The organism is Cupriavidus mimosae (assembly GCF_023952485.1).
In the GTDB taxonomy this organism is placed as follows: Bacteria; Pseudomonadota; Gammaproteobacteria; order Burkholderiales; family Burkholderiaceae; genus Cupriavidus; species Cupriavidus taiwanensis_C.
Genome location: NZ_JALHRY010000019.1, coordinates 55,543 through 105,200 on the forward strand (window position 1 = coordinate 55,543; position 49,658 = coordinate 105,200).

The 49,658-nt window shown below is 66.4% G+C and carries 48 protein-coding genes and 1 tRNA gene (1 of these 49 running past the window's edge); 10 read left to right on the forward strand and 39 right to left on the reverse strand.

Translation table 11 applies throughout. From position 1 onward, the window contains the following. The 5 genes from MKD50_RS26500 to pncB form a co-directional block, all read right to left on the reverse strand. On the reverse strand, window positions 1-582 hold the 5' portion of the coding sequence (locus MKD50_RS26500; RefSeq protein WP_252669383.1) for a DNA recombination protein RmuC. The gene continues 918 nt to the left of window position 1, outside the view; 582 of the gene's 1,500 nt are visible here — the first part of the coding sequence; the start codon lies at window positions 580-582; the stop codon falls past the left edge of the window. Between the two features lie 9 nt (window positions 583-591). After that, window positions 592-1,587 carry a 2-hydroxyacid dehydrogenase gene (locus MKD50_RS26505; RefSeq protein ID WP_115680652.1) on the reverse strand — a complete coding sequence of 332 codons (996 nt, stop codon included), beginning with the start codon at window positions 1,585-1,587 and terminating at the stop codon, window positions 592-594. Window positions 1,588-1,591: 4 nt separating this feature from the next. Further along, window positions 1,592-3,010 carry a sodium:proton antiporter gene (locus MKD50_RS26510; protein WP_115703936.1) on the reverse strand — a complete coding sequence of 473 codons (1,419 nt, stop codon included), beginning with the start codon at window positions 3,008-3,010 and terminating at the stop codon, window positions 1,592-1,594. A 156-nt stretch (window positions 3,011-3,166) separates the two neighbouring features. Then, window positions 3,167-3,853: a LutC/YkgG family protein gene (locus MKD50_RS26515; protein WP_115703938.1), complete on the reverse strand. Its 687-nt coding sequence runs from the start codon at window positions 3,851-3,853 to the stop codon at window positions 3,167-3,169. Window positions 3,854-3,960: 107 nt separating this feature from the next. Then, window positions 3,961-5,139: a nicotinate phosphoribosyltransferase gene (pncB, locus tag MKD50_RS26520; protein ID WP_252669384.1), complete on the reverse strand. Its 1,179-nt coding sequence runs from the start codon at window positions 5,137-5,139 to the stop codon at window positions 3,961-3,963. 366 nt (window positions 5,140-5,505) lie between these two features. On the opposite strand from pncB, the gene fdxA reads away from it, so the two are divergent. The 3 genes from fdxA (at window position 5,506) to MKD50_RS26535 (ending at window position 7,340) form a co-directional block, all read left to right on the forward strand. After that, window positions 5,506-5,829, forward strand: coding sequence for a ferredoxin FdxA (gene fdxA / locus MKD50_RS26525; protein WP_115703942.1), 324 nt, complete (start codon window positions 5,506-5,508; stop codon window positions 5,827-5,829). Between the two features lie 86 nt (window positions 5,830-5,915). Continuing rightward, entirely contained in the window at window positions 5,916-7,025 is a 1,110-nt protein-coding gene (locus tag MKD50_RS26530; RefSeq protein WP_240072367.1) for an NAD(P)/FAD-dependent oxidoreductase, read from the forward strand. Window positions 7,026-7,264: 239 nt separating this feature from the next. Continuing rightward, window positions 7,265-7,340, forward strand: a tRNA-Asn gene (locus tag MKD50_RS26535). Window positions 7,341-7,447: 107 nt separating this feature from the next. Here MKD50_RS26535 and MKD50_RS26540 read toward each other — a convergent pair. The 5 genes from MKD50_RS26540 to MKD50_RS26560 are packed head-to-tail and all read right to left on the reverse strand — an operon-like array spanning window position 7,448 to window position 12,071. Beyond that, window positions 7,448-8,215, reverse strand: a complete 768-nt coding sequence (locus MKD50_RS26540; RefSeq protein ID WP_115703944.1) for an IclR family transcriptional regulator — start codon at window positions 8,213-8,215, stop codon at window positions 7,448-7,450. 60 nt (window positions 8,216-8,275) lie between these two features. Continuing rightward, window positions 8,276-9,436 (reverse strand): CaiB/BaiF CoA transferase family protein, encoded by a 1,161-nt coding sequence (locus tag MKD50_RS26545; RefSeq protein WP_115703946.1) that lies wholly within the window; start codon window positions 9,434-9,436, stop codon window positions 8,276-8,278. A 12-nt stretch (window positions 9,437-9,448) separates the two neighbouring features. Next, window positions 9,449-10,615 (reverse strand): acyl-CoA dehydrogenase family protein, encoded by a 1,167-nt coding sequence (locus MKD50_RS26550; RefSeq protein WP_115703948.1) that lies wholly within the window; start codon window positions 10,613-10,615, stop codon window positions 9,449-9,451. Between the two features lie 40 nt (window positions 10,616-10,655). After that, window positions 10,656-11,633, reverse strand: coding sequence for a Bug family tripartite tricarboxylate transporter substrate binding protein (locus MKD50_RS26555; protein ID WP_115703950.1), 978 nt, complete (start codon window positions 11,631-11,633; stop codon window positions 10,656-10,658). 48 nt (window positions 11,634-11,681) lie between these two features. Continuing rightward, the gene (locus MKD50_RS26560; protein ID WP_115703952.1) at window positions 11,682-12,071 is read right to left on the reverse strand and encodes a cupin domain-containing protein; all 390 of its coding nucleotides are present in this window, start codon (window positions 12,069-12,071) and stop codon (window positions 11,682-11,684) included. Window positions 12,072-12,549: 478 nt separating this feature from the next. On the opposite strand from MKD50_RS26560, the gene rpsU reads away from it, so the two are divergent. The 4 genes from rpsU to MKD50_RS26580 all read left to right on the forward strand — a co-directional run bounded on the left by rpsU (window position 12,550) and on the right by MKD50_RS26580 (window position 15,098). Further along, window positions 12,550-12,762, forward strand: coding sequence for a 30S ribosomal protein S21 (rpsU, locus tag MKD50_RS26565; RefSeq protein ID WP_010814647.1), 213 nt, complete (start codon window positions 12,550-12,552; stop codon window positions 12,760-12,762). Window positions 12,763-12,942: 180 nt separating this feature from the next. Further along, on the forward strand, window positions 12,943-13,854 hold the full coding sequence (gene nodI, locus MKD50_RS26570; RefSeq protein WP_115703954.1) for a nodulation factor ABC transporter ATP-binding protein NodI: 912 nt from the start codon (window positions 12,943-12,945) through the stop codon (window positions 13,852-13,854). Between the two features lie 13 nt (window positions 13,855-13,867). Further along, the gene (locus MKD50_RS26575; RefSeq protein ID WP_269469255.1) at window positions 13,868-14,722 is read left to right on the forward strand and encodes an ABC transporter permease; all 855 of its coding nucleotides are present in this window, start codon (window positions 13,868-13,870) and stop codon (window positions 14,720-14,722) included. Window positions 14,723-14,762: 40 nt separating this feature from the next. Next, window positions 14,763-15,098: a hypothetical protein gene (locus MKD50_RS26580; protein WP_115703958.1), complete on the forward strand. Its 336-nt coding sequence runs from the start codon at window positions 14,763-14,765 to the stop codon at window positions 15,096-15,098. A 4-nt stretch (window positions 15,099-15,102) separates the two neighbouring features. Here MKD50_RS26580 and MKD50_RS26585 read toward each other — a convergent pair whose 3' ends face one another. The 29 genes from MKD50_RS26585 to MKD50_RS26720 form a co-directional block, all read right to left on the reverse strand. Next, the gene (locus MKD50_RS26585) at window positions 15,103-16,308 is read right to left on the reverse strand and encodes an O-succinylhomoserine sulfhydrylase (RefSeq protein WP_252669386.1); all 1,206 of its coding nucleotides are present in this window, start codon (window positions 16,306-16,308) and stop codon (window positions 15,103-15,105) included. 338 nt (window positions 16,309-16,646) lie between these two features. Beyond that, window positions 16,647-18,176, reverse strand: a complete 1,530-nt coding sequence (gene purF, locus MKD50_RS26590) for an amidophosphoribosyltransferase (protein ID WP_115703960.1) — start codon at window positions 18,174-18,176, stop codon at window positions 16,647-16,649. A gap of 103 nt (window positions 18,177-18,279) precedes the next feature. Next, window positions 18,280-18,777 (reverse strand): CvpA family protein, encoded by a 498-nt coding sequence (locus tag MKD50_RS26595; protein WP_025585719.1) that lies wholly within the window; start codon window positions 18,775-18,777, stop codon window positions 18,280-18,282. Window positions 18,778-18,817: 40 nt separating this feature from the next. Further along, the gene (locus MKD50_RS26600) at window positions 18,818-19,549 is read right to left on the reverse strand and encodes an SPOR domain-containing protein (protein ID WP_115703962.1); all 732 of its coding nucleotides are present in this window, start codon (window positions 19,547-19,549) and stop codon (window positions 18,818-18,820) included. A 107-nt stretch (window positions 19,550-19,656) separates the two neighbouring features. Further along, a complete protein-coding gene (gene folC, locus MKD50_RS26605; RefSeq protein WP_115703964.1) occupies window positions 19,657-20,967 on the reverse strand; it encodes a bifunctional tetrahydrofolate synthase/dihydrofolate synthase in 1,311 nt (436 codons plus the stop codon). 147 nt (window positions 20,968-21,114) lie between these two features. Next, window positions 21,115-21,987, reverse strand: a complete 873-nt coding sequence (accD, locus tag MKD50_RS26610; RefSeq protein WP_240072369.1) for an acetyl-CoA carboxylase, carboxyltransferase subunit beta — start codon at window positions 21,985-21,987, stop codon at window positions 21,115-21,117. 175 nt (window positions 21,988-22,162) lie between these two features. Beyond that, on the reverse strand, window positions 22,163-22,963 hold the full coding sequence (trpA, locus tag MKD50_RS26615; RefSeq protein ID WP_115703968.1) for a tryptophan synthase subunit alpha: 801 nt from the start codon (window positions 22,961-22,963) through the stop codon (window positions 22,163-22,165). Window position 22,964: 1 nt separating this feature from the next. Beyond that, window positions 22,965-23,879 (reverse strand): DNA-methyltransferase, encoded by a 915-nt coding sequence (locus tag MKD50_RS26620; RefSeq protein WP_115703969.1) that lies wholly within the window; start codon window positions 23,877-23,879, stop codon window positions 22,965-22,967. Continuing rightward, a complete protein-coding gene (gene trpB, locus MKD50_RS26625; RefSeq protein ID WP_252669389.1) occupies window positions 23,879-25,072 on the reverse strand; it encodes a tryptophan synthase subunit beta in 1,194 nt (397 codons plus the stop codon). The genes MKD50_RS26620 and trpB overlap by 1 nt, the downstream gene beginning before the upstream one ends. A 124-nt stretch (window positions 25,073-25,196) precedes the next feature. Next, window positions 25,197-25,919, reverse strand: coding sequence for a phosphoribosylanthranilate isomerase (locus tag MKD50_RS26630; protein ID WP_018005195.1), 723 nt, complete (start codon window positions 25,917-25,919; stop codon window positions 25,197-25,199). After that, on the reverse strand, window positions 25,906-26,724 hold the full coding sequence (truA, locus tag MKD50_RS26635) for a tRNA pseudouridine(38-40) synthase TruA (protein WP_115703973.1): 819 nt from the start codon (window positions 26,722-26,724) through the stop codon (window positions 25,906-25,908). The genes MKD50_RS26630 and truA overlap by 14 nt, the downstream gene beginning before the upstream one ends. A gap of 129 nt (window positions 26,725-26,853) precedes the next feature. Further along, on the reverse strand, window positions 26,854-29,676 hold the full coding sequence (locus MKD50_RS26640) for a motility hub landmark protein FimV (RefSeq protein ID WP_252669390.1): 2,823 nt from the start codon (window positions 29,674-29,676) through the stop codon (window positions 26,854-26,856). Between the two features lie 298 nt (window positions 29,677-29,974). Next, window positions 29,975-31,111 (reverse strand): aspartate-semialdehyde dehydrogenase, encoded by a 1,137-nt coding sequence (gene asd / locus MKD50_RS26645; protein ID WP_115703976.1) that lies wholly within the window; start codon window positions 31,109-31,111, stop codon window positions 29,975-29,977. Window positions 31,112-31,201: 90 nt separating this feature from the next. Next, complete coding sequence (locus tag MKD50_RS30675; RefSeq protein WP_012353360.1) at window positions 31,202-31,333, reverse strand: hypothetical protein; 132 nt, start codon at window positions 31,331-31,333, stop codon at window positions 31,202-31,204. 99 nt (window positions 31,334-31,432) lie between these two features. Then, window positions 31,433-32,500 (reverse strand): 3-isopropylmalate dehydrogenase, encoded by a 1,068-nt coding sequence (gene leuB / locus MKD50_RS26650; protein WP_115680677.1) that lies wholly within the window; start codon window positions 32,498-32,500, stop codon window positions 31,433-31,435. Between the two features lie 22 nt (window positions 32,501-32,522). Beyond that, on the reverse strand, window positions 32,523-33,173 hold the full coding sequence (gene leuD / locus MKD50_RS26655) for a 3-isopropylmalate dehydratase small subunit (RefSeq protein ID WP_111517516.1): 651 nt from the start codon (window positions 33,171-33,173) through the stop codon (window positions 32,523-32,525). 19 nt (window positions 33,174-33,192) lie between these two features. Next, entirely contained in the window at window positions 33,193-34,602 is a 1,410-nt protein-coding gene (leuC, locus tag MKD50_RS26660) for a 3-isopropylmalate dehydratase large subunit (RefSeq protein WP_252669391.1), read from the reverse strand. A 424-nt stretch (window positions 34,603-35,026) separates the two neighbouring features. Then, window positions 35,027-35,728 carry an ABC transporter ATP-binding protein gene (locus tag MKD50_RS26665; protein WP_012353364.1) on the reverse strand — a complete coding sequence of 234 codons (702 nt, stop codon included), beginning with the start codon at window positions 35,726-35,728 and terminating at the stop codon, window positions 35,027-35,029. Then, window positions 35,728-36,501 (reverse strand): high-affinity branched-chain amino acid ABC transporter ATP-binding protein LivG, encoded by a 774-nt coding sequence (gene livG, locus MKD50_RS26670; RefSeq protein ID WP_240074659.1) that lies wholly within the window; start codon window positions 36,499-36,501, stop codon window positions 35,728-35,730. Before livG ends, MKD50_RS26665 begins: the two co-directional genes overlap by 1 nt. 8 nt (window positions 36,502-36,509) lie before the next feature. After that, window positions 36,510-37,772, reverse strand: a complete 1,263-nt coding sequence (locus MKD50_RS26675; protein WP_252669395.1) for a high-affinity branched-chain amino acid ABC transporter permease LivM — start codon at window positions 37,770-37,772, stop codon at window positions 36,510-36,512. A 34-nt stretch (window positions 37,773-37,806) separates the two neighbouring features. Further along, window positions 37,807-38,733, reverse strand: a complete 927-nt coding sequence (livH, locus tag MKD50_RS26680) for a high-affinity branched-chain amino acid ABC transporter permease LivH (protein ID WP_252669392.1) — start codon at window positions 38,731-38,733, stop codon at window positions 37,807-37,809. Between the two features lie 254 nt (window positions 38,734-38,987). After that, on the reverse strand, window positions 38,988-40,103 hold the full coding sequence (locus MKD50_RS26685; protein WP_115703984.1) for a branched-chain amino acid ABC transporter substrate-binding protein: 1,116 nt from the start codon (window positions 40,101-40,103) through the stop codon (window positions 38,988-38,990). A 535-nt stretch (window positions 40,104-40,638) separates the two neighbouring features. Continuing rightward, window positions 40,639-41,940, reverse strand: coding sequence for a citrate synthase (gene gltA / locus MKD50_RS26690; RefSeq protein ID WP_115703985.1), 1,302 nt, complete (start codon window positions 41,938-41,940; stop codon window positions 40,639-40,641). A gap of 43 nt (window positions 41,941-41,983) precedes the next feature. Further along, the gene (locus MKD50_RS26695) at window positions 41,984-42,271 is read right to left on the reverse strand and encodes an FAD assembly factor SdhE (RefSeq protein WP_012353370.1); all 288 of its coding nucleotides are present in this window, start codon (window positions 42,269-42,271) and stop codon (window positions 41,984-41,986) included. Window positions 42,272-42,349: 78 nt separating this feature from the next. After that, window positions 42,350-43,051, reverse strand: coding sequence for a succinate dehydrogenase iron-sulfur subunit (locus MKD50_RS26700; RefSeq protein ID WP_010814619.1), 702 nt, complete (start codon window positions 43,049-43,051; stop codon window positions 42,350-42,352). Window positions 43,052-43,085: 34 nt separating this feature from the next. Then, window positions 43,086-44,864 (reverse strand): succinate dehydrogenase flavoprotein subunit, encoded by a 1,779-nt coding sequence (gene sdhA, locus MKD50_RS26705; protein WP_111517512.1) that lies wholly within the window; start codon window positions 44,862-44,864, stop codon window positions 43,086-43,088. 3 nt (window positions 44,865-44,867) lie between these two features. Then, entirely contained in the window at window positions 44,868-45,233 is a 366-nt protein-coding gene (gene sdhD, locus MKD50_RS26710; protein ID WP_012353372.1) for a succinate dehydrogenase, hydrophobic membrane anchor protein, read from the reverse strand. Between the two features lie 11 nt (window positions 45,234-45,244). Then, the gene (gene sdhC / locus MKD50_RS26715) at window positions 45,245-45,655 is read right to left on the reverse strand and encodes a succinate dehydrogenase, cytochrome b556 subunit (protein WP_062802218.1); all 411 of its coding nucleotides are present in this window, start codon (window positions 45,653-45,655) and stop codon (window positions 45,245-45,247) included. Between the two features lie 278 nt (window positions 45,656-45,933). Then, the gene (locus tag MKD50_RS26720; RefSeq protein ID WP_252669393.1) at window positions 45,934-46,836 is read right to left on the reverse strand and encodes a GntR family transcriptional regulator; all 903 of its coding nucleotides are present in this window, start codon (window positions 46,834-46,836) and stop codon (window positions 45,934-45,936) included. Between the two features lie 412 nt (window positions 46,837-47,248). Between MKD50_RS26720 and MKD50_RS26725 the strand changes: the two genes are divergently transcribed. From MKD50_RS26725 to MKD50_RS26735, 3 genes are all read left to right on the forward strand, one after another. Next, complete coding sequence (locus tag MKD50_RS26725; RefSeq protein ID WP_115703987.1) at window positions 47,249-48,232, forward strand: malate dehydrogenase; 984 nt, start codon at window positions 47,249-47,251, stop codon at window positions 48,230-48,232. Between the two features lie 128 nt (window positions 48,233-48,360). Continuing rightward, window positions 48,361-49,341: an HpcH/HpaI aldolase/citrate lyase family protein gene (locus MKD50_RS26730; protein ID WP_115703988.1), complete on the forward strand. Its 981-nt coding sequence runs from the start codon at window positions 48,361-48,363 to the stop codon at window positions 49,339-49,341. A gap of 49 nt (window positions 49,342-49,390) precedes the next feature. After that, window positions 49,391-49,658: citrate/2-methylcitrate synthase (locus MKD50_RS26735; protein ID WP_305882093.1), on the forward strand; the 268-nt coding region annotated here is incomplete at its 3' end.

Genomic DNA, 49,658 nt, shown 5'->3' on the forward strand with positions numbered 1-49,658 from the left:
GTGCAGCTTCTCGTCGACGGTGCGGCGCATTTCCTCGAGCTTGGCGGCGTTGTTGGCCTCGATGTCCTGCAGCTTCTGCTCCAGCGTGGCGCGGACCTCGGCCAGGCGCCGCTCGTTGGCCTCGGACAGTTGCGCCAGCTGCTGCTGCAGGCCGTCGCCGAAGCGGCGCAGCGTGCCGGCCTGCTCGTCGCGCGCCTGCTGCGCTTGCAGCATCAGGTGCTGGCGCACCTGCTCCAGTTGCTGGGTGTTGGTGTCGGTCAGCTTGGCCAGCTGCTGCGCAAAGGTGTCGATCTGGTTGTTCTGCAGCGTGGCGATGCCGGTCAGCTGCGACGACAGCGCCTGCTGGAAGCGCAGCATCTGCTGCGCAGACTCGCCGCGGCTGCCGCGCGCGGCCTCGGCCACCTCGGTGCGCACCTCGCGCTCCAGGCGCTCCATGCCGCGTGCCTGATCCAGCCGCATCTCGTCGAGCTGCCGCGCCATGCCGGCCCCGGACGACCCGGCCTGCCCGCGCAGCAACACGATCACCAGCAGCACGACCGCGATCAGCGCCGCGGCCAGCGTCAGGAACGGAATCAGGGTCATGCGAAAACCTCAGCGGCGATGCGCCATCACTTCAGGGTTGATCACGGTGGGCGGATGGCCGGCCTGCGGGCCCTGGTCGAGCGCCGCGATCAGGTTGTCGGCCGCAAGCATGGCCATGGCGCGGCGGGTTTTCTCGGACGCGCTGGCGATATGCGGCGTCAGCACGACGTTGGGCACCGTCAGCAGATCTGGATGGACGGCCGGCTCGCCCTCGAACACATCCAGGCCGGCGCCGAAGATACGCTTGTCGCGCAGTGCCTGCGCCAGCGCGGCATCGTCGACGATGCCGCCGCGCGCCAGGTTCACCAGCGTCGCGGTGGGCTTCATCAGCGCCAGCTCGGCGGCGCCGATGGCATGGTGGCTCTGCGGGCCGTACGGCAGCACCAGCAGCAGGTGGTCAGACTGGCGCAGCAGGTCTTCCTTGCCGACATAGCGGGCGTTGAGCGCGCGCTCGGTCTCGGCCGGCAGCTGGCTGCGGTTGTGGTACAGCACGTTCATGCCAAACCCGCCCGCACGCCGCGCCAGCGCCTGGCCGATGCGGCCCATGCCGAGGATGCCCAGCGTGCTGCCGTACAGGTCCATGCCGACCAGCATGTCGTAGCTCCAGCGCTGCCACTTGCCGGCGCGCAGGTAGTGCTCGGCCTCGGTAACGCGGCGCGCGGTCGCCATCAGCAGGGCCCAGCCGAAGTCGGCGGTGGTCTCGGTCAGCACGTCCGGCGTATTGGTGGCGACGATACCCGCGGCGGTCAGGGCCGGCAGGTCCAGGTTGTTGTAGCCGACCGCCATGTTGCACACCGCGCGCAGCGCCGGCAGCCCGGCAATGACGCCGGCGTCGATGCGGTCGGCGGCATTGGCCAGCACGCCGGCCTTGCCCGCCAGCCGGGCCTTCAGCGCCGCGGCGTCGAGCACTGCATCCTGCTGGTTGTCGTCGACTTCGAAATACTGCGCCAGGTGCGCGATGACTTCGGGATAGATGGCGCGGGTGACCAGGACGGACGGCTTCATGGCATCAGATATGGAAGAAGAGGAAGGTCATGATGACGAACAGCGGCACCAGGAAAATGCCCGAATACAGCATGTAGCCGAAGAAGCTCGGCATGCGCACGCCGCGGTTTTCGGCGATGGCCTTGACCATCAGGTTGGGCGCATTGCCAATATAGGTGTTGGCGCCCATGAACACCGCCCCGGCCGAGATCGCGGCGAGCGTCGAGGCATCGCGCGTCATCAGCGTGGCGGGGTCGCCACCGGCGGTATTGAAGAACACCAGGTAGGTCGGCGCGTTGTCGAGGAAGGAGGACAGCACGCCGGTCGCCCAGAAATACATGCCGTCGACCGGCTGGCCATTGGCGTCGCTGACCGCGCGGATCACCCCCGAGAAGGCACCGTCGGTACCTGCTTTCAGCATGGCGATGACCGGGATGATGGTCAGGAAAATGCCGGCGAAGAGCTTGCCCACCTCGAGGATGGGCTCCCAGTTGAATTCATTGCCCACGCGCGCCGCTCGCGGCGTGACCAGCATCGACACCACCGCCACCACCACCAGCAAGGCGTCGCGCACCGCGGCCTGCAGCGGCACCTCGGTGCCAAGGATGTCGAACGAGATGCCCGGCTTCCACAGGCCGCTCATCAGCACCAGGCTGATCACCGCCAGCAGCAGCACGAAGTTGAACTTGCCTTCGATCGTGATGCTGCGTGAATCCGGGGTGGGATCGACCGGTAGCTGCTCTTCCTTGTTGCGGTAGTAGTGCCGGTCGACCAGGTAGAACACCAGCAGCAGCACCGCGCAGATAAAGAGCGTTTCCGGAAAGATGTTGCGCAAGGTCCAGAAGAATTCGACGCCCTTCAGGAAACCCAGGAACAGCGGCGGGTCTCCCAGCGGCGTCAGCGAGCCGCCGGCGTTGGCCACCAGGAAGATGAAAAACACCACCACGTGCGCCACGTGGCGACGGTTGTCATTGGCGCGCAACAGCGGCCGGATCAGCAGCATGGCCGCGCCGGTGGTACCCATGAAGCTGGCCAGGAACGTGCCCAGCGCCAGGATGCCGGTATTGAGCCCCGGCGTGCCGTGCAGGTTGCCGCGCACGCAGATGCCGCCGGCCACGATATAGAGCGTGGTGATCAGCGCGATGAACGGAATGTACTCGGCCAGCAGCGCGTGCACGGTGCTGACGGCGGCGGCATGCGCGCCGAACACGAACGCAAACGGCAGCAGGAACAGCAGCCCCCAGCCGGCGGCAATCTTGCCGTAATGGTGGTGCCAGAACTTCGGCCCCAGCAGCGGCCACAGCGCAATCGACAGCAGGATGCCGGCAAAGGGCAGCCCCCACAGCGGCGACAGCGACGCTCCGTCGAGATCGGCGGCATGGCCTGCGGCGGGAAAGGCGGCCAGCATGGCCAGCAGTGGCAACAGCACGGAGGCACGTCGCATCAGGCAGGATCTCCTCGAACAATGCAGCGGTCATAGGCATGCACGGCGCAATGCCAGCACGCGGGCAAGCCTGCAAGTGTAATGCAAGGCCCTGCCGCGCTTCCCTCTGCGGCGTGCATTTTCGGATTGCGGCGCGCCGGGTTCGCGCCACGCGGATCAGGCCGCGTCGACCAGGATCACGTGCACGCGGTAGGGTCCGTGCGCGCCCAGCACGATGGTCTGCTCGATATCGCCGGTGCGCGACGGCCCGCTGATGATGTTGGTGGCGCGCGGCAGCTCGCCGCGCTCGCTGCGCACCAGCGCAAACGCATCTTCCAGGCCGGCGACGATGCGCGAGCGCGGCACCACCGCGACATGGGTCTCGGGCAGCAGCGCGGCCGAGGCGAAGGTGGCGGGGCCGGACAGCAGCATCAGCGAGCCGGTCTCGGCAATCGCACAGAAGCAGCCGGTGATGCCGACCAGGTCACCATGCTCGCGATCGGCCACGGCGTCGCGTACCGGCGGGCGGCACTCCACCGCCAGCCCCGCGTCCTGCCACGGCAACGGGCCGAATTCATCCCACGCGACCGCGCGGCGCACCAGGGCCAGGCTGTCCAGATAGCGCACCGTGGCGGCGGGCACGTCGGCCATGGCTTCGACCCGGTCCACCGTCGACGCCATGCGCTGCGCCTGCGCCAGGAAGGCTTCGGCCAGGTCGGGCGCGGCCGCCGGACGCGGACCCTGCGGGTGGCGGGCCAGGTAATCGGCGACGGCGCCGCGCTCCCCCGCGCTCGGCCGGGCCGGCCTGCCCTGGGCGGCTCGGATACGGGCAAAGATGCGGTCGCGGGCGTCGTTGGTGTCCATGGGGCCTGGCTTTGGGGGCAATGCGCAAAGGCGCGATGCGGCGATTATAGGGTCGATACGGCTGCGCGCTGCAGGGTCGATACAGCGGCGCGCTGTGCCGAAGCTCGCTACGCGGCGGGCTGAACCGAATACACCTGGCGCAGGTAGGCCAGGTAGCCGGGATCGTCGCACATGGTCTTTTCCGGCGTGTCAGACAGCTTGGCCACCGGCTGGCCGTTACAGCGCACCATCTTCAGCACGATCTGCAGCGGCGTGTAGCCGAGGTCATTGGTGAGGTTGGTGCCGACGCCGAATGCCAGCCGGCAGCGGCCGTGGAAGCGCTGGTACAGCTCGATCACGCGCGGGATGTCGAGGCTGTCGCTGAAGATCAGCGTCTTGGTGCGCGGGTCGACGCGGTTGGCGGCATAGTGGGCCACCATGCGCTCGCCCCACAGCAGCGGATCGCCTGAATCGTGGCGCACGCCGTCGAAGAGCTTGCAGAAATACAGGTCGAAGTCGCGCAGGAAGGCGTCGAAGCCATAGGTATCCGACAGTGCGATACCCAGGTCGCCGCGGTATTCACGCGCCCAGCGCTCCAGCGCAAACACCTGCGAGTCGCGCAGCCGCGGCCCCAGCGCCTGGCAAGCCTGCAGGTATTCATGCGCCATCGTGCCCAGCGGCACCATATTGTGCAGGCGCGCGAAGTGGACGTTGCTGGTGCCGGCCAGCTGCTGGCCCAGCAGGCGCCGCATGGTCAGCAGCACCTCTTCCTGCCAGTCGCGCGAGAAACGCCGGCGCGTGCCGTAGTCGGCGATCACGCAATCGCTCAGCTCGGGCGTCTTCAGCAGCGCCAGCTTGGTTTCCAGCCGGCGGCGGCCTTCGGCCAGGTCGGGCCGGGGCTGGGTGCGGCGGAAATACACTTCATTGACGATGGCGAGCACCGGCACTTCGAACAGGATGGTGTGCAGCCACGGGCCGGTGATGGAAATCTCGATCTCGCCGTTGCCCTGCGGCGACGGGCGCACCGAGACATATTTCTCATTCAGGTGGAACAGCCCGAGAAAATCGACGAAATCGCTTTTGATGAAGCGCAGGCCGCGCAGGTAGGCCAGCTCTTCCTCGGTAAAGCGCAGCTGGCACAGGTGCGCCACTTCGGCGCGGATCTCGTCGATATACGGGGTCAGATCGATGCCCGCATTGCGGCACTTGAAGCGGTATTCCACTTGTGCCTGCGGAAACTGATGCAGCACCACCTGCATCATGGTGAATTTGTACAGGTCGGTGTCGAGCAGAGACTGGATGATCATAGCGGGCCAGACGGCGATGCCGGGTCAGAACGCCATGCTACCTGAAGTCCGGCCACTGCCGGCTGGCCGGGTGGTGCTGCGCAGCATGCCGGAGGACAGACAAACCCGGCAGCCGGCCACCATGCGTTAAATCAAAACTACATAAAGAAATAAGAAAACTATCTGATCCGGCTATATAGACCGGCTATCCTTGCCAGAAGGCTCGGCTACAATATCGGTTTCCGAAAGGCCTCGGCCGGCGCTCGCCCAGCCCCTGCTGCCATGCGGCACGCGGGCATCTCCATGTGATGGATAGGGCGCGTCACGCCGGCAAGAAGCGGCCCCACAGTTTCCCATTAAAAGCCGACCCGTTTTCCTGGAACCGAAATGACTCACGTTGTCACCGAATCCTGCATCCGTTGCCGCTACACAGACTGCGTTGACGTGTGTCCGGTCGATTGTTTCCGCGAAGGCCCCAACTTCCTGGCCATCGACCCGGATGAGTGCATCGACTGCGCCGTGTGCGTGGCCGAGTGCCCGGTGAACGCCATCTACGCCGAGGAAGACGTACCGGGCGACCAGCAGCAATTCATCGAACTGAACGCCGAGCTGGCCCGCAACTGGCCCTCCATCACCAAGACCAAGGCCCCGCTGGCCGAAGCCGAGGAGTGGAAGGACACCACCGACAAGCTGCAGTACCTGGAGCGCTGAGCGCACCGGGCAGCAAAGAAAGCCGTCCCCACGCGCTTTCCGCAATGCCGGGCACCCGCGTGCCCAACCAACGTATCAGGACGAATATGGACTTGAGCATTCCAAATCCCGTTGCCGACACGACCAGGCAGGTCGAGGGCGGCAGCCCCGCAGGCGGCCAGCCGCTGGAAATCGACGCGCTGATCGTCGGTGCCGGTCCGGTAGGCCTGTTCCAGGTGTTCGAACTGGGCCTGCTCGAAATCAAGGCCCACGTCATCGATTCCCTGAAGGTCGTTGGCGGCCAGTGCGTCGAGCTGTATCCGGACAAGCCCATCTACGACATCCCGGCCGTGCCCAGCTGCACCGGCCAGGAACTGACCGACAACCTGCTCAAGCAGATCGAGCCGTTCGAGCCCACCTTCCACCTGGGCCAGGAAGTCTCCGTGGTCGAGCGCCGTGACGACGGCCGCTTCTTCGTCGAGACCTCGCTCGGCACGCGCTTCATCACCAAGACCATCTTCATCGCTGCCGGCGTGGGCTCGTTCCAGCCGCGTACGCTCAAGGTCGATGGCATCGACAAGTTCGACGGCAAGCAACTGTTCTACCGCGTCAAGGACCCGAGCCGCTTCCACGGCCGCAACCTGGTGATCGTCGGCGGCGGCGACTCGGCGCTGGACTGGACCCTGGACCTTGTCGGCAAGGCCGAGTCGGTGGTGATGATTCACCGCCGCGACGGCTTCCGCGCCGCGCCGGCGTCGGTCGCCAAGATGAAGGAACTGTGCGAGCAGATGGAAATGCAGTTCGTGGTCGGCCAGATCAGCGGCTATGAAGAGAAGGACGGCGTGCTCACCGAGATCAAGGTGTCCGGCGCCGACGGCGTGACCCGCCGCCTGCCGCTGGACGACCTGCTGGTGTTCTTCGGGCTGTCGCCCAAGCTGGGCCCGATCGCCGAATGGGGCCTGGACCTCGAGCGCAAGCAGATCAAGGTGGACACGGAAAAATTCCAGACCAATATCCCCGGCATCTTCGCGGTCGGCGATATCAACACCTATCCCGGCAAGAAGAAGCTTATCCTGTCGGGCTTCCACGAGGCCGCGCTGGCCGCGTTCGGTGCCGCGCCGTATATCTTCCCCGAGAAGAAGATCCACATGCAGTACACCACCACCTCGCCGAAGCTGCACAAGGTGCTCGGCGTGGAATCGCCGGTGTTCGACTGAGCTCGTTGCGGGTGCCGCAGAAAAACCGCCGCGAGGCGGTTTTTTCTGGCACAAAGCCGGAACCGTCGCTATAATGCGGCCTCGCTGTTCGGCGCCCACGGTCTCGAAGCCGGCATCCGGCCCTCTGGATCGCAAGCCAGGCAGCAAGCCAGCCTTCCCCGCACTCCACGACAAGAACTAAATGTCAAAGGGTGTTGACGAAGAAAAGAGAAACTGGCTATAATTTCTTTCTCAGCTGTTCCCCGATAGCTCAGTCGGTAGAGCGACGGACTGTTAATCCGCAGGTCCCTGGTTCGAGCCCAGGTCGGGGAGCCAACCGATACGGAAGCCCGGTGCAAACGCACCGGGCTTTTTCGTTTGTGGGCCGAATTGGCTTTGGTTCGGGGCTGCCGCAGCGCCCCCCCCCCCCCCCGCCCCTTGTTTTACTCCTGCAGCGTAGCGCCTGCGGCCTTCAGCGCCACGACGATCGCCTCTGCATTGGCTTCGACCCGATGCAGCGGCCCAGCCACGGACATCCCGTAGACAACGCCGCCGAGCGATACCGGCATCGCGATGGCCCCCAGGTCGGGGAACGACTCGCCGAAATTCGGATACCACCCCTGCGCCTGCCATTGCTGCATCGCCGCCTCGAATACTCGCAGCGAGTCCACCGTGCGGCCGGTGCGCGACGCAAAGGAAGCGCCGGCCAGCAATTCCGCGCGGCTTTCCATGGTCATGGTGCCGAGGATGGCGCGGCCGATGGAATTGACATGCGCGTCGCGCAGTTCGCCCGGCGCGGCAATATAGCGCACCGGATTGGCTGACTCGCGCACCTCTAGGTACAGCACGCGGCCGTCGTCCTGCAGCTTGCCGAAGATCACGGTTTCGCCGGTGTCATCGCGCAGCGACTCCAGCACCGGCTGCACGCGTTCGAGCAGCGGGTCGTTGCTTGCGATGCGCTGGGCAATATCGAGCAACCGCCGCGTGGGGTAATAGCCCTGGCGGCGGCCGGTTTCGTAAAGGTAGCCCAGCGACGCCAGCGTGCGGATCAGGCCAAGGCAGCTCGACATCGGCGCGCCCAGCAGCTTGGCCAGTTCGGTCAGCGTCAGCGAGCGCCCTTCGCGCGCATAGATTTCCATGATCTCGATCACGCGCAGCGCCGTCTTGACGCTGCCGTAACCGGACTTCTCCGCCGCTTCGTTTGCTGCCATCGTTTGGCTTCCTCGACTTCAGTATCCGTTGGCCGGGATTGTACGCGGCGGCAGCGCGGGTCAGTCCTCCTGACGGGCGGCTGGCGGCAAGGCCTGAGGCCAGCTGCGGATATTGCCGGGCGTGCGCGAGAAGCGCGTGGGAATGCCCACGCCGCGCAGGCGCCCTTCGCTCGGATGGTCGTACTCGAACATCATGCCGGTGGCGCGCAGGTGCGGGTCCTCGGCGAGGCTGTCGAAATGCGGCACCTCGCTGTGCGGGATGTCGGCATCGCGCAGCAGCGCCAGCCATTCGGCGGTGGTGCGCTGCGCGACGATTTCGGCCAGCGTGGCATAGAGCGCGTCGATATTGGCGCTGCGCGCGGCCGGCGTCGCGTAGCGCGGATCGCGGGCCAGCGGCGCATGGCCGGAGACATCGAAGAAGCGCTGCCATTGCGCGCTGGTGTACGGCAGCAGCGCGATATGCCCGTCGCGGGTGCGGTACGGCTTGCGGTGCAGCGACATCACGCGCGGATAGCCGGCCGGCCCGAGCGGCGGCACGAAGGTCTGCCCGGCCAGCTGTTCCGTGGCCAGGAACGACACCAGCGTCTCGAACATCGGCACCTCGATGGCCTGGCCGCGGCCGGAGCGCTCACGCTCGTACAGCGCCATCGGAATCGCATAGGCCACGGTCAGCCCGGCGACCTTGTCGGCGAGGATGGTGTTGACGTACTGCGGCCCTTCGTTCGAGTTGGCGCCCTGGAACTGCGCCATGCCGCTGCGCGCCTGGATGATGTCGTCGAACGCCGGCGCGCCGGCGTACGGCCCTGACTCCGAATAGCCATAGGCGCCGCAGTAGATCAGCCGCGGATGGTCCGCGCACAGCGAGGCATAGTCCAGCCCGAGCTTGCGCAGCGACTGCGGCCGCACGTTCGAGACAAAGACGTCGGCGCTGGCAATCAGCGCCTTCAGCGCCGCGAGGTCGTCGGGCTGCTTCACGTCCAGCACCACGAACTGCTTGTTGCGGTTCAGGTTCAGGAAGCTGGCGCCCATGGCGGCGTGCCGCGCCGGCTCGGCATGGCGGAACACATCGCCCGCCGGCGGCTCGACCTTGATCACCTCGGCGCCCATGTCGCCGAGGATTTGGGTGGCATAGGGCCCCATCGCCACCGAGGTCATGTCGATCACACGGACCCCGGCCAGCGGCCCGGTCGGCGCACTGGCCTGCACTGGCTTGTCTTGCATCGCCGCTCCCGCTCAGTACGACTTGGGCAAGCCCAGCACACGCTCGGCGATAAAGCACAGGATCAGCTGCGGGCTGACCGGCGCGATGCGCGGGATATACGATTCGCGCAGCAGCCGCTCGACGCGGTACTCACGCGAGTAGCCCATGCCGCCCAGCGTCAGGATCGCGGTCTGGCAGGCATTGTGGCCGGCCTCGGCGGCGAGGTACTTGGCGGCATTGGCCTCGGCCCCGCACGACTGGCCAGCGTCGTAGCGCGCCGCGGCCTTGAGCATCATCAGGTTGGCCGACTCCAGCTGCATCCACGCCTGCGCCAGCGGATGCTGCACGCCCTGGTTCATGCCGATGGGGCGGCCGAATACCACGCGCTCCTTGGCGTACTGCGTGGCGATGGCCAGCGCCGCGCGCCCCAGCCCGATGGCCTCGGCCGCGATCAGGATGCGCTCCGGGTTAAGCCCGTGCAGGATGTACTCGAAGCCCTTGCCCTCTTCGCCGATGCGGTCTTCGTCGGGGATAAACAGGTCGTCGATGAACAGCATGTTGGTGTCGACGGCGGCGCGGCCCATCTTGTCGATCTCGCGGATCTCGATCTTGCTGCGGTCGACCCTGGTGTAGAACAGCGACAGGCCCTCGGTCGATTTCTTTACCGACTCCAGCGGCGTGGTGCGCGCCAGCAGCAGCATGCGGTCGGCCACCTGCGCGGTGGAGATCCAGATCTTGCGCCCGCTCACCGAATAGCCGCCCGGCACCTTGCGCGCAAAGGTCTTGAGCTTGGTGGTGTCGAGCCCGGCGTCGGGCTCGGTCACGCCGAAGCAGGCCTTCTCCTGGCCGGCGATCAGCGGCGGCAGGAAGCGGGCCTTTTGCGCATCGGTGCCGAACACCACCACCGGGTTCAGGCCGAACACGTTCATGTGCACCGCCGACGCGCCGGTCATGCCCGCACCCGACTGCGAGATGGTCTGCATCACCAGCGCGGCTTCAAGGATGCCCAGCCCCGCACCGCCGAAGGCCTCGGGCATGGCCACGCCGAGCCAGCCGCCTTCGCACAGGGTCTGGTAGAACTCGTGCGGATAGGTGCCGGACTTGTCGAGGCGGTCCCAGTATTCCATGTCGAATTGCGCGCAGACCTGCTGCACCGCCTCGACGATGGAGGCCTGTTCTTCGGAAAGATCGAAATTCATCGCGTTACCTGCTTGCTGTCGTTGTCTGTTCGGCGGTGGCCTATTCCGGCTGGATGCCTGCGTCCTTCACCAGCCGCGCCCACTTCTGCAACTCGGCCACGACAAACTGGCTGAGCTCCGCCGGCGTGCTGCCGAAGGGCTCGAAGCCAAGCGCGTGGAACTGTGCCGCATGCTGCTTGCTGGTGGCGATCGCCACCAGTTCGCGGTTCAGGCGCGCCACCACCGGGGCCGGCACCCCGGCCGGCGCGAACACGCCGTTCCACGAGGTCACGTCGAAGCCCTTCAGCTCCGGCACGCTCGCCAGCGGCGGCAGGTCCGGCAGCAGCGCGCTGCGCTGCGCGGTGGTGACCGCCAGCGCGCGCAGCTTGCCGGCGCGCACGTTGGCGATGCCGGCCGCGAAGTCGACGAACATCGCCTGCACCTGGCCGCCCATCACGTCGGTCATCGCCGGCGGCGTGCTCTTGTACGGCACGTGCAGCATCTTCAGCCCCGCCATCTTCGACAGCGTCGCACCCGAGACGATGCCGGTGCTGTTGCCGCTGGCATAGGTCAGGCCCGGATGCGCCTTGGCGTAGTCGATGAACTCGCGCAGCGTCTTGACCGGCAGCGCCGGGTTGACCACCAGCATGAACGGCAGGTTGCCCATGCGCGAGATCGGCGTGAAATCCTTGACCGGGTCATAGCGCAGCTGCTTCATCAGCGACGGGTTGGCCGAATGCGTGGTGTTGGTGGTCATGAACAGCGTATAGCCGTCGGCGGGCGCCTTGGCCACGAACTCGGCGGCAATGGTGCCGTTGGCGCCAGGCTTGTTGTCGACCACCACCGGCTGTTGCAGCGACTCGCCCAGGTATTTCGCGGTCAGGCGCGCCACGGCGTCGGTGCCGCTGCCGGCGGCAAACGGCACCACCAGGCGCAGCGGCTTGGTGGGGAACTCGTCGGCGGCCAGCGCCGGGGCGGCGGCCAGGGCCGCGCCGCATGCCAGCGCCAGACTGGCGAAAACGTTGTTGAAGGACTTCACGGTGGTTGTCTCCTGTATGTTTTATGTCCTCCCCGTGATCGACCGCCCTCAGGCGGGCCGTATCACGCGGTCAGGGGATTCCTCGTAAGGCGGGGAATAAATCACCAGAATCTTCGCGGGCTCGTCGCTGACCACCGTGAAGACGTGCATCTGGTCGGGCGGGAAGAAGCAGCAATCGCCCGGGCCCAGTTCCCGGCGCTGGCCGCCGACCTCGGCGACGGCGCGCCCTTCCAGCACGTAGCAGACCTGCTCGATGCCTGGATGCGCGTGTGGCAGCGCGCCCTTGCCCTTCTCGATGGTGCCGTGGATCACTTCCAGATGGCGCGAGCCGACCGTCTCGGGCGCGATCAGTCGCCGGTTGAGCGTGCCAACATGGTTGGCGGGGTGGTAACCCTCGACCTCGGCGGTCGAGATGAAATAGACGGGTTGATCCGCCATGCGGGTCCTCCTGCATGAATTCACGAATATGAAAAACAGTTTATAAACATGAATTTCAACGTCAAATGATTTTGGCTCGTTTGCGGGTTTACCGGGAGGTTGGCCGGGACGCGCCGCGCCCCAAAAGGCGCTGCGTTATCATTTGGATGTCGCAACCCTGCGGAAGTGTGCTTAAGCAACTTTCAAGCCCCGGTCGCCGCGCGTACGTTGCACTGCATTCTTGACAGCGCCGTCGTATACATGCCATAGTTACGGGCGTATAGCATTCATGGAAACCGGTACTGTCAGGCTCCAGTTATGTTCGGACCTGGCGCTATCACCCCTGACACTGGTTGCACGGACTGAAACGTCCACATCTTTCAGGTTCGCGGGGGCGCACCAGGGCATTGGCCCGGCGTGCAATACCAGTCGCTCCGGCGACCGCAGTTTCCCCCCGTGTGAACCAGCCGCCCCGGCGGCAACCCCCTAAAGGACTGAATTGACTAAGATCGTCTTGAAACCCGGTGAGCCCGTTGAAGTTGCAATGCGGCGTTTCCGTCGTGCCATTCTGCAGACTGGCCTGATCGTTGAACTCAAGAGCCGTACCGCTTACGAGAAGCCGACGACCGAGCGCAAGCGCAAGAAGAAGGCCGCCGAAGCACGCCTGCGCAAGCGCCTGCGCATGCAGATGCTGCCGAAGAAGATGTACTGATTCCGGTACGCTTCGCTGCCTGGTTTAGCCAGGCAAGAAAAGCCGCCAGTTCGCTGGCGGCTTTTTTTATGCCCGCTTGCCGGAGGCCCTCGTACGCTGCACCGCGTCAACGGAGCCCGGCACGGATGACCGGCATAATGGCGGATATTGCGCCGTTGCGGCGCCACACCGGATCCTGCCTTGACTGCCATCCTCGAGTTGCGCAAGGTGCGCAAGCAATACGGCGATACGGTCGTGGTCGACGACCTCGACCTCCAGGTTTTCCGCGGCCAGTGCTTCGGCCTGCTGGGCCCCAACGGCGCCGGCAAGACCACCACGCTGCGGCTGCTGCTGGGCCTGACCACGCCCCTGGCGGGCACGCTGACGCTGTGCGGCGAGCCCATCCCCGAGCGTGCGCCGCAGGCGCGCATGCGCGTGGGCGTGGTGCCGCAGTTCGACAACCTCGACCCGGACTTCTCGGTGATCGAGAACCTGCGCATCTTCGGCCGCTACTTCGGGCTGTCGTCGGCCGAGATCGAGCGGCGCGTGCCGATGCTGCTGGAATTCGCGCGGCTGGAAAGCCGCGCCGACGCGCAGGTGCGCGACCTCTCCGGCGGCATGCGCCGGCGCCTGACCGTGGCGCGCGCGCTGATCAACGACCCGGACCTGCTGGTGATGGACGAGCCCACCACCGGCCTTGACCCGCAGGCACGCCACCTGATCTGGGAGCGGCTGAAGTCGCTGATGGCCAGCGGCAAGACCATCCTGCTGACCACGCACTTCATGGAAGAAGCCGAACGGCTGTGCAACTACCTGTGCGTGATCGACGGCGGCCGCAAGATCGCCGAAGGCAAGCCGCACGAGCTGATCGACAGCCAGATCGGCTGCGACGTGGTCGAGGTCTATGGCGATGAACTGGAGACGCTGCGCGGCACCCTGACACCGCTGGCGCAGCGCACCGAAATGAGCGGCGAGACGCTGTTCTGCTACGTGCGCGAGCCCGCCCCGCTGCTGGCGGCGCTGCACGGCAGGAGCGGCGTGCGCTATCTGCACCGCCCGGCCAACCTCGAGGACGTGTTCCTCAAGCTGACCGGCCGCGAGATGCGGGATTGAAACAAGGGACGACATGAGCGAACAGGACCCCCGCGCGGACGCCACCGATGCCTCCCCCGCCGCCACCATGGCTTCGTCGCGCCAGACCTATCCGCAGCCGCTGCTGCCGCGCAACCTGCGCAACTGGATCATGGTCTGGTACCGCAACTACATGGTGTGGAGGAAACTGGCGATTCCGTCCATGATCGGCAACCTTGCCGACCCGATGATTTACCTGTTCGGCCTGGGCCTCGGGCTCGGGCTGATGGTGGGCCAGGTCGACGGCGTGTCGTATATCGCTTTTCTCGCGGCCGGCACCACCGCATCCAGCGTGATGATGTCGGCCAGCTTCGAATCGATGTATTCGGCGTTCTCGCGCATGCATGTGCAGCGCACCTGGGAAGCGATCATGCATGCGCCGCTGACACTGGGCGACGTGGTGCTGGGCGAAATCGCCTGGGCCGCGAGCAAGGCGGTGTTGTCCGGGCTGGCCATCATGCTGGTGGCGGGCGCGCTCGGCTATGCGCAGATGCCGGGGGCGCTGCTGGCGCTGCCGGTGATCGTGCTGGCCGGGATCGCCTTCGCCGCGCTGGCGATGATCGTCACCGCGCTGGCGCCCAGCTACGACTTCTTCATGTTCTACCAGACCCTGGTGATGACGCCGATGCTGCTGCTGTCAGGCGTTTTCTTCCCGCTGGAACAGCTGCCCGAAGGCGTGCAGGCCGCCGCCAAGGCGCTGCCGCTGGCGCACGCGGTGGCGCTGATCCGGCCGCTGATGCTCGGCCGCCCGGTCGACGCCGCCGGCCTCCACCTGGCAGTGCTGGCCGCCTATGCGGTGGCCGCGCTGGTGGTGTGCCTGGTGCTGCTGCGCCGCCGGCTGCTGCGCTGACTCCGCCCCATGCCAGGCTGAAACCACGATCAAGAGTTCCATGCCGTCTTTATTCCCCCGCCTGCGTCGCAACCTGCGCAACGATAGCGAAACCTCCGCCTCCCTGCCGCGCATCGCCCTGATGCTGGCAGTCGCCTGCGCCACCGCGTCGCTGTGCGGCTGCATGGTAGTCGGCGCCACCGTCGCGGTCGGCAGCGCCGCGGTGTCGACGGTGGCGACGGTGGGCTCGGCCGCGGTCAGCGTGGCCTCGACCGCGGTCGGCGCCACCTACGACGTCACCGCCGCCGGCGTCAAGGCGATGGCCGGCAGCGATGAGCCCGCGCCGCAAGCACCGGCCCTGCAAGAACCGGCGCCGGTGGTCGCGGCAACCGAGTAGCGCCTCAGTCGCCCAGGCCGCGCAGCAGGTCGGCCTTCAGGTCCTCGACCGACTCCAGCCCCACCGCCAGGCGGATCAGCCCTTCGCCAACGCCCGCGGCCGCCTTGGCCTCGGGGCTCACGCGCGCATGCGTGGTGGTGTACGGGTGCGTGATGGTGGTGCGGGTGTCGCCCAGGTTGCCGGTGATCGAGCACAGCCGCGTGTTGTCGATCACGCGCCAGGCATTGGCGCGCTGCTGCTCGGGCGTCGCGCCCTTGAGTTCGAACGAGACGATCGCGCCGCCGCCGCTTTGCTGGCGCATCGCGATCTGGTGCTGCGGATGCGACGCCAGCGCCGGATGGAACACGCGCGCCACCGCCGGGTGCGATTCCAGGAACTGCGCCAGCGCCAGCGCGCTCGCCGAATGGCGCTCCATGCGGATCGCCAGCGTCTCCATGCCCTTGAGCAGCACCCAGGCATTGAACGCCGACAGCGTCGGCCCGGCGGTGCGCACGAACGGGAACACCTTGCCCATGATGAAGTCGTGCGTGCCCAGCACCGCGCCGCCCAGCACGCGGCCCTGGCCGTCGATATGCTTGGTGGCCGAGTGCACCACGATGTCGGCGCCGAACTTCATCGGCTGCTGCAGCGCGGGCGAGCAGAAGCAGTTGTCGACCACCAGCAGCGCGTTGGCATCGTGGGCGATGTCTGCCACGGCGGCGATGTCAGCCACTTCGGTCAGCGGGTTCGACGGCGTTTCCAGGAAAAACAGCCTGGTGTTCGGCCGCACCGCGGCACGCCACGCTTGCAGGTCGGTCGGGTCGACGAAGGTGGTCTCGACGCCGAACTTGCCGAAGATATTGTTGAACAGCGTCATGGTCGAGCCGAAGATCGCGCGCGAGCTGACCAGGTGGTCGCCAGCCTGCATCGACGACAGCACCACCGACAGGATTGCGCTCATGCCCGAGGCGGTCGCCATGCAGGCCTGTGCGCCTTCCAGCGCAGCCAGGCGCGACTGGAACATCGACACGGTCGGGTTGGTAAAGCGCGAATAGGTATAGCCCTCTTCCGAGTTGGCGAAGCGTTCGGCCGCCTCGGCGGCGCTGTTGAAGCAGAAGCTCGAGGTCAGGTACATGGCCTCGGAGTGCTCCATGAACTCGCTGCGCAGCGTGCCGGCGCGCACGCCGAGGGTATCGATGCCGAGCGATTCGGGATTGAGCGGTTGGTTCATGCTGGTGGCGCGGTCGTACCCGCGCGAATGCGATGGTTGCGACAAGCTGCGCAGCGCCCGGCGGACGGCGCGCGGCCATGAAAAAAGCCCGTGCGATCGGATGGTCGGATCGACGGGCTTGCTGTCCTGCGTTTGGCCTTGGGCTTCAGGCTGTGGCGGCCGGCTTCCGGGCATCACCGCGCCGGCAAGGCGCTGTGCAGCGGGAATCGTTGCTGGCCACCATCTCTTTAGCTGTTTCGGGCTGTACCCGCGTCCGCAAGCTGACTGTCAAATCGACGCCCGGCCATGTTACGGCCGGGCATCGCATTCGTCAACGCGCGCCAACGCGGTGGCGGGGCTTACTCGTTGCCGCCGGAGCGCTGCAGGTGCAGTTGCGAGCGCTCGGTGTCACCACCGGTGCCGTCGCGGTCGGCCTGGCTGCGCGCGGTTTCCAGGCGGTCCAGGTAGGCCTCGTCGATATCGCCGGTGATGTAGCGGCCGTCGAAGCACGAGGCGTCGAAGTCGTTCAGTGCGGGGTTGATGTCGCGCACCGCCTGCTTCATCGCTTCCACGTCCTGGTACACCAGCTTGTCCGCGCCAATGATCCTGGCGATCTCTTCGTGCGTGCGGCCGTGCGCGACCAGTTCGCTGCGGGTCGGCATGTCGATGCCGTACACGTTGGGGAACTTCACCGGCGGCGCGGCCGAGGCGAAGATCACCTTGTTGGCGCCAGCGTCGCGCGCCATCTGCACGATCTCGAACGAGGTGGTGCCGCGCACGATCGAGTCATCGACGATCAGCACGTTCTTGCCCTTGAACTCCACGCCCATGGCATTGAGCTTCTGGCGCACCGACTTCTTGCGCACCGCCTGGCCCGGCATGATGAAGGTGCGGCCGACGTAGCGGTTCTTGAAGAAGCCTTCGCGGTAATTGACGCCCAGGCGGTTGGCCACCTGCATCGCGGCCGGCCGGCTGCTGTCCGGGATCGGCATGACCACGTCGATATCGCCGGCCGACACTTCCTGGCGGATCTTCTCGGCCAGGTAGTCACCCATGCGCAGGCGCGCGTCGTAGACCGGCACGCCGTCGATGCACGAATCAGGGCGGGCCAGGTAGACGTATTCGAAGATGCAAGGCGTCAGCACCGGGTTGTCGGCGCACTGCTTGCTGTAGAGCTTGCCGTCGAGGTCGATGAAGATGGCCTCGCCCGCCCCCACGTCGCGCTCGAACTTGTAGCCGATGCCTTCCAGCGCCACCGACTCCGAGGCCACCATCCATTCCTTGCCGGTGGGGGTCTCGACGCTGCCCAGGCACAGCGGGCGGATGCCGAACGGGTCGCGCACGGCCAGCATGCCGTAGCCGGCGATCTGCGCCGCGATCGCGTATGAGCCGCGCACGCGCCGGTGCATGCCCGCCACGGCCTTGAAGATCATTTCAGGATCGAGCGCCATGCCGTTGCTGGCGCGCTGCAGCTCGTCGGCCAGCACGTTCAGCAGCACTTCGGTGTCCGAGTGCGTGTTGATGTGGCGGCGGTCGCGGCGGAACATTTCCTCGCGCAGCTGCTGCCAGTTGGTCAGGTTGCCGTTATGCGCCAGGATGATGCCGTAGGGGGCGTTGACGTAGAACGGCTGCGCCTCTTCCTCGCTCGACGCCGAGCCGGCGGTCGGGTAGCGCACCTGGCCGATGCCCGCCGTGCCCGGCAGGCCGCGCATGTTGCGGGTGCGGAAGACATCGCGCACCAGGCCGTTGGCCTTGTGCATGTGGAAAGTACTGCCGTTGGCGGTGGCGATGCCGGCAGCATCCTGTCCGCGGTGTTGCAACAACAGCAGGCTGTCGTAAATCAGTTGGTTGACAGGCGTGGCTGAAACCACACCGACGATACCGCACATGCCAAGCTCCCAGGAAAGGCTTTGATTCAGGGGGCGCAGCCCGGCCCGGGATCCTCCGGGCCCGAAGGCCTGCGTTACTACCAGCCGCGCAACGTGCCCGGCCTTATGTCTTCACGTACTTCGCCAGCTCCGGCGGCAACCATGGCTTGATCGATTCCATGGCCTGCATCACATACGGGCGGCTCACCGCATCGCGCCAGAACGGTTCTTCCGGCAATTTCGTCAGGCTGGCCAGCGTCACCATCACCATCACCAGCAGCACGCCGCGCAGCAGGCCGAACACCAGTCCCAGGCCGCGGTCGGCGGGCTTGAGGCCGGTACTCTCGAGCAACTGCCCGACCACCATGCCGGCCAGCGAGGCCCCCAGCACGGTGCCGATCAGCAGCACCACGAAGCCCAGCGCATGGCGGGCCAGCTCGCCGCCCGGCAGGGACTCGGGCATCCAGCCCGCGGCCACCGCACCGTAGCGGAACGCCACCCAGAACGCCACCACCCAGCCGATCAGCGACAACACCTCGCGCACCAGTCCGCGCAGCACGCCCAGCAGGCCCGAGGCCAGCAGGATGAAGACCACGGCGTAGTCGAAGAAAGTCGGCTGCATCGTTGCTGGCGGCCGGGCACGCGCGCCGGCCGCGGCGCCCTTACTGTTCCACGACCTTCGAGGTCAACCCCACGGCGCGCACGCGCTTGTCGGCGGCATCGGCGGCGTCGCGGTCGTTGAAGGGACCGGCGCGCAGCAGGATGCGCTCGCCATCGGCCAGCACTTTCTTTTCGACATAGGCCGGCACCTTGCTTGCCTTGAGCTTGGCCAGCCAGCCCTTGGCGCGCTCTTCGGAAGAAAACGCGCCGATCAGGATCAGGTACTTGCCGCTGCCGGTCTTGGCTTCGGCCCGGGTTTCAGGCTTCGGCTCGGGCCTGGCTTCGGTGCGCGCAGCCGGCTTGTCGGCCGCAGCTGCCGCGGGGTTCGGCGCATTGACGATTTCCTCGCCGGCATCGAGCGCCGCGGCATCGTTGCGCGAGGCCGGCGCGGGCGGCAGCGGATCGGCCTTGCGCGGCTCGACGCGCGGCTTCTGCGAGCTGGTCACACCATTGGCGACCTTGACCGAGACATCGTCGGACACCGGCCGCGGCTTGGTCTCGAATACGATCGGCAGCACGATCACGGCGGCCACCATCAGCACCACGGCGCCGATCAGCCGGCGGCGCGCTCGTTGCTTCTGCGGGAATTCAGGGTCCAGCGTGTCGTCGGCATACTCGTCGGCCAGGCGGCGCGACGAGGCGATGCCCGCACCCGTATCGGCGCGCTGGCGCCGGGCACGCTCGGGTGCCGGGTCGTTGCCCTTGCGGGAGGAAAACAGCGAAAGCAGGCCCATAGATTGGTTCGGTGATACGGCCCCGTAGGCCGCTCGTTGCGTTTGCCGCTCAGTGATCGGCCAAGGCCGCCGGGGTTGCCAGCACAGCGTGCGCCGGGACGCCCGCTTCAGTTAGCCTGCGTGGCACGGTAGGCCATCACGCCGGCGACGGTATAGAACGATCCGAAGACCAGAATTCTATCATTCTCGGTGGCACGTTCGATGGCGTCGCGGAATGCCGCCTCCGGGCTGGAAAAGCAGGCCGCGGTCGCATCCGGGCCGGGCTGGAAGCCCCCTGCTTCCAGCTTGTCGAGCAGGTCCGCGGCGCTGGCCGCGCGTTCGGTCGGCAGGTCGCACAGGCACCAGTGGTCGACCTTGTCGGCCACGTGCTGCAGCACGCCGGCGATGTCCTTGTCCTGCATTGCGCCGAACACCGCGTAGGTGTAGCGGAAGAAACCCATGTTCTCGAGATTCTGCCCCAGCGTGGCCGCCGCGTGCGGATTGTGCGCCACATCCAGAATTACCGCCGGGCGGCCCGGCAGCACCTGGAACCGGCCCGGCAGTTCGACGAAGGCCAGCCCGTTGCGCACTTCCTGCGCGCTCACCGGCAGGCGCTCGCGCAGCGCCTGCAGCGCCGCCAGCGCGGCCGACGCGTTCAGCAGCTGGTTGGCGCCGCGCAGGGCCGGATAGCCCAGGCCGTTGAGCTTGCGCCCGCCGCCGCTCCAGTCCCATTGCTGGCGCTCCTGGCCCTTGGCGGCCTGGAAGTGGTAGTCGCGCCCGACCAGCCACAGCTCGGCACCGACCGCTTCGGCGTGCGCCAGCAGCGACTTGGGCGGCACCGGGTCGCCGCAGATCGCCGGCACGCCCGGACGGAAGATGCCGGCCTTCTCGAAGCCGATTTCCTCGCGGGTATTGCCCAGGTACCGGGTATGGTCGATGTCGACGCTGGTGATGATGGCGCAGTCGGTATCGATCACATTGGTGGCATCGAGGCGGCCGCCCAGCCCCACTTCGAGGACGATCGCGTCGAGGCCGGCTGCGGCGAAGCAATGGAGGATCGCCAGCGTGGTGAACTCGAAATAGGTCAGGCTGACCGGGTCGGCAAAGCTGGTGCGTGCGTGTTCGACCGCCTCGAAGTGCGGCAGCAGTTGCGCATCGGTGGCGATCTCGCCGTTCACGCGCGCGCGCTCGTTGAACGAGATCAGGTGCGGCGAGGTATGGCAGCCTACCTTGTAGCCGGCTTCCAGCAGGATGCGCTCGAGCATGGCGCAGGTCGAGCCCTTGCCGTTGGTGCCGCCCACGGTGAAGACGGTGGCGTCGATGCGCAGCCCGAGGGCCTCCTTCACGCGCGTGATGCGCGTCAGGCCCATGTCGATGCCCACGGGATGGGCGGTTTCGAGATGGGCGAGCCATTCGGGGAGCGTGTGGAAGACAGGCATTTCGGGTGTGCGAGGGAAGCGTTGGAAGCGTTTGCTACCAGATTCGGGCAGGCACGCGCGAAGTCAAGGGCGCGCGCCCGCAGGCGTCCAGAAAAGGCGAAAGGCGCGTCAACCACCCGCGCCTTCGGTACCGCGATACTGGCGGCGTCAGGCCACCGCGTCGGCCGGCTGCTTCTGCAGCAGCGCCAGCAGTTGCGCCAGTTCGGCGCGCATCTTGCGGCGGTCGACGATCATGTCGACGGCGCCCTTGGTCAGCAGGAATTCCGAGCGCTGGAAGCCTTCCGGCAGCTTTTCGCGCACGGTCTGCTCGATCACGCGCGGGCCGGCAAAGCCGATCAGCGCCTTGGGCTCGGCGATCACCACGTCGCCCAGGAAGGCGAACGAGGCCGACACGCCGCCCATGGTCGGGTCGGTCAGCACGCTGATGAACGGCAACTTGCTTGCGCTCAGCTGGTTCAGCATCGCCGTGGTCTTGGCCATCTGCAGCAGCGACAGCAGGCTTTCCTGCATGCGCGCGCCACCGGTCGCGGTAAAGCAGATGAACGGCACCTTCTGCTCGAGCGCGGCCTGCGCACCGCGCACGAAGCGCTCGCCCACCACCGAGCCCATCGAGCCGCCCATGAACTCGAACTCGAAGCAGCTCGCCACCACCGGGATGGTGTGGATGGCACCGCCCATCACCACCATGGCATCGGTCTCGCCAGTCTCGTCCATGGCGGCCTTGATGCGGTCGGGGTACTTCTTGGAGTCCTTGAACTTGAGCGCGTCGACCGGCACGATTTCCTGGCCGATCTCATAGCGGCCTTCGGCGTCCAGCAGCGCGTCCAGGCGCGCGCGCGCGCTGATGCGCATATGGTGGTCGCACTTGGGGCAGACGTGCAGGTTGGCCTCGACGTCGGTCCGGTACAGGGTGGACTCGCACGACGGGCACTTGACCCACAGCCCCTCGGGGATGCCCTTGCGGGTGCTGGGGTCGGTCTGTTGAATCTTGGGGGGCAGGAGTTTATCCAACCAGCTCATGAAAGCTCCTTTCGGATAGCTGCGCGCCGCCGGCAAACCCTGTGTCAGGGCGAACTTCGGCAGGTGGCAGGGAATCAACCCGCGAATTTATCACGGCGGGCGCATGACCTCGAAGCGCGGCGCGCTTATTGGGCATGCCGCGCCACTTCTTGATACCTGTCAGGCATGGATTAGGTCACTTGGCGTCCAGCGCCTGGCGGATCTCCGCGATAAACGCTTGCAACGTTGCCACAGCCTGCTCTCGCGGCGTGTCTTCCAGCAGCTGCACCAGCCGGCTGCCGATCACCACCGCGTCGGACACGCTGCCGATCGCGCGCGCGGTCTGCGCGTCGCGGATGCCGAAGCCCACGCCCACCGGCAGGTTGGCGTGCTGCTTGATCAGCGGCAGGCGCGAAGCCACGCTGTCGAGGTCGATCGCCGCGGAGCCGGTCACGCCCTTGAGCGAGACGTAGTAGAGGTAGCCGCTGGCCACGCGCGCGACCGCCTCGATGCGCGCATCGGTCGAGGTCGGGGCCAGCAGGAAGATCGGGTCCATGCCGTGGGCGCGCATCAGTCCGGCGAACGACTCGCACTCCTCGGGCGGATAGTCAACCACCAGCACGCCATCCACGCCGGCCGCGCTCGCGGCCTTGGCAAAGGCCTCTTCGCCCATGCGCTCGATCGGGTTGGCATAGCCCATCAGCACCACCGGCGTGTCCGCATTGGCCTGGCGGAACTCGCGCACCCACTGCAGCACCTGCGTGAGCGACACGCCCTGCGCCAGCGCGCGCTCGGAGGCGCGCTGGATCACCGGGCCGTCGGCCATCGGGTCGGAGAACGGCACGCCCAGCTCGATCACGTCGGCGCCGCCCGCCACCAGCGCGTGCATCAGCGCCACGGTCAGGCCGGGCTCGGGATCGCCGGCGGTGATGAATGGAATCAGGCCCTTCTTCTGCTGCGCGGCCAGCGCCGCGAACGTCTTCTGGATACGGGACATATCAGGGAATCAGGTGAGGCCGCGGCGCCGGCGAGACATCGTCGTTGGCGGCGGCCGGGGTTGGGGTCGTGTCCGGCTCGATCGCGGGCATGGCTTGCGCGGCCGCGGCCACGCGCCCGCACGCCACCTGCACGTACTCCGGGTTGATCTCGTAGCCGACAAAGCGCCGGCCGTGGCGCAGGCACGCCACCGCGGTGGTGCCGCTGCCCGCGAACGGGTCCAGCACCAGGCCGCCCGGCGGGCAGCTCGACAGCACCATGCGCTCGACGATCTCCAGCGGCTTCTGCGTCGGGTGGTTGGCGCGCTCGGGGTCCTGGCGGTGGATGCGCGAGACGCTCCACAGGTCCTTGGGGTTGTAGCCCACCTCCAGCCACTTCTTGCCCTCGAAGCGCGGACGGCTGCGCGCCTTCTTGGTCTCGGGGTCGTACGGAATGCGCACCGGGTCCAGATCGAAGTAGTAGTCACGCGCCCTGGCAAAGAAGCCGATGTTGTCGTGCACCGACGAGAACTTGCGCGTGGTGCCGCCCATGCTGGGCACGCGGCGGTCCCAGATGATCTCGTTGATCATGGTCAGGCGCCGCTTCAGCATCACGAACAGCTCCGGCGAGTACTGCCAGGTGCAGAACAGGTAGAGCGTGCCCCTGGGCGCGAGCTTGGGCACCACCGCGTCCATCCAGCGCTCGGACCAGTCCAGGTAGGCCTGACCCGACAGCAGGTCGGAATCGTTGCCGTAGTCCTTGCCGAGCCCGTACGGCGGATCGGCGACGATCAGGTCGACCGAGCCGTCCGGCAGGCGGGCAATGCCCTCGAACATGTCTTCCTGGAACAGCCGCAGCGCGGCGGAGTCGGGCGCGCCGGCGGCATCCGGCGCGCCGGCGCCGCCCACGGCGAGTCCGGTCGGAGGCAGCGCGCGCATCAGAGCTTGAGCCCCGCGCGCTCGGCCACGGTGTGCATGTCCTTGTCGCCGCGGCCGGACAGGTTCACCAGCAGCAGCTTGTCCTTGGGCAGCGTCGGCGCCAGCTTGCAGGCATAGGCGATGGCGTGGCTCGATTCCAGCGCCGGGATGATGCCTTCGATGCGGCAACAGTCGTGGAAGGCCTTGAGCGCTTCCTCGTCGGTAATCGGCACGTACTGCGCGCGGCCGCTGTCCTTGAGCCAGGCGTGCTCGGGGCCGACGCCCGGGTAGTCCAGCCCGGCCGACACCGAATGGGTCTCGATGATCTGGCCGTTGTCGTCCTGCAGCAGGTAGGTGCGGTTGCCGTGCAGCACGCCCGGCGTGCCGCCGGTCAGCGAGGCCGCGTGGCGGCCGGTGTCGAGGCCGTCGCCGGCGGCTTCGACGCCGATCAGCCGCACATCTTCGTGTTCGAGGTACGGGTAGAAGATGCCCATGGCATTGGAGCCGCCGCCGACGCAGGCGATCACCGCATCCGGCTGGCGCCCGGTCATTTCGGGCATCTGCACCTTGGCTTCCTCGCCGATCACGCACTGGAAGTCGCGCACCATCATCGGGTACGGATGCGGGCCGGCCACGGTGCCGATGATGTAGAAGGTGTTCTCGACGTTGGTGACCCAGTCGCGCATGGCCTCGTTGAGCGCGTCCTTGAGCGTGCGCGAGCCGCTTTCCACCGGCACCACGGTGGCGCCCAGCAGCTTCATGCGGTAGACGTTGGCGGCCTGGCGCTTGACGTCCTCGGCGCCCATGTAGACCACGCATTCCATGCCGAAGCGCGCGGCGATGGTGGCCGTGGCCACGCCGTGCTGCCCCGCCCCGGTCTCGGCGATCACGCGCGGCTTGCCCATGCGCTTGGCCAGCAGCGCCTGGCCGATGACGTTGTTGATCTTGTGCGCGCCGGTGTGGTTCAGGTCTTCGCGCTTGAAGTAGATCTGCGCGCCGCCGAGCGTCTCGCTCCAGCGCTGCGCGTGGTAGATCGGCGACGGGCGGCCGACGAAGTGCTTCAGCTCGCGGCGGAATTCGGCGTCGAACTCGGGATCCTTCTGGTAGTGCGCATAGGCCTCGCGCAGCTCATCGAGCGCGTGCACCAGCGTTTCGGACACGAAGGTGCCGCCATAGGGGCCGAAATGGCCGCGGGAATCGGGCAGGTCGTACATGTCTAGGCTCTTCGGAACAGCGGCCTTGCCTCAGCCGGCAAGGGCGCATAGTTGACTGGAGTGCGCGATGGCCGCACTGAAGCGGCTGGCACGGGGTGGGCGGGGAAGCGGGCTCCGATCCGGCTCATCCGGCCTCGGCGCTGCGGACAGCGCGCACGAATTCGGCAATGCGGGCGTGGTCCTTCACGCCCTTGGCGGCCTCTACCCCGCTGCTCACATCCACGGCGTAGGGGCGCACGCGTTCAATCGCGCCAGCGACGTTTTGCGCGTTCAACCCACCACTCAAAACGATGCGAGGAGCGCCGCTTGCGTTCGGGTTGCCGGTTGCCATAACCGGGGGATTGGGCGGAAGCCATGCCGGAGGAATCAGGGTCCAGTCGAAGACGTGGCCGCCACCGCCATAGCCTTCGACGAAGGCATCGAGCAGCAAGGCAGCGGCATCACGGTATTGATCGGCGAATTCTACCAAATCGAGGCCCGCGCGGACACGGGCGGCGCGCAGGAACGGCAACGCGCAGCGCTGGGCGGCCTGGGTGCAGAACTGCGGGGTTTCGTCGCCGTGCAGCTGCAGCAGCGTCAGCGGCACACGCTCGGCGACGTGGGCGATGTCTTCAAGGTCGGCGTTGACGAACAGGCCCGTCACCGTGACAAATGGCCCGGCGGCCTCGGCCAGCGCCGCGGCCTGCGCCACGTCGACGTAGCGCGGGCTCTTCGGGTAGAACACCAGTCCGATCGCGTCCGCGCCGGCATCGACCGCGGCGCGCACGTCGTCCTCGCGGGTCAGGCCGCAGATCTTGATGCGGGTGCGCTGCGGCAGGTGCGCCGCACTGCCCTCAGGCTGCGTCATCGAACACTCCATGGAACAAGCTCGCGGACGGGTCGGCCGCGGGGATCGGGTAAGCATCAGGATACTTGACCCCGACCAGGTAGAGGCCATCCGGCATGAAGGTCGGCGCCGCCAGCTTGCGGTCGCGCCCTGCCAGCACCTGCGCCAGCCATTGCGGCGGGTAGCGCCCGCGCCCCACCGCCACCAGGCAGCCCATCAGGTTGCGCACCATGTGATGCAGGAAGGCGCTGGCGCGGAAGCGCAGGAACACCCAGTTGCCGTCATCGCGGATGGTCACGTCATACATGGTCTTGACCGGCGACTTCGCCTGGCATTCGGCGGCGCGGAAGGCGGAAAAATCGTGCTCGCCGATCAGGTGCGCCGCGGCCTCGCGCATGGCGTCCACGTCGAGCCGTTGCCCCGGCGGCAGCATCTGGTAGCCGGCGCGGCCATGCACCAGCGGCACCCGGTGCGGGCCGGTGTAGAGCGCGTAGTAATACATGCGCTCGTATGCCAGGAAGCGGGCGTGGAAGCCATCATCGACCGGCAACGCCCACTGCAGCGCGATCGACGGCGGCAGGAAGGCGTTGACGCCGCGCACCCAGGAAAAGGGTTCGCGCGCCAGCTCGGTATCCAGGTGGATTACCTGGCCCAGCGCGTGCACGCCGGTATCGGTGCGCCCCGCCACCGTGGTCTGCAGGCGCACGCCGGCAAAGCGCTCGATGGCGTCTTCGAGGTGGTCCTGGACGGTATTGCGATGCGGCTGCGACTGCCACCCGGAAAAGGCGGCGCCGTCGTAGTGCAGGCCAAGGGCGATGCGGTTCATGTCAGGGGAAAAGGCATGGCGGCACGCGTGCTATGCGCGCCGGAAAAGCAAATGCGCCGGAAGGGACGCTTCCGGCGCATCGCTTCGGGCCGCGGCAGCGCGTGCCGCGGCCGGACCGCCAATGATAGCTCAGGCCACTTCCAGCAGCAGCGAGCGGGCCTCGGCCTGCAGCGGGTCCTGCGACTGCTCGACCACTTCCTGCAGCAGTTCGCGCGCGCCCTCCTTGTCGCCGATCTCGATATAGGCGCGTGCCAGGTCCAGCTTGATCTGCATGTCGCGCCCGCCGTCCATGCCGTCGGTCGACAGCGTGCTCGGGGACACGCTCTGACCCAGGCTGCCGGCGGTATCGGGCGCCACCCGCGACAGGTCGATGGGCTCGGCCAGCTTGCCGTCGCGCAGCATGGTGGTGGCCGGAAGCGGCACCGAAGCCTCGTCGAGCGTGGCGGTGGCCGCGGCATTGCCTTGCGGTGTGCTGCCCAGGTCCAGCGACAGCCCGGACATGTCGAACTCGAGCGGGCGGCCGCGGGTCGGCGTGTCGAGCCTCGGCACGTCGTCATCGGCGAGCGGATCGGCGCCCGGCAGGCCCATGTCGAGGCGCACCGCCTCACCCGGCTGCGGCGCCTCGGCGCCGAACACCATCGCCGCCGAGGCCGGCGCGACGATCGGGTCGCCGGCGGCCGGCGCCGGGAAGGCATCCAGCGGCAGCGACAGGTCGCCCAGCGACGGCTCCAGCCGCGCGATCGAGGCGGGATTCTGCGACGGATCCTGCGTGCGCCACTGGTCGGTTGCCGGCGAGGCCGTATCGGGGCCAGCAGCCTCGGGCGTCACCACCATGAACAGTGCGTTGCCGGGCTCCAGCGCGCGCCCCATTTCCGCGGCCTTCAGCCATTCCGCTCCGTGTCCGCCGGTCTGGGCGAACATTTCCTCTGCAATCACGCGGAACCCTTCCACATCCTGTCTGTTGCTGTAAATCTCCAGGAGCTTGAGCCGTACCGGCTGCTGCTCCGGGTGTTTCTCCAGGGCTTCGCGCAGGATTTCCTCTGCCTGCACATCGCGCCCGTAGGCGATATAGACCTCGGCCTCGGCGATCGGGTCGACCTCGTTGGCTTCCGGCGTGTTGTTGCCGATGCGGAAGTCGGCGCCGAACACGCTGTGCTGCGAGGTGTCGACGCTCTGGCCGCCGGCGGTGCCGAACAGCGAGTTGGCACCTGCCATCACCGTGCTCTCCTGCGACAGGATGCTGTCGCCGAAGCCGGTGGCCTCGCTCTCCTTCTGCTTCTGGCGGCGGCGATAGATCGCGTACACGCCCAGCAGCGCCACCAACAGGCCGCCGCCGGGCAGCAGCATGGGGTTGGCCAGCAGTCCATCGAGGAACGACGGTTCGGGCACCGGCGCGGGCGGCGCGACCACCGGCGGCACAGGTTTGGCCGCAGGCGTCGATGCGGCACCTTGTGCCGCGTTGGCCGCCACCTCGGCGGCAGGCTGCGAGGCGGGGGCCGCGGCCACGGCGGAGGCTACCGCCGGCGCTGCGGGTGCCACGGCGGCCGCGGGCACGGCCGGCGCGCTTGCCGCATCCGCGACTGCCGTGGCCGCAGCGGGGCTCGCCACGGCGTCGGCCTTGGGCGGCTGGGCCGGCACCACGGCCGGTGCTGCGGCCGCCGCCCTGGCGGCGGCATCGGCCTTTTCCTTGTCGGCCAGCGCGGTCTCGTTGGCCGGTTTGGCCTGGCTCAGCTTGGCGATCTCGGCGTTCTTCAGCTCGAGCAGCTTCTGCATGTCGCCGACGTTCTTTTGCAGCTGCGCCAGGCGCGCCTCGGCTTCCTTCAGCTGGCGCTCGCGCGCGACGTCGGCCTCGGCCCTGGCCGCGGCGTCGGCCTGCGCGCCACGCGCGGCCTTGCTCAGCTTCAGCTCATCGCGCGGGCCGTCGGTCGGTGCCGCCTGTTCCTGCACGCGCGCGGTCACATTGCCGGACTGCTGGCGGCCGCTATCGGGCTCGACCGCTTTGGCCGCGGCGGCGCTGGCCAGCCGGCTGCGGTAGGCGTCGAAGCCCTGCGTGCGCGCCACCACTTCGCGGCGCGCGGCCCTGGGCGTCACCGCCTGTGCCTGCTGCTGGGTCGGCACTTGCAGCACCGCGCCGCTGCGCAGGCGGTTCATGTTGCCGCCGATAAAGGCGTTGGGATTGTTGCGGTAGAGCGCCACCAGCATCTGGTCCAGCGAGACCGATTCCTGGCCCTGCACGGCTTCGCCGGCAATGCCATAGAGCGTGTCGCCACGCTGCACGGTGTAGCCGCCACCGGGGGCCATGTCGGTGCCGGCGGCCGGAGTCGCGGCGCGCCTGGCGCTCTGGCGCGCCGGGCGGGCTGGCGCGGCGGGCCGGGCCGGCTCGGCCTCGGCACTGGGCGCGGCCTGCTGCGCCGGCGCAGGTGGCGCGGCGGCAGGTGCGGGCGCCGCCGGAGCGTCGGGTGTGGCGGCCTGCACCACCGGTGCCGGCGAGAAAGTCTGGTTGGATGCCCTGGCCCCGGCGGGATCGAGCAGGAAGGTGTAGGCGCGCGAGACCTTGCCGCTGGCCCAGCTCATGTCGACCAGGATATCGACGAAGGGCTCGCTGATCGGCTGGCTGGAACGGACCCGTGCCACGTAGCTGCCATTGGCGCGGCGCTCCAGTTCCAGGCGCAGGCTGCCGACGCTTGGCAGATAGGTCAAGCCGGCCGCGGCATAGGCGCCCGGCGGCGCCAGCTTTACGCTGAGCCCCGCGGCCTCCTCGGCGGTGACCCCGCTGATGTCGATCTCAGCCAGCAGCGGCTGCCCCAGATTCGACTGAACCCGCAATTGCCCGAACCCCGCGGCATACGCGGCCGGCTGCGCAAGCAGCAGGCCCAGTGCCGTGACGGCCAGCGTTGACCAGCGCTGACGGGCAGTAGGCGCATCTTTCCGGCGATGTTGGCTCACACTCACCTTGTGCTCCGTTATGTTTTAGTAGCGATATGAATCGACAAACCGACCCCGACAACCGACTCCATTAACCAGGTCCGCCCGGCCGGCGGGGCATTCTGAACGGCCCCTTTGCCAGCCTTTGCAGGCGCCCGTCCCTGCGGGGCGCGGGGCGCATGCCGGCGTATTGTGACGCATCGCCCAGCAAAATAGGCGCCCGGATACAACAACGCCGCGCATGGGCGCGGCGTCGTAAGCAAAGCGCTGCATTCTGTTGCCTGGCTGCAACGGGCGCAACCAGGCCACAGGTGGCGGCCTGCGATCAGGATTCGATCAGGATACGCAGCATGCGGCGCAGCGGCTCGGCCGCGCCCCACAGGAGCTGGTCGCCGACCGTAAAGGCCGACAGGTACTCGCCGCCCATCTGCATCTTGCGCAGGCGGCCGACCGGGATGGTCAGCGTGCCGGTCACGGCAGCGGGGGTCAGGCCGGTCATGCTCGCCTCGCGGGTGTTCGGCACCACCTTGGCCCACTGGTTGTGAGCAGCCAGCATGCCTTCGATCTCGTCCAGCGGCACATCCTTGCGCAGCTTGATGGTCAGCGCCTGCGAGTGGCAGCGCATCGCGCCGATGCGCACGCACAGGCCGTCGACGGCGATCGGCGTGGCGCCGGTCGCGCCCAGGAAGCCCTCGCCGCGGCCCAGGATCTTGTTGGTCTCGGCGCCGCCCTTCCATTCTTCCTTGGACTGTCCGTTGCCCAGGTCCTTGTCGATCCAGGGGATCAGGTTGCCGGCCAGCGGCACGCCGAACTGCTTGGTTTCCTCGGCGGACAGGCCGTGCTGGGTCGCCAGGATCTGGCGGTCGATTTCCAGGATGGCCGACGCCGGGTTATCCAGCAGCGGCTTGACCGACGCATTCAGCGTGCCGAACTGGGTCAGCAGCTCGCGCATGTGCTGGGCGCCGCCGCCCGAAGCGGCCTGGTAGGTCATCGAGGTCATCCATTCGACCATGTCGGCCTGGAACAGGCCGCCGAGGCCAATCAGCATGCAGCTGACGGTGCAGTTGCCGCCGATAAAATTCTTGACGCCCTTGGACAGCGCGTCCTTGATCACACCCTGGTTGACCGGATCCAGCACGATGATGGCATCGTCCTTCATCCGCAGCGAGGACGCCGCATCGATCCAGTAGCCCTTCCAGCCCGCCGCGCGCAGCTTGGGGAAGACCTCGTTGGTGTAGTCGCCGCCCTGGGCGGTCAGCACCACGTCGCACTTCTTCAGTGCCTCGATGTCGTTGGCATCCTTGAGCGTGGTTTCGTTCCTGGCCATGGCGGGCGCCTTGCCGCCGGCGTTGGACGTGCTGAAGAAGACGGGCTCGATGTGGTCGAAATCACGCTCTTCCTGCATGCGCTGCATCAGGACGCTGCCGACCATTCCCCGCCAACCGACGAGACCTACAATCATGATTTACCTCGGATGTGATTTTTACTTCCCCGCCATTTTCCTCGCCCGGCGTGGCTGCGCGGGGAAGACGGGCAGGCACGACGAACGGATCTAGGCGATCGCGGTTTTAATAATGGTTTTAATCGTCGTTGCGGTCTGGCCGAGCGAAATCGTGCCAACCGGGCCGCGGGTAGCGGTCAGGGCGACAACAGCAGTCAGGGTGGACTGGGAAAATCGGGCCATCGGCAGAGTCTACACGATTTTGCGGCGCTGCCGCAGCGTGCAAATTGGGGACAAATAAAACGTAGGGCACCGCGATTGCGGTGCCCTGTTGCGTGTGACTTACAGTGCCGCCAGCACGGCCTCACCCATCTCGCGGGTGCCCACCTGCTTGCAGCCCGGCGTCAGGATGTCGCCGGTGCGGTAGCCCTGCGCCAGCACCTTCTTGACCGCATTCTCGATGCGGTCGGCCTGCTCGGCGCGGTTCAGCGAGTAGCGCAGCATCATCGCCGCCGACAGGATCGTGGCCAACGGATTGGCGATGCCCTTGCCGGCGATGTCCGGCGCTGAGCCGTGCGAGGGCTCGTACAGGCCCTTGTTGTTGGCATCCAGCGACGCCGACGGCAGCATGCCGATCGAGCCGGTCAGCATCGCCGCCTCGTCCGACAGGATGTCGCCGAACATATTGCCGGTGACGATCACGTCGAAGCTCTTGGGCGCCTTGACCAGCTGCATCGCGGCGTTGTCGACGTACATGTGCGACAGCTCGACCTCCGGATACTCCTTGCTGACATCGATCACGATGTCCTTCCAGAACTGGAAGGTCTCGAGCACGTTGGCCTTGTCGACGCTGCACAGCTTCTTGCCGCGCTTGGCCGCGGCCTGGAACGCCACGTGCGCGATGCGGCGGATTTCGGGCTCGCTGTAGCGCATGGTGTCGAAGGCTTCGCGCGCGCCCTGGAACAGGCCGTCCGGCGCTTCGCGCAGGCCGCGCGGCTGGCCGAAATAAATGTCGCCGTTGAGCTCGCGCACGATCAGGATGTCGAGGCCAGCCACCAGTTCGGGCTTCAGGCTAGAAGCGCCGGTCAGTTCCGGATAGCAGATCGCCGGGCGGAAGTTGGCGAACAGCTGCAGGTGCTTGCGCAGGCCCAGGATGGCCTGCTCGGGGCGCAGCGCGCGCTCGAGACTGTCGTACTTCCAGTCGCCGACGGCGCCGAACAGGATGGCGTCGGCTTCCTTGGCCAGCTTGAGCGTGTTTTCCGGCAGCGGATGGCCTTCGGCCTCGTAGCCGGCGCCACCCACCGGAGCGGTTTCAAGTTCGAACTTCTCGTCGAGCGCGTTCAGGACCTTGACGGCCTCTGCAACGATTTCGGGACCGATGCCGTCACCCGGCAGGACTGCGATCTTCATTGTTGTCTTTCCTCGTAGAGCCTTATCCGACCAGGCGGTTGTTCAGCCACGGCATCTTCGCCACGCGCTCGGCCTCGAAGGCCTTGATCTTGTCGGCATGGCGCAGGGTCAGGCCGATATCGTCGAAGCCGTTCAGCATGCAGTACTTGCGGAACGGGGCGATGTCGAACTCGTAGCCCTGGCCCGACGGCGTCAGCACCACCTGCTTGTCGAGGTCGATGGTGAGCTGGTAGCCGTTGAACGCATTGGTCTCGTTGAACAGGTGTTCGACCTGTTGTTCGCTCAGCACCACCGGCAGCAGGCCGTTCTTGTAGCAGTTGTTGAAGAAGATGTCGGCAAAGCTGGGCGCGATCACGGCGCGGAAGCCGTATTGCGTCAGCGCCCACGGCGCGTGCTCGCGCGAGCTGCCGCAGCCGAAGTTGCGGCGTGCCAGCAGGATCGACGCGCCCTGGTAGCGCGGCTGGTTCAGCACGAAGTCCGGGTTCAGCGGACGCTTGCTGTTATCCATGCCGGGCTCGCCCACATCCTTGTAGCGCCACTCGTCGAACAGGTTGGGACCGAAGCCGGTGCGCTTGATCGACTTCAGAAACTGCTTCGGGATGATGGCGTCAGTGTCGACGTTCTCGCGGTCGAGCGGCGCGACCAGGCCGCTGTGTACGGTGAACTTTTCCATGTGCTCTGTCCTTGCTTGTTCAGCCCAGCTTGCGGATATCGACGAAGTGGCCCTCGATGGCGGCCGCGGCGGCCATCGCCGGGCTCACCAGGTGGGTGCGCCCGCCCGCGCCCTGGCGGCCTTCGAAGTTGCGGTTCGAGGTCGACGCGCAGCGCTCGCCCGGATCGAGGCGGTCGGCGTTCATCGCCAGGCACATCGAGCAGCCCGGCTCGCGCCATTCAAAGCCGGCGGCCTTGAAGATCTGGTCCAGGCCTTCGCGCTCGGCCTGCTCCTTGACCAGGCCGGAGCCCGGCACCACCATCGCCAGCTTTACGTTCGATGCAACCTTGCGGCCCAGCTTCTGCACCACCCAGGCGGCGGCGCGCATGTCCTCGATGCGGCTATTGGTGCAGGAGCCGATGAAGACCTTGTCGATGCTGATGCTCTCGACCGGCACGTTGGGCTGCAGGCCCATGTATTCGAGCGCGCGCTCCATCGCGTTGCGCTTGTTCGGGTCCTTTTCCTTCTCCGGGTCCGGCACGCGGTCTTCGATGCTGATCACCATTTCCGGCGAGGTGCCCCAGGTCACCTGCGGGCGGACCTCTTCCGCGCGCAACTCGACCACCTGGTCGAACTTGGCGCCGGCATCCGAATGCAGCGTGCGCCAGTAGGTCACGGCCTGCTCCCACTCCACGCCCTGCGGCGCGTACGGGCGGCCCTTGACGTATTCGAGCGTGACATCGTCCACAGCCACCAGGCCGGCGCGCGCGCCTGCCTCGATCGCCATGTTGCAGACCGTCATGCGGCCTTCCATGGTCAGGTCGCGGATGGCCGAGCCGGCGAACTCGATGGTGTAGCCGGTGCCGCCGGCGGTACCGATCTTGCCGATGATGGCCAGCACGATGTCCTTGGCGGTGCAGCCGCGCGGCAGCTTGCCTTCCACCTTGACCAGCATGTTCTTGGCCTTCTTGCCCAGCAGCGTCTGCGTAGCCAGCACGTGCTCGACTTCGGAGGTGCCGATGCCGTGCGCGAGCGCGCCGAAGGCGCCGTGGGTGCTGGTATGCGAGTCGCCGCACACCACGGTCATGCCCGGCAGCGTCGCGCCCTGCTCCGGCCCGATCACGTGCACGATGCCCTGGCGGTGGTCGTTCATCTTGAACTGGGTAATGCCGTAGCTGTCGCAGTTGGCATCGAGCGTATCGACCTGCAGCTTCGATACCGGATCGGCAATGCCCTGGCTGCGGTCCGTGGTCGGCACGTTGTGGTCCGACACCGCCAGATTGGCGCTGATGCGCCATACCGGACGCTCTGCCAGCTTCAGGCCCTCGAACGCCTGCGGGCTGGTCACTTCATGCAGCAGGTGGCGGTCGATATAGAGCAGCGTGGTGCCGTCTTCCTCGACGTGGACGGTGTGGTCATCCCAGAGTTTGTCGTAGAGCGTCTTGGCCATGATGCGATGGCGGGACCGATGACCGTGCCTTGGCAGGCCGGACTGCGGGGACCGCGCAGTAGTTTGCAGGGGTGTTTTGTCCGCTTCGTCGCGGCGGGCGAACCGGCAGAAGAACCGCCGGAAGCCGCCGCAAAGCGGGCGTTATCTCAAGCGTTGCCGCAATGCTTGACTTGGCAATCGATTATGCCACCGGTCGGGCCCCGGGCCGGGCAGGGTCGGGCCGGGAATGTAATGTGATTGGCGAAAGGGGGATTTCGCGGATGGCGAAAAGGCTTGCCCGCTTCCCCGCTTCGCTTTGCGACGCCGCTGGCAGCAAGCTCCCTCTCCCCATGAGGGGAGAGGGAGAACACCTTGCTTGGGCTCGCTCTGGCGGCTTTGGAGCACCCAAAGCCGTTCTCCCCTTCCGGGTTTTGGGGCGGCTTCGTCAACCCCCGAGGTACGCGGCCTTGATGCGGTCGTTCGCCAGCAGGTTCGCACCGGTATCGGCCAGCACCACTTTCCCCGTTTCCAGCACATAGCCCCGGTCCGCCACCTGCAGCGCCTTGTTGGCGTTCTGCTCGACCAGGAACACGGTGACGCCCTCGTCACGAATGGTGCGGATGATGTCGAAGATCTGCGCGATGATCAGCGGCGCCAGGCCGAGCGTGGGCTCGTCCAGCAGCAGCAGGCGCGGCCGGCTCATCAGCGCGCGACCGATCGCCAGCATCTGCTGTTCGCCGCCCGACATGGTGCCGGCGCGCTGGCCGGCGCGCTGGTTCAGGCGCGGGAACAGCTTGAACACGTGCTCGATACCCGCCTCTATTTCGTCGCGCTTGGCGAAGAACGCACCCATCTTCAGGTTTTCCAGCACCGTCAGGCTGGGGAACACGCGCCGGCCCTCGGGCGAGATCGCCATGCCCAGGCGCATGATCTCGTGGGTCGAGCGATGGGTGATGTCCTGCCCTTCGAACAGCACGCGCCCGCTCGAGGCGCGCGGCGTGCCGCACACGGTCATCATCAGCGTCGTCTTGCCGGCGCCGTTGCTGCCGATCAGGGTGACGATCTCCCCCTTGTTGACTTCGATCGATACGCCCGACAGCGCCTCGACGGCGCCGTAGTGGGTATGGACCTGTTCCAGCTTCAGCATCAGTCCTCTCCCAGGTAGGCCTTGATCACGCGCGGGTCGTTGCGCACTTCCTCAGGCTTGCCAATCACGATCGGCTTGCCGTGCTCCATCACCAGGATGCGATCGGACACGCCCATCACCAGGCTCATGTCGTGCTCGATCAGCAGCACGGCAATGCCGAACTCGCGCCGCAGCTGGTCGATCAGCTGCTGCAGCTCGATCTTCTCCTGCGGGTTCAGGCCGGCGGCGGGTTCGTCCAGCATCAGCAGGCGCGGCTGGGTGATCATGCAGCGCGCGATCTCGAGCCGGCGCTGGTGGCCGTAGGACAGCGTGCCCGCCTCGCGGTTGGCGACGCCGGTCAAACCCATGCGCTCCAGCCATTGCGCGGCGCGCTGCAGCGCCTCGCGCTCGGCGCGGCGGTAGGCCGGGGTCGCGAACAGCCCGCGCAGGATGCCGGACTGCACCTGCAGGTGTTGCGCCACCATCAGGTTCTCGACCACGGTCAGGTTCTTGAACAGGCGGATGTTCTGGAAGGTGCGCACCAGGCCCTTGCGCGCCACCATGTGGCTGGGCAGGCCGGCGATGGCGTGGCCGTCGAGGGTGACATCGCCCGCGCTCGGCTTGTAGAAGCCGCCGACGCAGTTGAACACCGTGGTCTTGCCGGCGCCGTTCGGGCCGATGATGGCGAAGACCTCGTCCTTGCGCACATCGAAATCGATGCCGTCGACGGCCAGCAAGCCGCCGAAGCGCATCTGCAGGCCCGACACCCTGAGCAGTTCTGCCGTTGTATTGATCGGCGCATTCATCGGGGAAGCTCCACGTGCGGGCGGCTCGCGGGCAACAGGCCCTGCGGACGCCACATCATCATCAGCACCATCACCAGGCCGAAGATCAGCATGCGATATTCGGCAAAGCCGCGCGCCACCTCGGGCAGCACGGTCAGCAGGATCGCCGCCAGGATCACGCCCAGCTGCGAGCCCATGCCGCCCAGCACCACCACGGCCAGCACCAGCGCCGATTCGATGAAGGTGAACGATTCCGGATTGACCAGGCCCTGGCGCGCGGCGAAGAACGCGCCGCCCAGGCCGGCGAACGACGCCCCCAGCGTGAACGCCGACAACTTGATGCGGGTCGGGTTCAGGCCAAGCGAGCGGCAGGCGATCTCATCCTCGCGCAGCGCCTCCCAGGCGCGCCCCATCGGCATGCGGATCAGGCGGCTGGTAACGAACAGCGTGAAGCCGACCAGCAGCAGCGCGATCAGGTAGAGGAAGATCACCATGTGCTGGCTGGCGTAATCGAGGCCGATCAGCTCGTGGAAAGTGCGCGCGCCCTCGACGCTGGCGCTGCGCGCCATCTCGATGCCGAACACGCTGGGCTTGGGGATGCCCGAGACGCCGTCCGGGCCGCCGGTCAGGCTGGTCAGGTTGTTCAGCAGCAGGCGAATGATCTCGCCGAAGCCGAGCGTGACGATCGCCAGGTAGTCGCCGCGCAGGCGCAGCACCGGGAAGCCGAGCAGGAAGCCGAAGCCCGCCGACATCGCCGCCGCGATCGGCAGGCATTCCCAGAAGCTAAGGCCGAAGTACTGGTTCAGCAGCGCATAGGTATAGCCACCCACGGCATAGAAGCCGACATAGCCCAGATCGAGCAGGCCGGCATAGCCCACCACGATATTCAGCCCAAGGCCCAGGATCACGTAGATCAACGCGAGCGTGGCCACGTCGACCGCGCCGCGCGAGCCGAAGAACGGCCACACCAGCCCCACCGCCAGCAGCACCCACACCGCCACGCGCTGCCGCTGCGCACCCAACTGCGGCAGCGCCGGCAGGCGCACCGCGCTGCCGGCGCGCGACAGCATCGGCTTGAACAACTGGAACAGGAACACCGCCGCCACGGCCAGCCACACCGGCCGCCAGTGCGATTCCAGCACCACCTGGTAGCCTTCCAGCTTGAGCTGCAGGCCGAGGATGGGGATGGTCAGGATGGCGGTCATCACGGCCGCCGTGATCGCGTTCTTCAGCGACTGGCCCGGCGTGGCGCCGCGCGCGGCGGCCTTGGCCGCCGGCATCGCAGATACATTATTGGTCATGGTTTCGCCCCCCTCAGACCTTTTCGACATCAGGCTTGCCCAACAGCCCGGTCGGACGGAACAGCAGCACCAGCACCAGCAGGCTGAAAGCGACCACGTCCTTGTATTCGGCCGGCATGTAGCCCGAGGCGAAGGTTTCCGCCAGGCCCAGCAGCACGCCGCCGAGCATCGCACCCGGGATGCTGCCGATGCCGCCCAGCACCGCCGCGGTAAAGGCCTTGATGCCGGCAATGAAGCCGATGAAGGGATTGAGCTTGCCGATGGTCAGCCCGATCAGCACGCCGCCCACCGCCGCCAGCATCGCGCCCAGCACGAAGGTGAACGAGATCACCTTGTTGGTGTCGATGCCGAGCAGGTTGGCCATGCGCATGTCCTCGGCGCAGGCGCGGCAGGCGCGGCCCATGCGCGAGCGGCCGATGAACAGCGTCAGCGCCACGATCAGCGCCAGCGTCACGCCGACGATCAGCAGGCGCGAGTACGGCACCGTCACGGTGAAGTCGCCGCCCATCTGGAACTCGATGGCGCCCGAGATCAGCACCGGCACCGAGACATCGCGCGCGCCCTGCCCGATCTGGACATAGTTCTGCAGGAAGATCGACATGCCGATGGCCGAGATCAGCGGCACCAGCCGCGGCCCGCCGCGCAAGGGGCGGTATGCCACCCGCTCGACCGCATAGCCGTAGACGCCGGTGACCATCACCGACACCAGCAAGGCGGCGCCGAGCACCAGCGGCAGGGGGTAGCCCGCCTGGGCGCCGATGGCGGTGAGCGTGACCAGCCCGACATAGGCACCGATCATGTAAATCTCGCCGTGCGCGAAATTGATCATGCCGATGATGCCGTAGACCATTGTGTAGCCGATGGCGATCAGCGCATAGATCGCACCCAGCGTCAGGCCGTTGACCAGCTGCTGGGTGAACTGTGGAAGGAATTCATTCATTGGGGAAGCCTCGTAGGCGCCGGAACTGGCCTAGGCGGGATGCACCAAAACCATTCGAACTTGCCAAAGCAAGGTGTTCTCCCTCTCCCCGCATGGGGAGAGGGCCGGGGTGAGGGGTGGTTTAGCTGGGAGCCACATCAGGCAAGGCCAACGGTTTTAACCCGCCGGCCTCAGCCTTTGACCCGCCCGCCCTCGCCCCCTGCCCCTCTCCCGCAAGCGGGAGAGGGGAGCAACCCGTCGGGGATGCGAACGCCCTAGTTGGCGGCCGTCTTGCTGGCGTCCTTGTGCCAGGTGTAGACCACGAACTTGAAGGACTTCAGGTCGCCCTTGGCGTCGTACTCGACCTTGCCGATCGGGGTGGTGAAGGCGTTCTTGTGCATGTACGCCGCGACCTTGGTGGGATCGGTGCTCTTGGCGCCGGCGATGGCGTCGCCGATGATCTTGACGGCGGCATAGGCCGGCATCTGGAACGGACCGTTGGCGTCACGCTTCTTGTCGGCAAAGGCCTTGACCAGGCCGGCGTTGGCCGGATCGGCCGAGAAGTCGGCCGGCAGCGTCACCAGCATGCCTTCCGACGACGGGCCGGCGATCGCGGTCACGTCCTTGTTGCCCACGCCCTCGGGGCCCATGAAGGAGGCCTTCACGCCCTGCTCGCGCGCCTGGCGCAGCAGCAGGCCCATTTCCGGGTGGTAGCCGCCGAAGTAGACGAAGTCCACGCCCTGCGACTTGAGCTTGGTGATCACCGCCGAGTAGTCCGAGTCGCCGGCGTTGATGCCTTCGAACACGGCCACCGGGATCTTGGCGGCTTCCAGGTCCTTCTTCACCGAGCTGGCGATGCCCTGGCCGTAAGACTGCTTGTCGTGCAGCACCGCGACCTTCTTCGGCTTGACCTTGCCGATGATGTACTGGGCGGCGGCCGGACCCTGCTGGTCGTCGCGGCCGATGGTGCGGAAGATGAAGCTGCGCTTCTTGGTCTCGGTCAGCTGCGGCGCGGTGGCCGACGGCGTGACCATCACGATGCCTTCGTTCTCGTAGATGTCCGAGGCCGGAATGGTCGAGCCCGAGCACACGTGGCCGATCACGTACTTGATGTTCTGGCTGACGATCTTGTTGGCCACCGCCACGGCCTGCTTCGGCTCGCAGGCGTCGTCCATCAGCACCACCTCGAACTTGTTGCCACCGGCGCCGCCGGCTGCGTTGATCTGTTCAACGGCGGTCAGCGCACCGGCCTTGACCATGTCGCCATACTGCGCCACCGAGCCGCTCATCGGGCCGGCAATGGCGATCTTCACGGTTTCGGCGTGGGCGGCGGCGCCAAAGGTCGCCAGCATGGCAGCCAGCGAAATGGTGGAAAGACGGGACAGCGTCATCAGGAGCTCCTCGATTTATGTTTGGGTCATCCGGGCAGAAACGGTATGACCTGCGCAATCGAACAACACCCGCGGACGACTGGGATCGGGATTCGCAGCAAGCGCGGCCCGGGACGCGGAAGTCGGGCCTGCAAGGAAGAGACAGCGTATGCGGGGCCCGGCAAGTGTCAGTCCCGCTGAGGTATGGGGACCAAGGTTCGGAAAGACAACGTTTGATGCGTTCTCTATTGCGCAAGCGATTCGCCTGCCCCGCTTGCCGCACCGCACGCCGGAAGGGTGGCCCGGCTGCCGTCGGCAAAGCAGCCCGCATTATAGGGTCAAATTTCCTGCCGCACGCGACTATCGCACAATTTATGCGGAACGGATTTGGGAAAACGCGACACAATCCTCCACAAATTGCGCTCCGGACCATTCGAGGTGCAATTTCCTGCCCTTCCCGGTGCCGCGGTGCACAACCGCGCCCGGCCCACAAAGACAAACGCCCCGGCAGGCCGGGGCGTCTGGAATTGCTGCGCTGCGCAGCGGCGGGACCAGCTTAGCGCTTGGCCACGTCCGGCACGTCGCGGGTGGCGGCGCCGACGAACAGCTGGCGCGGACGGCCGATCTTGTATTCCGGATCGGTAATCATCTCTTCCCACTGCGAGATCCAGCCCGGGGTGCGGGCCAGCGCGAAGATGCAGGTGAACAGCGAGGTCGGGATGCCCAGCGCACGCTGCACGATGCCCGAGTAGAAGTCGACGTTCGGGTACAGCTTGCGGCTGACGAAGTACTCGTCTTCCAGCGCGATCTTTTCCAGCTCCATGGCCAGCTTGAACAGCGGGTCGTTGTGCAGGCCCAGTTCGTTCAGCACTTCATGGCAGGTTTCGCGCATCAGCTTGGCGCGCGGATCGTAGTTCTTGTACACGCGGTGGCCGAAGCCCATCAGGCGCACGCCCGAGTTCTTGTCCTTGACCTGCTTGATGAACTCGCCGATGTTGTCGACGCTGCCGATCTCTTCCAGCATCTTCAGCGCGGCTTCGTTGGCGCCGCCGTGGGCCGGGCCCCACAGGCAGGCCACGCCGGCGGCGATGGCGGCGAACGGGTTGGTGCCCGACGAGCCGGCCAGGCGCACGGTCGAGGTCGAAGCGTTCTGCTCGTGGTCGGCGTGCAGGATGAAGATGCGGTCCAGCGCACGCTCCAGCACCGGGTTCACGGTGTACGGGGCGCACGGCGTGGCGAACAGCATGCGCAGGAAGTTGCCCGAGTAGGACAGGTCGTTCTGCGGATAGATGTACGGCTGGCCGATGTTGTACTTGTACGCCATCGCGACCATGGTCGGCATCTTGGCGATCAGGCGGATGGCCGAGATCTCGCGCTGGTGCGGATCGTCGATGTCCATGGCGTCGTGGTAGAACGCGCTCATGGCACCCACCAGGCCGGTCAGCACGGCCATCGGGTGGGCATCGCGGCGGAAACCGCGCATGAAGAACTGCAGCTGCTCGTGGACCATGGTGTGGTTCATCACATGGCCGACGAATTCTTCCTTCTGCTTGGCGTTGGGCAGCTCGCCCTTCAGCAGCAGGTAGCTGGTCTCGAGGTGGTCGCACTTCTGCGCCAGCTGCTCGATCGGGTAGCCGCGGTACAGCAGCTCGCCCTTGTCGCCGTCGATATAGGTGATCTTGGAATTGCACGAAGCCGTCGACATGAAACCGGGGTCGTAGGTGAACTTACCGGTTTGTCCGTACAGCTTGCGAATGTCGATCACGTCCGGGCCAACAGTACCCTTGTAGATCGGCAGCTCAACGCTGGGGGAACCATCGGAGAACGATAGCGTGGCTTTCACATCGGACGGCGTCATGTCGGATCCTTCAAATGCTGTGAATAATAATGTTGACCAAAACTCAGACCGTACGCAGCAGGGCAATGACTCGCTGCATCGGGGGCGTGTCGAGCTCACCGTCCAGTTCCTTGCGCGCAAGGAGCAGGTCCATCAACTCGTTGTCGCTGAGTTCGAACAGCTGGCTCAGCGCAGCCACATCCTCGTCGGACAGGCTCTCCTCGTAACGGTTGAAGAAACGTTCGACGATGATGTCGTTCTCCAGGAGGCCGCGGCGGGCACGCCAGCGCAACCGGGCGCGCTTGTGCGGATCGGCCTGATGGGAGAAGGTGGTGGCAGGACTCTCGGTCATGGCTTCCTACTTTCGGCGCGCCCGCCAGATATAGCCGCTCTGGCTGACGCGCCGCTTACTACTTAGACAGCCGCGGGATCACACCGCGCGGCGGACCATCAGCTCCTTGATCTTGCCGATGGCCTTGGTCGGGTTCAGACCCTTCGGGCACACGTCGACGCAGTTCATGATGCTGTGGCAGCGGAACAGGCGGTACGGGTCGTTCAGGTTGTCCAGGCGCTCATTGGTGGCCTGGTCGCGGCTGTCCGCGATAAAGCGGTAAGCCTGCAGCAGGCCGGCCGGGCCGACGAACTTGTCCGGGTTCCACCAGAACGACGGGCACGAGGTCGAGCAGCTGGCGCAGAGAATGCACTCGTACAGGCCGTCCAGCTCGTCGCGCTCTTCCGGCGACTGCAGGCGCTCTTTCTCGGGCGGCGGCTCGTCGTTGATCAGGAACGGCTTGATCGAGTTGTACTGCTTGAAGAAGTTCGTCATGTCGACGATCAGGTCGCGCACCACCGGCAGCCCGGGCAGCGGACGCAGCACGATGCGGTCCGGCAGCTCGCGCATGTTGGTCAGGCAGGCCAGGCCGTTCTTGCCGTTGATGTTCATCGCGTCCGAGCCGCACACGCCTTCGCGGCACGAACGGCGGAACGAGATGGTCTCGTCCAGCTTCTTCAGCTTGACCAGCGCGTCCAGCAGCATGCGCTCGTGGCCGTCCAGCTCGACCTCGTAGGTCTGCATGCGCGGCGCCGCGTCCTTGTCCGGATCGTAGCGGTAGACTTCGAAAATACGCTTCATTTCTGTGGGTCCTGTTGTCTCGACGATGCGGTGCTCAGAAGGTACGGGCCTTCGGCGGCACGCTTTCCACCGTCAGCGGTTCCATCTTCACCGGCTTGTAGTCGAGGCGGTTGCCTTCGCTGTAGAACAGCGTGTGCTTGAGCCAGTTCTGGTCGTCGCGGTTGGGGAAGTCGCTGTGCGCGTGGGCACCGCGCGACTCCTTGCGCGCCGCGGCCGAGATCATGGTGGCCTTGGCCACTTCCACCAGGTTGGCCACTTCCAGGGCTTCCACCAACGCGGTGTTGAAGACCTTGGACTTGTCCTTCAGGTGGATGTTGGCGGCACGCTCGGTCACTTCCAGGATGCGCTCGACGCCTTCGTCCATCAGTTTCTGGGTACGGAACACGCCCGCATGCGACTGCATGTTCTTGCGGATGTCGTTGGCGACGTCCTGCGTGTACTCGCCCGACGACGAAGCCTGCAGCTTGGCCAGGCGCGACAGCGCCAGGTCGGCGGCATCGGCCGGCAGCGGCTTGTGTTCCTTCTGCTTCAGGTTCTGCGCGATGATGTGGTTGCCGGCGGCGCGGCCGAACACCACCAGGTCGAGCAGCGAGTTGGTGCCGAGGCGGTTGGCGCCGTGCACCGACACGCACGAGCATTCGCCGATCGCGTAGAAACCGTTGAGCACTTCGTTCGGGTTGCCGTTCTTCGGCACCACGACCTGGCCGTGGTAGTTGGTCGGAATGCCGCCCATCTGGTAGTGGATGGTCGGGACCACCGGGATCGGTTCCTTGATCGCGTCGACGTTGGCGAACTTCAGGCCGATCTCGCGGATCGACGGCAGGCGCTTCATGATGGTCTCGGCACCGACGTGGGTCAGGTCGAGCAGCACGTAGTCGCCGTTCGGGCCGCAGCCGCGGCCTTCCTTGATTTCCTGGTCCATCGAGCGCGAGACGAAGTCGCGCGGCGCCAGGTCCTTCAGCGTCGGCGCGTAGCGCTCCATGAAGCGCTCGCCGTCCTTGTTGCGCAGGATACCGCCTTCGCCGCGCACGCCTTCGGTGATCAGCACACCCGCGCCGGCCACGCCGGTTGGGTGGAACTGCCAGAACTCCATGTCTTCCAGCGGCACGCCGGCGCGCGCTGCCATGCCCAGGCCGTCACCGGTGTTGATGAAGGCGTTGGTGGAAGCGGCGTAGATACGGCCGGCACCGCCGGTCGCGAACAGCGTGGTCTTGGCTTCGAGGATGTAGACCTCGCCGGTTTCCATTTCCAGCGCGGTCACGCCCAGCACGTCGCCGTCCTGGTCGCGGATCAGGTCCAGCGCCATCCATTCGACGAAGAAGTGGGTCTTGGCGCGCACGTTGCGCTGGTACAGCGTGTGCAGCAGCGCGTGGCCGGTACGGTCGGCCGCGGCGCAGGCGCGCTGCACCGGCTTCTCGCCGTAGTTGGCGGTGTGGCCGCCGAACGGTCGCTGGTAGATGGTGCCGTCGGGGTTGCGGTCGAACGGCATGCCGAAGTGTTCGAGCTCGTACACGACCTTCGGCGCTTCCCGGCACATGAACTCGATCGCGTCCTGGTCACCCAGCCAGTCCGAGCCCTTGATGGTGTCGTAGAAGTGATAGTGCCAGTTGTCCTCGCTCATGTTGCCGAGCGAGGCACCGATGCCGCCCTGCGCCGCCACGGTGTGCGAGCGGGTCGGGAACACCTTGGACAGCACGGCCACGTTCAGGCCGGCTTCCGCGAGCTGGAGGGATGCGCGCATCCCGGCGCCGCCAGCACCGACGATGACCACGTCAAAGCGGCGACGCGGCAATCCAGTCTTGACTGCGACCATTTATTACACCCTCCAGAGAATCTGAGCAGCGTAGCCCGCGCAACCGACGAGCCACAGAATCGTAAGAACTTGCAGCACGAGGCGAACCGCCATCGGCTTTACATAGTCCATCCAGATATCGCGCACGCCGATCCAGGCGTGATACAGCAGCGACAGGATGGTCAGGAACGTGATGATCTTCATCCACTGGTTGGCGAAGAGCCCTGCCCACGCTTCATACGAAGCGCCGTTCGACAGCAGGAAGGCAATCGCCAGGATCACGGTGAAGACCACCATGACCACGGCGGTGACGCGTTGCGCGAGCCAGTCTTTCAGGCCGTAGTGCGCACCGACGACAAGACGCTTGGGACCGATATTGTTATTTGCCACCTTGATTCTCCTCAGAACAGGCCGAACAGCTTCAGGCCGAAAATCAGGGTAAGCAGCAGGCTGACAACCAGCACGCTGACGGCAGACTTGGCCGAGGCGGGCTTGGAGACACCAACGTGCACATCCAGCAGCAGGAAGCGGATCCCGGCGCAGAAGTGATGCAGATAACCCCAGATCAGGGCCAGCACAACCAGCTTGACAAAGCCGCCGGACAGAAGGGCCGAGAACTTTGCGAAGCTCAGTTCGGAGGTGATGCTCTGCTCAAACAGATACAGGACGAAGGGAAGGAGGAGGAACATCAGTGCACCGCTCACGCGATGCAGGATGGATACCTTGCCGGCCCAGGGCAACCGGTATTTCGCGATCTGCGAAATACCGATATTCCGGAACTCCGGCCTGGCTTGTTTGACGGCTTCAGCCATGCGAGACCCCATTAGCGGTAAACAAAGAAACGAAACTGCCATTGCCCTGCATGCAACGGGATGCATTAGGGCAAATCCATGAGATTTTAGCGCCTTTGTTGCGCGCTGCACCAATAATTTTCTGCTATCACGCCCCGACAAGCGCCGCCCGACAATCGCACACTTCGCACATCCGGCGCGCCACTTCACGCGACCACCAGCGCGTCGTGCAACAGCCGGCAATACCATGGCCAGACCACAATAATCGGCGCGCGCGCACCTGGCGCGGCGCCGCCATTTCAGCTCAGGTCGTTCTGGTAATAGTGCCGGGTGGTGACGTAGAGCCCACGGCGCACTTCCACGGGGCGGTCGCCATAGGTGTAGGACACGCGCTCGACCGACAGCAGCGGCGCGCCCACCGGCACGGACAGCAGCTCGGCGGCGGTCTCGTCGGCGGGCACGGCGCGGATTTTTTCCGAGGCGCGGATCATGCGCGTACCGAATTCGGCCTCGAACAATGCATACATGGGCCCTTTCCACTCGGTCAGCTTTTCCGCGGTCAGGCCCTTGAAGTTGGCGCCGAGCAGCCAGATTTCGTCCAGCACGGTCGACTCGCCGGAGAACGTCAGCACGCGGCGGATCTGCACCACGCTGTCGCCGGTGCGGATATCGAGCAGCCGCGCGATTTCGGCGGGGGCGCGCAGGCGCTTGCATTCGAGCACGCGGCTGGCGCCATAATGGGGTTCGCCCTCGTCCGGAACGAGGCGCAGGAAGCGGAACTTGACCACGTCTTCATGGTGCGTGGTCACGAAGGTGCCCTTGCCCTGGCGGCGTGCCACCAGGTTTTCGGCGGCGAGTTCGTCGATAGCCTTGCGCACCGTGCCCTGGCTGACCTTGTAGCGCGACGCCAGCTCCATCTCGCTGGGAATCATCTCGCCCGGCTTCCACTCGCCGGATTGCAGGCTGCGCGTGATCAGCGCCTTGATCTGCTGGTAAAGCGGGCTGAACGTAGGCGATGGCACTGACTGCAGACCAGGAGCGGGACCAGAAGCGGCACCAGTTGGCAGGGCGGCCTGCGGCGCGGCGGCCGGCGCGGGCGCCGGCGGCGAAAGCGGCTGCGTCCCGGCGCCAGGCGTGGCGGCGCCAGATTCCTGCGCGCCGGGTGTGGCTGCGCCGGTCAGGGACGTAGGCAGGGAGGACATAGCGCGATTTCACCACAAAAGGGCGCGTAACGTCCAGCCTTACGTTAATTGTCTTATGTCTTATATAAGACATATGAATTGACAGGATGGAGAGGCCGGGCCTACACTCGCGCTGGTCCACGCCCGCGAACGCCCGCCTCCAGGCCCGCCAGCAACTGCCCCAGGGCGGAAATGTACCGCGCCCGCGCCGGCACGGTCTGGAAATGGCGCCTCGCTTCGCAGTAGACTAACGCTTTGTTGCATCACCATGACCCGTTGTGGCTCTCCCCCACCGGCCCCGCCACATGGCTCCGGCGGACGGCCGCTCCCCGCTGTGGCGACAACCAGCACCCGGTGACACACCGCGCGCGTCTGCATGGCGCCGGCGCGCCACCGACCGGCATCCCCCTTTCTATCGTTTGGAGATTTACTCATGGCTAAAGCCCCAATGCGCGTCGCAGTGACCGGCGCCGCTGGCCAGATCGGCTACTCCCTGCTGTTCCGCATCGCCAACGGCGACATGCTGGGCAAAGACCAGCCGGTCATCCTCCAACTGCTCGACCTGCCGCAAGCCCAGCAAGCCGTCAAGGGCGTGGTGATGGAACTGGAAGACTGCGCATTCCCGCTGCTGGCCGGCGTGGTCATCACCGATGATCCCAAGGTTGCCTTCAAGGACGCCGACGTGGCCCTGCTGGTGGGCGCCCGTCCGCGCAGCAAGGGCATGGAGCGCAAGGACCTGCTCGAAGCCAACGCCCAGATCTTCACGGTGCAGGGCAAGGCGCTGGACGAAGTCGCCAGCCGCAACGTCAAGGTGCTGGTGGTCGGCAACCCGGCCAACACCAACGCCTACATCGCCATGAAGTCGGCCCCGAACCTGCCGCGCGAGAACTTCACCGCGATGCTGCGCCTGGACCACAACCGCGCGCTGTCGCAGGTCGCTGCCAAGACCGGCAAGCCGGTGTCGTCGATCGAGAAGCTGTTCGTGTGGGGCAACCACAGCCCGACCATGTACGCCGACTACCGCTACGCCACTGTCGACGGCAAGAGCGTCAAGGACCTGATCAACGACCCGGTGTGGAACAACGATGTGTTCCTGCCGACCGTCGGCAAGCGCGGCGCCGCCATCATCGAGGCCCGCGGCCTGTCGTCGGCCGCCTCTGCCGCCAATGCCGCGATCGACCACGTGCGCGACTGGGTGCTGGGCAGCAACGGCAAGGTCGTCACCATGGGCATTCCGTCCAACGGTGAATACGGCATCCCGGCCGACACCATGTTCGGCTACCCGGTGACCACCGCCAATGGCAAGTACGAAATCGTCAAGGGTCTGGAGATCGACGCCTACAGCCAGGAAAAGATCAACATCACCCTGCAGGAACTGGAAGAAGAAAAGGCCGGCGTGCAGCATCTGCTGGGCTGATCTTCCCAACGCTCGACGAAAGACCGGGGTTCCGCAACGATTCAAGAATCGGCGCGGACCCCGGTTTTTTTATAGGCAGCGGCCGTGCGGCCCTGCCCTGTTCGCCAACTTCAACTTTCTGAATCCACGTGCATCCTTCCGAGGTCTTGTTCCAGGGCGAAGCCATCCCGGTCCAGTTGCCGGTGTGTGACCATTACGCGGGCAGCGAAAAGCTGATGCGCAAGTCGCTGGCCCTGCAACAAGAGCTTGGTCCCGTCTTCGACATCACCTTCGACTGCGAGGACGGTGCCGCCGTCGGCCATGAGCGCGAGCACGCCGAACTGTGCGCGCAGCTGGTCAACGGCCCGCTCAATGCCCACAACCGCGTGGGCGTGCGCATCCATGACCCGGCCCACCCCAGCTGGCGCCAGGACGTCGACGTGCTGGTGCGCGCCGCCGGGGCGCGGCTGGCCTATGTGGTGGTGCCCAAGGTCACCGACGTGGTCGAGGTCGCGCGCGTGACCGACCATGTCAACCAGGTAGCGCGCAGCGCCGGCATTGCCCGCCATATCCCGATCCATGTGCTGATCGAAACCCATGCCGCGCTGGAGCAGGCCTTCGATATCGCCGCGCTGGTGCAGGTGGAATGCCTGAGCTTCGGCCTGATGGACTTTGTCTCGGCCCACCATGGCGCGATTCCCGGCGAGGCCATGCGCTCGCCGCAGCAGTTCGAGCACCCGCTGGTGCGCCGCGCCATGCTGGAGATCTCCGCCGCCTGCCACCGCCATGGCAAGGTGCCGTCGCACAACGTCAGCACCGACGTGCAGGCGCCGCAGCGCGCCGGCGACGACGCGCTGCGCGCGCGCTGCGAATTCGGCTACCTGCGCAAGTGGAGCATTCATCCGGGCCAGATCGCCCCGATCGTGGCGGCGTTCCGCCCCGGCGCAGAAGAGATCGGCGCGGCCAGCCAGATCCTGCTTGCGGCGCACGAGAACAACTGGGCGCCGATCCGCCATGAAGGGCAACTGCATGACCGTGCCAGCTACCGCTATTACTGGTCGCTGCTGCAGCGCGCCCAGGCCACCGGCACGCCGCTGCCGGCCAACGTGGAAGCACTGTTCTTCGGCTGAAGCCGCCCCACCCATTCCATCATCATCCGCAGTGCCCAAGGAGACACGGATGCCTGCCTCGAAACTTGCCGCCACCGACCCCACGCTCGACCCCGCACCCGACACCGGGGCCAGCGTGCCGGCCGCGCCGCGGGTCAAGAAATCCGTCGCGCTGTCGGGCGTGACCGCCGGCAACACCGCGCTGTGCACCGTCGGGCGCACCGGCAACGACCTGCACTACCGTGGCTACGACATTCTCGATATCGCCGAGACCTGCGAGTTCGAGGAAATCGCCCACCTGCTGGTGCACGGCAAGCTGCCGACCAAGTCCGAACTGG

Bases quoted from the DNA above. Each gene is read 5' to 3' on its own strand.
- fdxA (WP_115703942.1), top strand. From the start codon at position 5,506: ATGACTCACGTTGTCACCGAATCCTGCATCCGTTGCCGCTACACAGAC.
- MKD50_RS30675 (WP_012353360.1), bottom strand. From the start codon at position 31,333: ATGGCCCGATTTTCCCAGTCCACCCTGACTGCTGTTGTCGCCCTGACC.
- MKD50_RS26550 (WP_115703948.1), bottom strand. From the start codon at position 10,615: ATGAATTTCGATCTTTCCGAAGAACAGGCCTCCATCGTCGAGGCGGTG.
- trpA (WP_115703968.1), bottom strand. From the start codon at position 22,963: ATGTCCCGTATCCAGAAGACGTTCGCGGCGCTGGCCGCGCAGCAGAAG.
- sdhC (WP_062802218.1), bottom strand. From the start codon at position 45,655: ATGGCTGAAGCCGTCAAACAAGCCAGGCCGGAGTTCCGGAATATCGGT.
- MKD50_RS26540 (WP_115703944.1), bottom strand. From the start codon at position 8,215: ATGGCAGCAAACGAAGCGGCGGAGAAGTCCGGTTACGGCAGCGTCAAG.
- livH (WP_252669392.1), bottom strand. From the start codon at position 38,733: ATGAATGAATTCCTTCCACAGTTCACCCAGCAGCTGGTCAACGGCCTG.
- MKD50_RS26580 (WP_115703958.1), top strand. From the start codon at position 14,763: ATGCCGTCTTTATTCCCCCGCCTGCGTCGCAACCTGCGCAACGATAGC.
- purF (WP_115703960.1), bottom strand. From the start codon at position 18,176: ATGTGCGGTATCGTCGGTGTGGTTTCAGCCACGCCTGTCAACCAACTG.
- MKD50_RS26630 (WP_018005195.1), bottom strand. From the start codon at position 25,919: ATGACGCAGCCTGAGGGCAGTGCGGCGCACCTGCCGCAGCGCACCCGC.
- sdhA (WP_111517512.1), bottom strand. From the start codon at position 44,864: ATGGTCGCAGTCAAGACTGGATTGCCGCGTCGCCGCTTTGACGTGGTC.
- MKD50_RS26560 (WP_115703952.1), bottom strand. From the start codon at position 12,071: ATGGCGGATCAACCCGTCTATTTCATCTCGACCGCCGAGGTCGAGGGT.
- folC (WP_115703964.1), bottom strand. From the start codon at position 20,967: ATGCCTGTCTTCCACACGCTCCCCGAATGGCTCGCCCATCTCGAAACC.
- trpB (WP_252669389.1), bottom strand. From the start codon at position 25,072: ATGTACGACCTGCCCGATTCCCGCGGCCATTTCGGCCCCTATGGCGGC.
- gltA (WP_115703985.1), bottom strand. From the start codon at position 41,940: ATGACGCCGTCCGATGTGAAAGCCACGCTATCGTTCTCCGATGGTTCC.
- leuC (WP_252669391.1), bottom strand. From the start codon at position 34,602: ATGGCCAAGACGCTCTACGACAAACTCTGGGATGACCACACCGTCCAC.
- MKD50_RS26620 (WP_115703969.1), bottom strand. From the start codon at position 23,879: ATGCGCGCGCTGCCTCCGACCGGACTCGCCGTGGGCGGCGCCGGCGCG.
- MKD50_RS26695 (WP_012353370.1), bottom strand. From the start codon at position 42,271: ATGACCGAGAGTCCTGCCACCACCTTCTCCCATCAGGCCGATCCGCAC.
- MKD50_RS26675 (WP_252669395.1), bottom strand. From the start codon at position 37,772: ATGCCGGCGGCCAAGGCCGCCGCGCGCGGCGCCACGCCGGGCCAGTCG.
- leuD (WP_111517516.1), bottom strand. From the start codon at position 33,173: ATGGAAAAGTTCACCGTACACAGCGGCCTGGTCGCGCCGCTCGACCGC.
- MKD50_RS26515 (WP_115703938.1), bottom strand. From the start codon at position 3,853: ATGGACACCAACGACGCCCGCGACCGCATCTTTGCCCGTATCCGAGCC.
- MKD50_RS26530 (WP_240072367.1), top strand. From the start codon at position 5,916: ATGGACTTGAGCATTCCAAATCCCGTTGCCGACACGACCAGGCAGGTC.
- MKD50_RS26585 (WP_252669386.1), bottom strand. From the start codon at position 16,308: ATGAACCAACCGCTCAATCCCGAATCGCTCGGCATCGATACCCTCGGC.
- MKD50_RS26510 (WP_115703936.1), bottom strand. From the start codon at position 3,010: ATGCGACGTGCCTCCGTGCTGTTGCCACTGCTGGCCATGCTGGCCGCC.
- MKD50_RS26685 (WP_115703984.1), bottom strand. From the start codon at position 40,103: ATGACGCTGTCCCGTCTTTCCACCATTTCGCTGGCTGCCATGCTGGCG.
- leuB (WP_115680677.1), bottom strand. From the start codon at position 32,500: ATGAAGATCGCAGTCCTGCCGGGTGACGGCATCGGTCCCGAAATCGTT.
- MKD50_RS26720 (WP_252669393.1), bottom strand. From the start codon at position 46,836: ATGTCCTCCCTGCCTACGTCCCTGACCGGCGCAGCCACACCCGGCGCG.
- MKD50_RS26595 (WP_025585719.1), bottom strand. From the start codon at position 18,777: ATGCAGCCGACTTTCTTCGACTACGCCGTGGTCTTCATCCTGCTGGCC.
- accD (WP_240072369.1), bottom strand. From the start codon at position 21,987: ATGAGCTGGTTGGATAAACTCCTGCCCCCCAAGATTCAACAGACCGAC.
- MKD50_RS26545 (WP_115703946.1), bottom strand. From the start codon at position 9,436: ATGCAAGACAAGCCAGTGCAGGCCAGTGCGCCGACCGGGCCGCTGGCC.
- MKD50_RS26700 (WP_010814619.1), bottom strand. From the start codon at position 43,051: ATGAAGCGTATTTTCGAAGTCTACCGCTACGATCCGGACAAGGACGCG.
- MKD50_RS26665 (WP_012353364.1), bottom strand. From the start codon at position 35,728: ATGCTGAAGCTGGAACAGGTCCATACCCACTACGGCGCCGTCGAGGCG.
- MKD50_RS26505 (WP_115680652.1), bottom strand. From the start codon at position 1,587: ATGAAGCCGTCCGTCCTGGTCACCCGCGCCATCTATCCCGAAGTCATC.
- pncB (WP_252669384.1), bottom strand. From the start codon at position 5,139: ATGATCATCCAGTCTCTGCTCGACACCGACCTGTACAAATTCACCATG.
- asd (WP_115703976.1), bottom strand. From the start codon at position 31,111: ATGATTGTAGGTCTCGTCGGTTGGCGGGGAATGGTCGGCAGCGTCCTG.
- truA (WP_115703973.1), bottom strand. From the start codon at position 26,724: ATGAACCGCATCGCCCTTGGCCTGCACTACGACGGCGCCGCCTTTTCC.
- MKD50_RS26575 (WP_269469255.1), top strand. From the start codon at position 13,868: ATGAGCGAACAGGACCCCCGCGCGGACGCCACCGATGCCTCCCCCGCC.
- MKD50_RS26600 (WP_115703962.1), bottom strand. From the start codon at position 19,549: ATGGGCCTGCTTTCGCTGTTTTCCTCCCGCAAGGGCAACGACCCGGCA.
- MKD50_RS26725 (WP_115703987.1), top strand. From the start codon at position 47,249: ATGGCTAAAGCCCCAATGCGCGTCGCAGTGACCGGCGCCGCTGGCCAG.